48 protein-coding genes and 1 pseudogene (1 of these 49 cut by a window edge) are annotated in these 56,805 nt (G+C 70.3%); 23 read left to right on the top strand and 26 right to left on the bottom strand.

Annotation, left to right across the window (positions count from 1 at the left end):
* Window positions 1–194: 194 nt before the first annotated feature.
* The 3 genes from ACWGKS_RS07840 to ACWGKS_RS07830 all read right to left on the bottom strand — a co-directional run bounded on the left by ACWGKS_RS07840 (window position 195) and on the right by ACWGKS_RS07830 (window position 2,129).
* Complete coding sequence (locus ACWGKS_RS07840) at window positions 195–884, bottom strand: nucleoside/nucleotide kinase family protein (RefSeq protein ID WP_358504581.1); 690 nt, start codon at window positions 882–884, stop codon at window positions 195–197.
* 28 nt (window positions 885–912) lie between these two features.
* Window positions 913–1,452, bottom strand: a complete 540-nt coding sequence (locus ACWGKS_RS07835; RefSeq protein WP_358504584.1) for a TetR family transcriptional regulator C-terminal domain-containing protein — start codon at window positions 1,450–1,452, stop codon at window positions 913–915.
* A gap of 140 nt (window positions 1,453–1,592) precedes the next feature.
* Window positions 1,593–2,129, bottom strand: coding sequence for an NUDIX hydrolase family protein (locus ACWGKS_RS07830; RefSeq protein ID WP_358505013.1), 537 nt, complete (start codon window positions 2,127–2,129; stop codon window positions 1,593–1,595).
* 461 nt (window positions 2,130–2,590) lie between these two features.
* Between ACWGKS_RS07830 and ACWGKS_RS07825 the strand changes: the two genes are divergently transcribed.
* On the top strand, window positions 2,591–2,944 hold the full coding sequence (locus ACWGKS_RS07825) for an STAS domain-containing protein (RefSeq protein ID WP_358505016.1): 354 nt from the start codon (window positions 2,591–2,593) through the stop codon (window positions 2,942–2,944).
* Between the two features lie 126 nt (window positions 2,945–3,070).
* Here the strand turns inward: ACWGKS_RS07825 and ACWGKS_RS07820 are convergent, their stop codons facing one another.
* Both ACWGKS_RS07820 and ACWGKS_RS07815 read right to left on the bottom strand, forming a co-directional pair.
* Complete coding sequence (locus tag ACWGKS_RS07820) at window positions 3,071–4,888, bottom strand: PH domain-containing protein (protein WP_358504587.1); 1,818 nt, start codon at window positions 4,886–4,888, stop codon at window positions 3,071–3,073.
* Entirely contained in the window at window positions 4,885–5,382 is a 498-nt protein-coding gene (locus ACWGKS_RS07815) for a PH domain-containing protein (protein WP_358504590.1), read from the bottom strand. Before ACWGKS_RS07815 ends, ACWGKS_RS07820 begins: the two co-directional genes overlap by 4 nt.
* 103 nt (window positions 5,383–5,485) lie before the next feature.
* On the opposite strand from ACWGKS_RS07815, the gene ACWGKS_RS07810 reads away from it, so the two are divergent.
* Together ACWGKS_RS07810 and ACWGKS_RS07805 are read left to right on the top strand one after the other, a co-directional pair.
* Window positions 5,486–6,394, top strand: coding sequence for an SPFH domain-containing protein (locus ACWGKS_RS07810; protein ID WP_358504593.1), 909 nt, complete (start codon window positions 5,486–5,488; stop codon window positions 6,392–6,394).
* A 16-nt stretch (window positions 6,395–6,410) separates the two neighbouring features.
* Entirely contained in the window at window positions 6,411–6,659 is a 249-nt protein-coding gene (locus tag ACWGKS_RS07805; RefSeq protein WP_358504596.1) for a hypothetical protein, read from the top strand.
* Between the two features lie 52 nt (window positions 6,660–6,711).
* On the opposite strand, the gene ACWGKS_RS07800 is transcribed toward ACWGKS_RS07805, so the two are convergent.
* Window positions 6,712–7,362: a Uma2 family endonuclease gene (locus ACWGKS_RS07800; protein ID WP_358504599.1), complete on the bottom strand. Its 651-nt coding sequence runs from the start codon at window positions 7,360–7,362 to the stop codon at window positions 6,712–6,714.
* Between the two features lie 176 nt (window positions 7,363–7,538).
* Window positions 7,539–9,197 (bottom strand): FAD-binding dehydrogenase, encoded by a 1,659-nt coding sequence (locus tag ACWGKS_RS07795; RefSeq protein WP_358504602.1) that lies wholly within the window; start codon window positions 9,195–9,197, stop codon window positions 7,539–7,541.
* Window positions 9,198–9,648: 451 nt separating this feature from the next.
* Here ACWGKS_RS07795 and ACWGKS_RS07790 point away from each other — a divergent pair, with 451 nt between their 5' ends.
* The 6 genes from ACWGKS_RS07790 to ACWGKS_RS07765 all read left to right on the top strand — a co-directional run bounded on the left by ACWGKS_RS07790 (window position 9,649) and on the right by ACWGKS_RS07765 (window position 16,435).
* On the top strand, window positions 9,649–10,317 hold the full coding sequence (locus ACWGKS_RS07790; protein ID WP_358504604.1) for a GntR family transcriptional regulator: 669 nt from the start codon (window positions 9,649–9,651) through the stop codon (window positions 10,315–10,317).
* Between the two features lie 88 nt (window positions 10,318–10,405).
* Entirely contained in the window at window positions 10,406–11,377 is a 972-nt protein-coding gene (locus ACWGKS_RS07785; RefSeq protein ID WP_452455094.1) for a tripartite tricarboxylate transporter substrate binding protein, read from the top strand.
* A 5-nt stretch (window positions 11,378–11,382) separates the two neighbouring features.
* Entirely contained in the window at window positions 11,383–11,886 is a 504-nt protein-coding gene (locus ACWGKS_RS07780) for a tripartite tricarboxylate transporter TctB family protein (RefSeq protein ID WP_452455095.1), read from the top strand.
* 349 nt (window positions 11,887–12,235) lie between these two features.
* Complete coding sequence (locus tag ACWGKS_RS07775) at window positions 12,236–13,747, top strand: tripartite tricarboxylate transporter permease (RefSeq protein ID WP_358504613.1); 1,512 nt, start codon at window positions 12,236–12,238, stop codon at window positions 13,745–13,747.
* 62 nt (window positions 13,748–13,809) lie between these two features.
* Complete coding sequence (locus tag ACWGKS_RS07770) at window positions 13,810–14,685, top strand: dihydrodipicolinate synthase family protein (protein ID WP_358504616.1); 876 nt, start codon at window positions 13,810–13,812, stop codon at window positions 14,683–14,685.
* A 40-nt stretch (window positions 14,686–14,725) separates the two neighbouring features.
* Window positions 14,726–16,435 (top strand): dihydroxyacetone kinase family protein, encoded by a 1,710-nt coding sequence (locus ACWGKS_RS07765; protein ID WP_358504619.1) that lies wholly within the window; start codon window positions 14,726–14,728, stop codon window positions 16,433–16,435.
* 102 nt (window positions 16,436–16,537) lie between these two features.
* Here ACWGKS_RS07765 and ACWGKS_RS07760 read toward each other — a convergent pair whose 3' ends face one another.
* A complete protein-coding gene (locus ACWGKS_RS07760) occupies window positions 16,538–17,632 on the bottom strand; it encodes an alcohol dehydrogenase catalytic domain-containing protein (protein WP_358504622.1) in 1,095 nt (364 codons plus the stop codon).
* Window positions 17,633–17,895: 263 nt separating this feature from the next.
* Between ACWGKS_RS07760 and ddaH the strand changes: the two genes are divergently transcribed.
* Both ddaH and ACWGKS_RS07750 read left to right on the top strand, forming a co-directional pair.
* Window positions 17,896–18,732 (top strand): dimethylargininase, encoded by an 837-nt coding sequence (gene ddaH / locus ACWGKS_RS07755; RefSeq protein WP_358504625.1) that lies wholly within the window; start codon window positions 17,896–17,898, stop codon window positions 18,730–18,732.
* 211 nt (window positions 18,733–18,943) lie between these two features.
* Window positions 18,944–19,564 (top strand): TetR/AcrR family transcriptional regulator, encoded by a 621-nt coding sequence (locus ACWGKS_RS07750; protein ID WP_358504628.1) that lies wholly within the window; start codon window positions 18,944–18,946, stop codon window positions 19,562–19,564.
* A 53-nt stretch (window positions 19,565–19,617) separates the two neighbouring features.
* On the opposite strand, the gene ACWGKS_RS07745 is transcribed toward ACWGKS_RS07750, so the two are convergent.
* Window positions 19,618–20,175 (bottom strand): AAA family ATPase, encoded by a 558-nt coding sequence (locus tag ACWGKS_RS07745; protein ID WP_358504631.1) that lies wholly within the window; start codon window positions 20,173–20,175, stop codon window positions 19,618–19,620.
* A 117-nt stretch (window positions 20,176–20,292) separates the two neighbouring features.
* On the opposite strand from ACWGKS_RS07745, the gene ACWGKS_RS07740 reads away from it, so the two are divergent.
* Window positions 20,293–20,799 (top strand): NUDIX hydrolase, encoded by a 507-nt coding sequence (locus ACWGKS_RS07740; protein WP_452455096.1) that lies wholly within the window; start codon window positions 20,293–20,295, stop codon window positions 20,797–20,799.
* A 72-nt stretch (window positions 20,800–20,871) separates the two neighbouring features.
* Here ACWGKS_RS07740 and ACWGKS_RS07735 read toward each other — a convergent pair whose 3' ends face one another.
* The 5 genes from ACWGKS_RS07735 to ACWGKS_RS07715 all read right to left on the bottom strand — a co-directional run bounded on the left by ACWGKS_RS07735 (window position 20,872) and on the right by ACWGKS_RS07715 (window position 26,944).
* On the bottom strand, window positions 20,872–22,305 hold the full coding sequence (locus ACWGKS_RS07735; protein WP_452522114.1) for an aminobutyraldehyde dehydrogenase: 1,434 nt from the start codon (window positions 22,303–22,305) through the stop codon (window positions 20,872–20,874).
* 29 nt (window positions 22,306–22,334) lie between these two features.
* Entirely contained in the window at window positions 22,335–22,586 is a 252-nt protein-coding gene (locus tag ACWGKS_RS07730) for a hypothetical protein (RefSeq protein ID WP_358504637.1), read from the bottom strand.
* Window positions 22,587–22,810: 224 nt separating this feature from the next.
* Entirely contained in the window at window positions 22,811–24,427 is a 1,617-nt protein-coding gene (locus ACWGKS_RS07725; RefSeq protein WP_452455099.1) for a thiamine pyrophosphate-binding protein, read from the bottom strand.
* A 5-nt stretch (window positions 24,428–24,432) separates the two neighbouring features.
* Window positions 24,433–25,392, bottom strand: coding sequence for an agmatinase (speB, locus tag ACWGKS_RS07720; protein WP_358504643.1), 960 nt, complete (start codon window positions 25,390–25,392; stop codon window positions 24,433–24,435).
* A 37-nt stretch (window positions 25,393–25,429) separates the two neighbouring features.
* Window positions 25,430–26,944, bottom strand: a complete 1,515-nt coding sequence (locus ACWGKS_RS07715; protein WP_452522111.1) for a sodium:solute symporter — start codon at window positions 26,942–26,944, stop codon at window positions 25,430–25,432.
* Window positions 26,945–27,202: 258 nt separating this feature from the next.
* On the opposite strand from ACWGKS_RS07715, the gene ACWGKS_RS07710 reads away from it, so the two are divergent.
* The gene (locus ACWGKS_RS07710; RefSeq protein ID WP_358504650.1) at window positions 27,203–28,756 is read left to right on the top strand and encodes a PucR family transcriptional regulator; all 1,554 of its coding nucleotides are present in this window, start codon (window positions 27,203–27,205) and stop codon (window positions 28,754–28,756) included.
* A 509-nt stretch (window positions 28,757–29,265) separates the two neighbouring features.
* Entirely contained in the window at window positions 29,266–30,573 is a 1,308-nt protein-coding gene (locus ACWGKS_RS07705) for a GAF domain-containing protein (RefSeq protein ID WP_452522109.1), read from the top strand.
* Window positions 30,574–30,915: 342 nt separating this feature from the next.
* Here ACWGKS_RS07705 and ACWGKS_RS07700 read toward each other — a convergent pair whose 3' ends face one another.
* Window positions 30,916–31,545: a hypothetical protein gene (locus tag ACWGKS_RS07700; protein WP_452522107.1), complete on the bottom strand. Its 630-nt coding sequence runs from the start codon at window positions 31,543–31,545 to the stop codon at window positions 30,916–30,918.
* A 456-nt stretch (window positions 31,546–32,001) separates the two neighbouring features.
* On the opposite strand from ACWGKS_RS07700, the gene ACWGKS_RS07695 reads away from it, so the two are divergent.
* The gene (locus ACWGKS_RS07695) at window positions 32,002–33,324 is read left to right on the top strand and encodes an aminotransferase-like domain-containing protein (RefSeq protein ID WP_452455103.1); all 1,323 of its coding nucleotides are present in this window, start codon (window positions 32,002–32,004) and stop codon (window positions 33,322–33,324) included.
* A gap of 25 nt (window positions 33,325–33,349) precedes the next feature.
* Complete coding sequence (locus ACWGKS_RS07690; protein ID WP_358504656.1) at window positions 33,350–34,330, top strand: D-alanine--D-alanine ligase family protein; 981 nt, start codon at window positions 33,350–33,352, stop codon at window positions 34,328–34,330.
* 101 nt (window positions 34,331–34,431) lie between these two features.
* On the opposite strand, the gene ACWGKS_RS07685 is transcribed toward ACWGKS_RS07690, so the two are convergent.
* Window positions 34,432–35,418, bottom strand: coding sequence for an FAD binding domain-containing protein (locus ACWGKS_RS07685; RefSeq protein ID WP_358504659.1), 987 nt, complete (start codon window positions 35,416–35,418; stop codon window positions 34,432–34,434).
* Entirely contained in the window at window positions 35,415–38,027 is a 2,613-nt protein-coding gene (locus ACWGKS_RS07680) for a molybdopterin-dependent oxidoreductase (RefSeq protein ID WP_358504661.1), read from the bottom strand. Before ACWGKS_RS07680 ends, ACWGKS_RS07685 begins: the two co-directional genes overlap by 4 nt.
* A 197-nt stretch (window positions 38,028–38,224) precedes the next feature.
* Here ACWGKS_RS07680 and ACWGKS_RS07675 point away from each other — a divergent pair, with 197 nt between their 5' ends.
* The gene (locus tag ACWGKS_RS07675; RefSeq protein ID WP_452522104.1) at window positions 38,225–39,430 is read left to right on the top strand and encodes a serine hydrolase domain-containing protein; all 1,206 of its coding nucleotides are present in this window, start codon (window positions 38,225–38,227) and stop codon (window positions 39,428–39,430) included.
* 70 nt (window positions 39,431–39,500) lie between these two features.
* On the opposite strand, the gene ACWGKS_RS07670 is transcribed toward ACWGKS_RS07675, so the two are convergent.
* From ACWGKS_RS07670 to ACWGKS_RS07650, 5 genes are all read right to left on the bottom strand, one after another.
* A complete protein-coding gene (locus ACWGKS_RS07670) occupies window positions 39,501–40,943 on the bottom strand; it encodes an NCS2 family permease (RefSeq protein WP_358504667.1) in 1,443 nt (480 codons plus the stop codon).
* A 228-nt stretch (window positions 40,944–41,171) separates the two neighbouring features.
* Window positions 41,172–43,604 (bottom strand): xanthine dehydrogenase family protein molybdopterin-binding subunit, encoded by a 2,433-nt coding sequence (locus ACWGKS_RS07665; RefSeq protein WP_452522102.1) that lies wholly within the window; start codon window positions 43,602–43,604, stop codon window positions 41,172–41,174.
* On the bottom strand, window positions 43,604–44,962 hold the full coding sequence (locus tag ACWGKS_RS07660) for an 8-oxoguanine deaminase (protein ID WP_358504672.1): 1,359 nt from the start codon (window positions 44,960–44,962) through the stop codon (window positions 43,604–43,606). Before ACWGKS_RS07660 ends, ACWGKS_RS07665 begins: the two co-directional genes overlap by 1 nt.
* Window positions 44,959–45,474: a (2Fe-2S)-binding protein gene (locus ACWGKS_RS07655; RefSeq protein WP_087100726.1), complete on the bottom strand. Its 516-nt coding sequence runs from the start codon at window positions 45,472–45,474 to the stop codon at window positions 44,959–44,961. The genes ACWGKS_RS07660 and ACWGKS_RS07655 overlap by 4 nt, the downstream gene beginning before the upstream one ends.
* Complete coding sequence (locus ACWGKS_RS07650; RefSeq protein WP_452455108.1) at window positions 45,465–46,334, bottom strand: FAD binding domain-containing protein; 870 nt, start codon at window positions 46,332–46,334, stop codon at window positions 45,465–45,467. Before ACWGKS_RS07650 ends, ACWGKS_RS07655 begins: the two co-directional genes overlap by 10 nt.
* Window positions 46,335–46,646: 312 nt before the next feature.
* Between ACWGKS_RS07650 and ACWGKS_RS07645 the strand changes: the two genes are divergently transcribed.
* The 5 genes and pseudogenes from ACWGKS_RS07645 to ACWGKS_RS07625 form a co-directional block, all read left to right on the top strand.
* Window positions 46,647–48,227, top strand: coding sequence for a PucR family transcriptional regulator (locus ACWGKS_RS07645; RefSeq protein WP_358504678.1), 1,581 nt, complete (start codon window positions 46,647–46,649; stop codon window positions 48,225–48,227).
* Window positions 48,228–48,264: 37 nt separating this feature from the next.
* A complete protein-coding gene (locus ACWGKS_RS07640; protein ID WP_452522099.1) occupies window positions 48,265–48,969 on the top strand; it encodes a pentapeptide repeat-containing protein in 705 nt (234 codons plus the stop codon).
* A 144-nt stretch (window positions 48,970–49,113) separates the two neighbouring features.
* Entirely contained in the window at window positions 49,114–49,521 is a 408-nt protein-coding gene (gene tnpA, locus ACWGKS_RS07635; protein WP_358504684.1) for an IS200/IS605 family transposase, read from the top strand.
* Between the two features lie 18 nt (window positions 49,522–49,539).
* Window positions 49,540–50,796 (top strand): RNA-guided endonuclease InsQ/TnpB family protein, encoded by a 1,257-nt coding sequence (locus ACWGKS_RS07630; protein ID WP_358504687.1) that lies wholly within the window; start codon window positions 49,540–49,542, stop codon window positions 50,794–50,796.
* Window positions 50,777–51,130 (top strand): annotated as a pseudogene (locus ACWGKS_RS07625) (helix-turn-helix transcriptional regulator); the annotation flags it as partial. The gene ACWGKS_RS07630 and the pseudogene ACWGKS_RS07625, both read left to right, overlap by 20 nt.
* Window positions 51,131–51,231: 101 nt before the next feature.
* Here ACWGKS_RS07625 and ACWGKS_RS07620 read toward each other — a convergent pair.
* The 4 genes from ACWGKS_RS07620 to ACWGKS_RS07605 all read right to left on the bottom strand — a co-directional run bounded on the left by ACWGKS_RS07620 (window position 51,232) and on the right by ACWGKS_RS07605 (window position 55,719).
* Window positions 51,232–52,203 (bottom strand): alpha/beta hydrolase, encoded by a 972-nt coding sequence (locus ACWGKS_RS07620; protein ID WP_452522097.1) that lies wholly within the window; start codon window positions 52,201–52,203, stop codon window positions 51,232–51,234.
* Between the two features lie 112 nt (window positions 52,204–52,315).
* Complete coding sequence (locus ACWGKS_RS07615; RefSeq protein WP_452522095.1) at window positions 52,316–53,236, bottom strand: aminoglycoside phosphotransferase family protein; 921 nt, start codon at window positions 53,234–53,236, stop codon at window positions 52,316–52,318.
* Between the two features lie 69 nt (window positions 53,237–53,305).
* A complete protein-coding gene (locus tag ACWGKS_RS07610; RefSeq protein WP_452522093.1) occupies window positions 53,306–54,451 on the bottom strand; it encodes an endo-1,4-beta-xylanase in 1,146 nt (381 codons plus the stop codon).
* Window positions 54,452–54,468: 17 nt separating this feature from the next.
* Window positions 54,469–55,719, bottom strand: a complete 1,251-nt coding sequence (locus tag ACWGKS_RS07605; protein ID WP_452522161.1) for a cytochrome P450 — start codon at window positions 55,717–55,719, stop codon at window positions 54,469–54,471.
* 281 nt (window positions 55,720–56,000) lie between these two features.
* Between ACWGKS_RS07605 and ACWGKS_RS07600 the strand changes: the two genes are divergently transcribed.
* Window positions 56,001–56,805: the 5' portion of a serine/threonine protein kinase gene (locus tag ACWGKS_RS07600; RefSeq protein ID WP_452522091.1), read on the top strand. The gene runs 1,025 nt beyond the window's last position; 805 of the gene's 1,830 nt are visible here — the first part of the coding sequence; its start codon is at window positions 56,001–56,003; the stop codon falls past the right edge of the window.

The raw sequence follows: 56,805 nt of genomic DNA, 5'->3' as shown, positions 1-56,805 counted from the left end.
CCCGGCTTCAGCCACGGGGAGGAAGTCAAGTCACGCCCGCCGGAGTCCGTCTCGTCATGTGGATGGAAAGCGGCTCTCCGAGCCGAGGAGGACCCCATAGCACAAGGACTCCTGGTGCTCAGCGGCGCCGCCTATTCCGGACTCGCCGCCACCGCTCGCGGGCCGGGGCCCTGGTCGCTTGACGGGGCGCGGGGTCAGCGGCGGCGGGTCGGGGGGTTCTTCCCCGAACGGATCCGCGGCACCCCGCTGACCCGGACCACCCGGGTGCAGTTGTCCCGGAAACGCTTCACCAGTTCGCCGTTGGGTCGATCACTGCGTTCCACCCACTCCCGGGCGGCGCTCGCTCCGGCGCCGCCCGCCCGCTGTCGCCGGTGCAGTCGGCGTTCGCGCACCAGGTCGGTGGCCTCCACGTACCAGAGTTCGGCCAACAATCCCCGAACCTGATCCCAGGGGGAGTGATCGGAGGCCAGGTAGTTGCCCTCGGTCACCACCAGCCGGGTGTGCGGTTCGATCACGTGGCGCGCGGCGACGGGTTCGTGCAGCCGACGGTCGTAGTCGGGCACGTAGACCGGGTGGTCGGTCTCCACCGGCAACCGGCGCAGCATCGCCAGGTAGCCGTGGACGTCGAAGGTGTCGGGGGCGCCCTTGCGGTCGCTCCTGCCCAACCGTTCGAGCCGGGCGTTGGACAGGTGGTAGCCGTCCATGGGCAGGTAGCCGGCGGTGTCCGGGCCCAAGGTCTCGTTCACCGTGTGCACCAGGTAACGGGCCAGGGTGGACTTGCCGGCGGCCGGTGCACCGGCCAGCCCGAGCACGGTACGGCGGGTGTTCTCCCCACCGGTGGGGGGAACCATGGCGAGGACGTCGGCCACGAGGGAGTCGAGCATGGACTCCAGCCTACGTCGAACCGGGGCCCTACACCCGATCAGCCCGCAGATCGGACAGGCACGCTCCGATGATCGGGGCGCAGAGGTCGCCCAAGGGCACCGACGGATCGATGAGCCACCGCACCAGGCAGCCCTCGATGGCGCCGATGAGTACGGCCGCCTCGGCCGGGCCCGAGCCGGGGCGTAGGTCACCCTCCCGGGCGCCTTCGCGCAGCAGTTCGGTGAGCATGGCCCGGTGGTCGCGGTACACGGAGTCCATGTCCGGGGTACCGGCCGGCCTCGGGGTGTGTTCGGCCGCCCACAGGTCGGTCAGGACCCGGGCGGGGTCGGGCTGTTCGGCCCACGACTCCAGGGTCGATCGCAGTAGTTCGGTGAGCCGCTCCACCGCCGGGCGGTGCGGCTCTCGTGCGCCGCGCGGCGGGTGGGCGGTGCGTTCGGCCACGAGCGAGACCTCGGCGGCCACGTCCTCGCCCCCGGTGGCGGCGAGGCCCTCGCGGTACAACACCCGGATTGCCGAGGAGCGGATCTCCTCACGCCGTGCCGCTTGGTCGACCCGTTCGGGAGCCATCCGCGCCGTCCTCCTGGTGTGCCGGGTGCGTCTTCGGAAGCATAGGGCCCGGTGCAGGCCGGTCCGGACCCTGGCGAGTGCCGCCAGGCGCGGAGCCGAGGAGGGGCGGGGCCGCCGGCGATCGGCGGCCCCGCGAAGCGTCAGGGGGCGTGCCCGACGAAGGCCAGGGCCTGGCGCACCAGGACACCCTGGCCACCCTGCATCTCCTCGCGCACCTGAGGGCTGGTGGCCTCGTCCGGGGTGAACCACACCAGGTCCAGGGCGTCCTGGCGGGGCTGGCAGTCACCGCTCACCGGAACGACGTAGGCCATGGCCACCGCGTGCTGGCGGGGGTCGTGGAACGGGGTGATCCCGGGGGTGGGGAAGTACTCGGCGACCGTGAACGGCTGCGGGGAACTGGGGATGCGGGGCAGGGCCACCGGGCCCAGGTCCTTCTCCAGGTGGCGCAGGAGCGCGTCACGCACCCGTTCGTGGTAGAGAACCCGGCCCGAGACCACCGAGCGGTTGAAGCTTCCGTCGGAGCCGGCCCGCATGAGCAGGCCCACGTGTGTCACCTCGCCGCTCTCGTCGACTCGGACGGGCACCGCTTGGACGTAGAGCACGGGCATGCGGCCACGGACATCCTCCAACTCCTCGGAGGAGAACCAACCGGGCTGGGTGTCGGCGGTTTCGGTCATGGGGTGCGCGGCCGTCGTCCGCTCGGGACGGTCGATGGGCCGCTCCCTCCCTTCGCTCTGGTCGTGTCCCTCGATGCGGTCATCCTCCCGTGCCCCGAGGGGTTCGGGAGCACCGGCCGTCACATGGGCGTCCAAGTACCGCTTTTACCGCACGGGAGTCGAGAAAGCACGGTGCGGGTCCGTCTTCGGGAGTGTCCGAGAGGGATCTGTGTGGGCTCTGTGGAGCGTGCCCCGGGTCGGGATGCTCGGGAGAACGCGCGGTGAGGTGAGACCGAACCATCCGCGGAGCCACATCGACGAGATTTCGGGGGTTTTTCTCATCAAAAGCCTCCCGCAACCTCTCTGAAGAGGTTACGATCTCGTACGCGGTTGCGTAGTGGAAAGGTTACGTCCGGTGAGAGGTGGCCCGAGTGGCGAAGGATGTACCGTTCTCGGCCCGGGAACGTATCTCCTGTACGGGGGTGACGGTGGTGCGCGTCCACGGCGAAGTGGACCTGGCCACCGCCGACCGGCTGCGTGAACGTCTCCTCGACGTGGTTCGGAACTCCCGTTGCGACTGCCTGGTCGTGGACATGTCCGGGCTCGGGTTCTTCGACGCCAGCGGCGTGCGCGCCCTGGTAGCCGTCCATCGAGTCCTCAAGGCGCGGGGCGCGCACATGGTCCTGGCCGAACCGTCGTCCATCGCCGAACGGGTCCTGGAGGCCCTGGGAATGCGGCGCCTGTTCGACGTCTATCCGATCGTGGAGATGGCGCTGACCCACACCAGCGGGCTGTGCGCCGACGGTCCGCCCTTCAGGGACAACCCCGTCTCCTGACCCGTGTGACCCGGTCAACGAGGTGGCCTCGATATCGGGCGCCCGCGGGGAAGCCGGGTGCCCGACATCGAGGCTCCACCTATCTCGCTCGGACACTCGGCCCCGGCGTTCGACACCGCCGCCCGGTCAGGGAAGTACCGTGGGGCGTGAGCCCTCGGCCTCGCCGGTGGTCTCGGGGCGTTCCAGGAAGGGCGCGAGCAGCTCAGGGACCGCCTCGTCCGCCCAGGCCAACCCCTGTCCCAGCCCCACGTCCAGGGCGGCGTACATTCCGTCGCCCGCGGCCGTGGTCGCCGCTACGTCGGCCAGCCCCAACCTGCGCTGGAAGGGCGATCGGGTGATCCGCCAACCGATCACCGCCGACCGTTCCAGGGTGACGGTGTCCCGCACCGCCATGCCCTTGCGCAGCACCAGGTACTTCGGGTGCAGGCCGTGCCCCAGACCTCGGTAGGAACCCACCGCGTACCAGAACGCCAGCACGCCCAGCACGATCGCGAGCGCGAACCAGCCCCACCCGGGGGTGGCCTCCACACCCTCGACGACCAGCGGGATCGGCACGATGTTCTCCTCGATCGTGCGCGCCATCTCCCACCAACTCTCGGTGGCGACCATGTGCAGCCACGCCAGCCCGCCGGCCAACGCCACCCCCATCAAGGTCACGAAGGTCGCCCGGGTGAACCGGCGGCGCAACGCGGCCCTGGGGTGCGTGGCCAACGGAACATCCAACGGGGACCGCTCCTGACGCATCAACGCCGCGCCCAGGGCGCGCGCCCGGGAGCGGGGCATGGCCGGGGACAACCTGCTCTTGGCGCTGGTCTTCTTGTCGTCGCCGCTCTCCAACCCGGTCGCGACCGCCTGGATGCTCGCCCCGCGCACCGAACGCAGCACGAAGGGCTCGTGCAGGACCACACCGTTCAGGCGGCGGCCCTCGACCGACAGGGAAACGCTGGTCAGCAGGCCCCGGCGCAACCGCACCGTGCCATCGGGTTCCCGGGTCAGGCGGTAGTTCCACCAGGTCTCCAAAGCGGCCAACAACAGGATGACCACACCGGACAGCAGAAGACCCACCAGGAACAGGGGAACCACGAGCAGCAGCCGGGACATCACGAAGTCGGCCATCTGCTGTGAACCGGGCAGCCCCGCCTGTTCGGAGATCCACTCCCACCCGTGCCCGCCCGACTGGGCGTTGGCGCCGATGAGGGCGGCGATGACACCGAGACCGATACCGAAGGTGGCGGTGGTGGCGGGCGCGTAGGCGAACCAGCGCGGGTCCAGTCGGGCCAGCTCGACGCCGTCCTCGTCGAGCGAACCGTCCTCCCCCTCGGCCGGTGCCCGGGAGGCGTTGTCGGCCCCGGACCGCCGCAACAGCTCACGGCGCAGTCGCTCGCCCTGCTCGGCGGTGACGAACTCCAATTTCAGCTGGTCGGCGCCGGACCCCACCTTCTCGCCGGTGCCCACGGTCACCGTGCACAGCCCGAAGACCCGCACGTAGATCGGGGCGGCCACGTCCACACTGCGCACACGTTCACGCGGGATGGAGCGGTAGGCCTTGGCGATGATGCCCGAACGCATCTCCATACGGTCGGCGGTGACCCGGTAGCGCACCGCGCGCAGCCGCAGCATGTCCAGGTAGGTCATCAGGGCGATGAACGCGCCGGTGGCCGGCAGGGGCAGCAGTGCCCACAAGGGCTGGTCGACCACGACCAGGACGACGGTGGCGACGATGGCGGAGGGGACCATGAACAGCGCCACGATCACCGTGTTGGCCCACACCGACAAGGGGCTCAGCCCCGGCCAGTCGCCGGTCGGTTCACCGGTCTCGGCGGGGACCTCCTGCCCTGGCGGGTTCGGTTCCGGTGCGTGCGCGTCCGCCAGGGTCGGGTCCGTCTCGGGGCGTGCGACGTTGGGGACGGGTTCTTCGGGTCGGTGGTCGTCGTGGGAGGTCATGTCGCGTCCCCCGGAACCGCTTCGGTGTTGTCGGTGAGCTGGTCGGCCACCTCGGTGGCGAGGGTGTGGTCGAGTCCGCTGATCTCGATGGGTCCGGCGGCGGAGGCCGTCGTCACGGTCACGCTGGACAACCCGAAGGCTCTCTGTAGTGGTCCGCGCGCGGTGTCCACGGTCTGGATGCGCGACATCGGCGCGACCCGCCACTCCTGCCACAGCCAGCCGCTGGAGGTGTACACGGCGGTGTCGGTGATCTCCCAACGATGCACGCGGTAGCGCCACCGCGGCATCACGACGGTGATGAGCAATCCGATCCCGCCCACGATCCCGGCCGCGACGAGGAACCAGAACCGCACGGGTTCCCAGATCAGCGCGGGCACGACCGGGATGACGGTGAGGAGGACCGTCACGGACAGGGCCTGGGTCGACCACCAGCCCACCGCTCGACGGTCCACTCGGTGGTTGGGCGGTCGCAGGCGCAGAGCGTCGTTGCTCATGGCGTCGACGTCTCCTCTCGGTAGGGGGCCGCCGGGGCGGACTTGCCATTAAAAGTGATATCACAATGCTATGATCAAGTCATCACCTAAGGAAGGGACCGAGATGAGTGAGACCCCCGGCGTCACCAGACCCGAACCCCAGTACCGCGAACGCGCCGCCTTCGGGTACGGCGGGATCCCCATGTTCGTGGTCGCGATGGTCCTCCTCTTGGGCGGCGTCGGCATCGCCCTGCTGCCGCTGCTGGACCTGCCCATGTTCCTCATCGCGCTCGGTGTGGTCGTGGCGCTGATCGGCGCCGTCCTGTCCTTCGGGCTGACCATGGTCGCCCCCAACGAGGCCCAGGTCGTGCAGTTCTTCGGCCGCTACATCGGCACCATCCGCACCGACGGCCTGCGCTGGGTCAACCCGCTCACCGTGCGCAACGCGATCTCCACCCGGATCCGCAACCACGAGACCTCCGTCATGAAGGTCAACGACGCCTCCGGCAGCCCCATCGAGATCGCCGCCGTCGTGGTCTGGCAGGTCGAGGACACCGCACGCGCCTCCTTCGAGGTCGACGACTTCATCCAGTTCGTCTCCACCCAGACCGAGGCGGCCGTGCGCCACATCGCCGGCAAGTACCCCTACGACTCCTACGGAGAGGGCGACGGCACCTCCCTGCGCGACAGCGCCGACGCCATCACCGAGCAGCTGTCCAAGGAGGTCGCCGAACGCGTGGACGCCGCGGGTGTGAAGATCGTGGAGTCCCGGTTCACCCACCTGGCCTACGCGCCGGAGATCGCCCAGGCCATGCTCCAGCGTCAGCAGGCCGGTGCGATGATCGCCGCCCGCGCCGAGATCGTGGAGGGCGCCGTCAGCCTCGTGGACCGCGCCTTGGAACGTCTGGCCGACGAGAACGTGGTGGACCTGGACGAGGAGCGCAAGGCCGCCATGGTCAGCAACCTGCTCGTGGTGCTGTGCTCCGACCGCCCCGCCAGCCCCATCGTCAACGCCGGGACCCTGTACCAGTAGATCCGGGTGAGGTGCCTTGTCCGAGCGCAAGAAAGTGCTGCTGCGGCTCGACCCCGCCGTCCACGACGCGCTCGCGCGCTGGGCCGGGCATGAGTTGCGCAGCACCAACGCCCAGATCGAGTTCCTGCTACGCCGTGCGTTGGACGACGCGGGCCGGATGCCCAAAGAGGTGCGGGACATTCCGCGTCGTGGCAGACCACGAAAGCCCGAGGCCGCCTCCGATGAACCCGAAGCGGAGCCCGAGGAGGGACCGGAGCGGACATGACGAAGCCGGGTGCCCGAGGGGGACACCCGGCTTCGTGTCGTCGTGGTGGGGGTTACACGCTGTTCTCCGGCTTCTGCGTTTCCTGCGCCGTCTTCGCATCCTCCGCCTCCTTCGGTCCGCCGACGTGCCGACGCCAGTCACCGTCCAAGCGCAGGAGCCACTGCGGTACGACCCGTACCGGGAAGGGCAGTTCGGTCTCCAGGACGTCCTCACCGAACACCGGGGCCACCTCCGTGTACTCACCGTCCTTCAACCGGAATTCGATGATGCTCGGCTTGTCGGGATCGGGAGTGAGGACCCAGTACGAAGGAATGCCGAAGGCGGCGTACTCCTGCCGTTTCGTGTGGTGGTCCCGGAACACGCTCTCGGGTGAGACCACCTCCACCGCCAGCAGCGGAGGTGTGGTCGTGTAGGGCATCTGGAAATCCTCGCTACGAATCACGGCCAAGTCCGGGACTCGGTAACGCGTGCGTTCCGCATTGAGAATCACCCCTGGACCGTCCATGATCAGGAGCCCAGACGGCGCGCAGTTGCTGAGGTGGGCGGTGAGACGTGCGGTGGCCAGTGTGTGGAAGCTGACGGGGGCGGGGGACACGTCAAGCCTCCCGTCGACCAGCTCGTAGCGCCGCCCGTCGTCCGGAATCTTCCGCATATCCTCCACGGTGAGCGGTGCCGGTCCCGGGTCCGTCTTGTCGGTGGTCATGACAGTCGTCGCTTCCTCATTCGCATGGAGACCAGCGTTGCGGAGTTCTGGGGAGCGTGAGGTGGAAATAGCGAAATTCGCGAATAAGAACCCACATCATTCGGCTCCTGGTATCGGCCAAAAAAGAAGGGGTGGGACCGACCGGTGCCGATCCCACCCCCTTCACGATCTGGCGCCTAGCCGAGCGCCGCCGCGGCGGCCCTTCCCGCCGTGCGGCCGGAGAAGATGCAGCCGCCCAGGAAGGTGCCCTCCAGGGACCGGTATCCGTGCACGCCGCCACCCCCGAACCCGGCGACCTCGCCGGCCGCGTACACCCCCGGCAGCGGGGTGCCGTCGGCGCGCAGCACGCGGGCGTCCAGGTCGGTGTGCAGGCCGCCCAGGGTCTTGCGGGTGAGGATGTGCAATCGCACGGCGATCAGCGGGCCCGCCTTCGGGTCCAGGATCTGGTGCGGGGTCGCCACTCGGGCGAGCTTGTCACCTCGGTAGTTGCGAGCGCTGTGGATCGCCATGACCTGTAGGTCCTTGGTGAAGGTGTTGACCATCTCGCGGTCGCGGGCCACCACCTCGCGCGTCACCGTGTCGGCGTCGAGGACCTCGTCACCGGCGACCTCCTTCATCTTGCGGATCAGCTCGGGAAGCCGGTCGGCGACCACGAAATCGGCACCGTGCCGCTTGAACGCCTCCACCGGGCCCGGGGCGCCCGGCAGGACCCGTTGCAACACCAGCTTGAGGTCCTTGCCGGTCAGGTCGGGGTTCTGCTCCGAACCCGACAGGCCGAACTCCTTCTCGATGATCTTCTGGGAGAGGACGAACCACGTGTACTCGTGGCCGCTCTTCATGATGTGGTCCAGGGTCCCCAGGGTGTCGAACCCGGGGAGGTAGGGAGCGGGCAGCCGCTTACCGGTCGCGTCCAACCACAGTGACGAAGGGCCGGGCAGGATACGGATGCCGTGCTTGTCCCAGACGGGGTCCCAGTTCTGAATGCCCTCGGTGTAGTGCCACATCCGATCGCGGTTGATGATCTCACCGCCGGCCTTCTCGGTGATGCCGAGCATCCGCCCGTCCACGTGGGCGGGTACCCCCGAGAGCATGTGCTCGGGGGCCTTTCCCAGACGCTCGGGCCAGTTCTGTCGGACCAGGTCGTGGTTGGCGCCGATCCCGCCGGCGGTGACGACGATCGCCTGGGCGCCCACCTCGAACTCGCCCACGGCGTCCCGATTACTGGCCCGCCCACGCTCGACGTCGCTGGGGGCCAGCACCGTGCCACGCACCCCGCTGACCGTCCCGTTGGTCACGACCAGTTCGTCCACTCGGTGGCGGAAGCGCAGCTCCACCAGTCCCTTCTCGACGGCGGCGCGCACCCGGCGCTCGAAGGGGGCGACCACGCCGGGGCCGGTGCCCCAGGTGATGTGGAAGCGGGGCACCGAGTTGCCGTGCCCGTTGGCCAGGTACCCGCCGCGCTCGGCCCAGCCCACGACGGGGAAGATCCTCAGTCCCTGTTGACGCAGCCACGAGTACTTCTCCCCGGCGGCGAAGTCGACGTAGGCCTCGGCCCATTTGCGCGGCCAGGCGTCCTCGGGCCGGTCGAAGTCGGCGGTGCCCATCCAATCCTGGAGCGCGAGCTCCTTGGAGTCCTTCACACCCATACGGCGCTGTTCGGGGGAGTCCACGAAGAACAGTCCGCCGAAGGACCAGAACGCCTGGCCGCCCAGGGACTGTTCGGGTTCCTGGTCCAGCAGGATCACGCGCTTTCCCGCGTCGGCCAGTTCGGCGGCCGCGGCCAGTCCGGCCAGTCCTGCCCCGACGACGATCGCGTCGGTCTGGTCGGTGCTCATGGGTGACTCCTCGCCGGTCCTGGTACGTGGTGATGAAGACTGTGCACCGGCCCGGGTCCAACGGCAAGGGGCATGTGCGCCGTGCGCCACATCCTTTGTCAGGGTGTGACAAACCGGCCGTCACCGGGCGTGAGCGCGCAGCGTGAATTCGTGAGAAGGGTGAACATTCGAGAGCGTGCCAGGCCGCGAGGACATCCCGCGCACTCTTTCCGTTCATCTCGCGGACACTCTTCCCTTGCTGTGGGTGTTCGGGTCGTCGCCCTGCGGGGTCGATCGAGGCCAGGTGTCGAACCTATTTTTTCCTCCCGTGGAGCGCGTGGACTCCCGATGGCGCAAGGGTTCCCGCGAAATCGGACATAGGGCACATGGAACACGTTATGAACCAACAGTTGACACGCGTCACACTGTGATCCAATCTGGTTAACCGTTAACAGTTAACCGAAAGGACGACATGTCGGAGATCCTGCCCATCAAGCAACGGGCACTCGGCGAGAAGGTCGCCGGAGAACTCCGGCGCCTGATCATCACCGGGCGCTACGCCCCCGGTGCGTCACTGGTCGAGGGCCACCTGGCCGAGCAGTTCGACCTGAGTCGCGGACCCATCCGCGACGCCCTCAAGGTCCTCGCCTCCGAGGGACTCATCGACACCAACCGCCGCAGCGCCACCGTCGTGGGCCTGGGCGGGGACGACATCGACGAACTCTTCTCGCTGCGCGGATCCCTCGAACGGCTCGCCTTGGAGATCGGGCTGAACAAGGACCGGGACAGGCTCACCGACGGCCTGCGCGCCCCCCTGGAGCGGATGCGCAAGGCCCGAGAGAACCGGGATCCCGACGCCTTCACCACCGCCGACGTGCACTTCCACTCGGTCTTCTACGACGTCGCCGGCCACCGGCGCCTCGCCGATGTGTGGGCGCAGTACCGGCCCACCATCGAGGTGCTCCTGCTGGCCTCCAACGAGCGCTACGAGGACCTGGGCCCCTCCGTCCGCGCGCACGAGATCCTCGCCGACCTGATCGAGACCGGTGAGCCCGACGCCGTCTTCGACGAGCTCCGCGGCCACCTGGACAACGCCAGGCTCCGGCTCAGAGCCCCTTACACGCAGCCCACGTCCAACTGACCCCACGGGACGGTCCCGTCCCCAAGACCCTCGGCCCATGTTCCGCGACCCTTCCACGGAGCCGGTTCCACCGAAAACGGAGAACACCATGCGTTCCACCATCTTCCGCCTGTCCGCGGCCGCACTGGCGGTCACCGCCCTCACCGCCGGTTGCGCCGACCGGGGCGGCGTCAGCGAGGACGCCTCGGACTACCCCAGCCAGGAACTCACCCTCGTCGTGCCCTATGACGCAGGCGGCGCCTCCGACCTGGCGGCCCGCACCCTGGCCGCCGAAATGGAGGACACCCTGGGACAGGGCATCGTCGTGGAGAACCGCAGCGGCGGCGCCGGGTCCGTGGGCCTGGAGAACCTCGCCGGACAGTCCGCCGACGGCTACACCATCGGCTACCTGCCGGTCGAGAGCGTCATGCTCGGCTACCAGGGATACGAGGTCGACCCGGCCGACTACGACCTCATCGGCCAGATGGTGTCGGTGCCCGCCACCATCGCCGTCCCCGAGGACAGCCCCTACGAGACCCTGGACGACCTCGTCGAGGCCGCTCGCGTCGAGCCCGGTTCCATCGCGGTCTCCAACTCGGGCGCCGGTTCCATCTGGGAGGCCGCCACCACCGAGCTGGGCCAGGTCACCGACACCGAGTTCCAGCCGGTGCCCTTCGACGGCGGCGCCCCCGCGGTCACGGCCGCCGTGGGCGGTCAGGTCGACGCCGTGGTCGCGGGCATCTCCGAGACCGCTCCGGCGCACGCCGACGACCAGCTCCGTGTCCTGGCCGTCTTCGATGCCGAGCCCTCCGAGTCGCTGCCCGACGTGCAGACCGCCACCGAGCAGGGTGTGGACATCGTGATCGGTGGCTGGGGCGGCATCGGCGCGCCGGCCGGTCTGCCCGACGGGGTCCGTTCCACGCTGGAGGAGGCGTTCAGCGAGGGGGCCTCCTCCGAGGAGTTCCAGACGATCATCACCGACTCGGGCAACATCCCGGTCAACGTGCCCTCGGACGAGTTCGCCGAGTTCGTCGACGCGGAGTACACCCGCTTCGGTGAGCTGCTCGAAAGCCAGGACTGAGCCCCATGGGTGACACGACCACGAACCCGGACGCGCCCGTCACGAGCGCGGCGCGTCCGGGACGCAGACTGCGGGACCTGATTCCCGCCTTGGCCGCCGCGGCCTTCGCCGTGGTCGCCTTCGTCTTGGCCTCGCAGGTCCCGGAAGGGGCCCGACTCACCCAGTTCAGCCCGAGATGGTGGCCGGAGATGTTGGCTGCACTCGTCCTGGTGCTGAGCGTGTGCCTGGCCGTGGGGGCGCTGTTGCGCCCGACCGTCAGGGTGGAGGAGGACGTGCCCGAGGAGGCCACCGGCGAGGGGACGTGGCGGCTCACCGCGATGCTCGCCTCGATCGTGGGCTACGGCGTCCTTTGGTACTTCATCGACTTCCGGGTCTCCACGGCGTTGCTGTTCATCGCCCTGACCTGGTTGGGCGGCGGCCGCGGGTGGAAGGCACTGCTCCTCTTCCCGATCGTCGTGACCGCGATTCTCTACCTTCTATTCGGCGTCCTCCTGAGAGTGCCACTTTGACCTCTCTCCTGGCTGAAGCAGGGAGATTCTTCCCTCGCGGGTCGAGTTTTCTGTTTCACGGCCGGTCGCCGACCCGAACCAACGGCCAGGGACGGAATACCGCCCATCGGTCTCACACCGGCTCCACAGACATCACTTTCCGCCGGCCCGGCGGTAGGCCGGCTCGGACTTGGTTCTCGTCCGAGCCGACGCAGGTCAGGTTAACAGCGGCTCAGGTATCGGTGTGCGGGTTCGGCGATTCCGATGGGCGGTGGTTCGCCCCGGGAACAGTTCACCGTTCCCTGTCCTGCTCCGCAGGGGCTCTATTCCTCACTGGCCTGAAGACCAGTGTCTCCTCGAAGGGATTCCGATGAGTCCGATCGTCGAGGGCTTCAGCGCCCTCCTGGACCCCCTGGTCCTGCTGTGCATCGCCGCGGGCGCCCTGCTGGGCATGCTCGTCGGCGCCTTCCCCGGCGTGACCGCCACCATGGCCGTCGCCCTGGCCAGTGGTTTCACGCTCTCCCTGGACCCGCTTCCAGGGTTGGCGGTCCTGCTGACGATCTACGTGTCGGCGAACTTCGGTGACCGGGTACCGGCGATCCTCGTCAACACCCCGGGCACCCCGGCGTCCATCGCCACGACCTTCGACGGCTACGCCATGGCCCGCCAGGGCAAGGCGGGACTGGCGCTGACCTCGTCCGCGTTCGCCTCGGCGTGGGGGACGCTCGTCGGCGTCGTCCTGCTCATGGTCGCCGCGATCCCGCTGTCCAGGCTGGCCCTGAACTTCGGCCCCGCCGAGATGTTCGCGCTGGTCGTGTTCGGTCTGACGATGATGATCGGTGTGTCCGGCGGGCGGATCGTCAAGGGCCTCATCGCGGGCGGCTTCGGTCTGCTCCTGGCCACCGTCGGCCGGGACCCCATCACGGGTACGCCCAGGTTCACGTTCGGTGCGTCCGAGCTGTCCGACGGCATCCCCTTCATCGCCGCGATCATCGGCCTCTTCGGTATCGCCGAGGTGATGAACCAGATCCTCGTGCACCGCAAGGGCAAGGGGGTGGAACCGATCAAGGAGTTCGGTCGCTGGTTCCCCACCCGTCGGGACTGGCGCACCATGCTCAAGCCGATGGCCATCGGCAGCGGCGTGGGCGGCGTGGTCGGCATCGTGCCCGCCACCGGCGGTGACATCGCCGGGATCCTGGGCTGGGACCAGGCGCGCCGTCTCTCCAAGCGACCCGAGGAGTTCGGCAAGGGATCGCTGGAGGGCATCACCGCCGCGGACACCTCGTCCAACTCCACCCTCGGCGGTTCGGTCACCACGACCCTGGCCCTGGGCCTGCCCGGCGACTCCGTGATGGCCGTGATGATCGGCTCCATGGTGGTCTGGGGCATCCAACCCGGCCCGTCCCTGTTCTCCAATCAGCCCGACCTGGTCTACAGCATCGCCGGGATCATGCTCATCGCGACCGTGGTCGCACTCGTGATCAGCGTCCTGCGCATGCGCGGTGTGGCCAAGCTCCTGGAACTGCCGCAGCACTTCCTGTGGGCCGTCATCCTCGTGTTCTGCATGGTCGGTACCTACGCCGTGAACAACAGCGTCTTCGACGTGGCCGTGATGCTCGTCTTCGGTGTCGTCGGCCTGTTCCTGAAGCGCTTCGGTATCCCGCCCGGCCCGGTCGTCCTGGGCCTGATCCTCGGTGGTCTTGCCGAGGGCAACCTGCGCCGAGCCCTGGAGATCGGTGGGCCGGCGAACATCCTGACCAGCCCCATCGCGCTCGGTCTGCTGGCCGTGAGCGCGCTCGCCCTCATCGTGCCTCCGGTGCGCAACGCCTGGCTCGCACGCCGTGCCCGATCCGCCGAGCGCGCCGCCACTCCGACGTCCTGACCCGGCGGCGGCCACCCTTTCCGCACCCTTTTCGCCCCTTTTCCACCCGAGGAGAAAAACCCATGTCCGTCCCCGCCAAGGTGATCACCGCCCTGCCCACCCCGTTCGCCCTCGACGAGGCCCTCGACCCGGGCAGCGCCACCGCGCTGTTCACCGCGGTGCGCGACCGCGGGGTCGACGGTGTGTTCGTCGCCGGCACCACCGGCGAGTTCACCGCCCTCGACGACGCCGAGCGCATCGAGGTGATCCGCCTGGCCCTGGACGTCTTCGGGCCAGAGGGGGTCTACGCCCACGTCGGCGCGGCCGCGCCTCGTCAGGCCGAGTCCCTGGTCCGTGCCTCCGTGGCCGCCGGGGCGACCCGGCTGGCGGCCATCACCCCCTACTTCCTGCCCTCGCCCGAGGACGCGATGGTGCGCTACTACGAGCGCCTGGTGGCGGCGGCCGGCGACGCCGAGGTGCACGCCTACCTGTTCCGGGCACGCTCCACCACCCCGGCGGACCCCTCGGTGCTGCGTCGTCTGCACGAGGCCGGTGTCCGCGGCGTGAAGATCAGCGGGGAGAGCGACGAGTCGGTGGCCGCCTACCTCGCGCGGGCTCCCGAGGGGTTCGACGTCCTGTCCGGCAACGACATCGCCTTCGAGGAGTTCGTGCGCGCGGGCGGCCTTGGCGTGGTCTCGGGTGTCTCCTCCGTCTTCCCCACGCCGTTCGTGGCGCTGCGCGACGCCCTCAACAGCGGTGACGTCGAAGGAGTGCGCGCCGCACAGCCCCTGGTGGAGCGCGCCGTGGCGGCGGTCAAGAGCGGCAGCATCCCGCACCTGAAGGCGGGCCTGGAAGTACAGGGGATCTCCGCCGGGCCCGCCCGTGTGTGCGGCGACGCCGTCTCCGAGGCCGACCTGGAGGTCCTCAAGGAGACCGCGCGGGCCTTGGCCCTGGCCTGAACCCGACGACGGTGCTAGTGCGAGAGGTGTGTGAGCGCTCATGGCGCTGAAGAAGATCATCAACCGGCCCGAGGACTTCGTCGACGAGGTCACCGAGTCGCTGCTCATGGCGCACCCCGACCGGCTGCGCGCGGCGACCGGGGACCGCAGGGCGCTGGTGCGCGCCGACGCGCCCGTCCGGGGACGCGTCGGCATCGTGACCGGGGGCGGCTCCGGCCACCTGCCCCTGTTCCTGGGCTACGTGGGGCAGGGCCTGGCCACCGGTGTGGCCGTGGGCAACGTGTTCTCCTCCCCGTCCGCGGAACAGATCGCCGCCGCCACACGCGCGAGCCACGGTGGGGCCGGGGTGCTGTACCTGTACGGCAACTACGGCGGTGACGTCTACAACTTCGACCTGGCCGGGGACGTCGTCGCGGCGGAGGGCGTGGCGACGGCGACCGTTCTGGGGACCGACGACGTGCTGTCCGCGCCCCGTGGCAAGGAGGCGACCCGGCGCGGGGTGGCGGGGTTGTTCTTCGCCTACAAGACGGCGGGCGCCTCCGCCGAACGCGGCGACGACCTGGAGAAGGTGCGGTCGGTCGCCCAACGCACCGTGGACGCCACACGCACGATGGGCGTGGGCCTGTCGCCCACCATCCTGCCCGCCGCGGGGGAGCCCACCTTCACCCTCGACGAGGGGGAGATGGAGGTCGGGATCGGCATCCACGGCGAACCCGGGAGCCACCGGGGCCCGTTGGAGACCGCCGACCAGATCACCGACCGCTTCCTCACCGAGATCCTCGGCGAACTGGAACCCGAGGCGGGGGATCGGGTCGCGGTCCTGGTCAACGGACTGGGCTCCACTCCGCTGGAGGAGCTCTACCTGATCTACCGTCGGGTCCACCAGGTCCTGGGGGAGCGTGGCGTGCTCATCCACCGGCGCTACATCGGCGAGTTCGCGACGAGCCTGGAGATGGCGGGGGCCTCGGTCTCCGTGCTGTCGCTCGACGACGAACTGGCCGAACTGGTCGACGCCCCGGCGGCCTCCCCGTTCTTCGGCCAGGGCAACACTCCCGCGCCGAGCGCGCCTACCGAGGAGACGCGTGCGCCGGGCACCGAGTCCGGTGCGGGAGCGGCCCCCGCCGTGCGCCGCACCGGTTCGGTCAGCGCGCTGCGCACCACCCTGATCGCCGTCATGGAGCGCATGCCCGCCCACGCGGAGGAGCTGCGTCTGCTGGACTCGCGGCTCGGCGACGGCGACCTGGGGATCACGGTCTCCTCGGGCGCGTCGGCCGTTCGTGAGGCGCTGCTGACACTGCCCGAGGACGCGCACCACGCCGACGTGCTGCGCACCGCGGCGACGGCGTTCGCGGCGGCCAACCCCTCCACGTTCGCGGCCTTGACCGGCGCGGGTCTGCTCGCCGCGGCGGCCGAGTCCGAGGAGCTTGCCTCCGTGTCGGTCCGTGACGCCGAGCGCCTCACCAGCGCCGTGTCCCGCAGGGTGCGGGAGAGGGGCGGAGCCGAGCCCGGCGACAAGACGTTCGTGGACGGCCTGCTGCTGGTGGAGGAGGCGTTGGCCGACGCCCGGGACCCGAAGGCGGCCGCCCGGGACGCGGTGTCCGCGGCCGGACGCGCGGTGGAGGAGACCAGTGGACTGACGTCGGCCAAGGGCCGTGCGGCCTGGGTGGGTGAACGCGGGGCCGGTGAGCGTGACCCCGGTTCGGTCGCCCTCCTGCGGTTCCTGGAGGAACTGCGCGACGTCCTGTCCTGAGACGGGTCCCCGTGGTGTGCCGTGAGGGGAACACCATGGGGACGCCGCCGCTCGGGAGCCCGTGATGTCGGTCCGACACCACGGGCTCCCGAGCCCCCTCCGTCAAGCCCCGAAACGCACCAGTGACCGGCCGCCCTTGCCCTGCCGCATGCGTTCGAAGGCCTCGGGGACACCGTCCAAGGGGATCTCGTCGGTGACCATCGCCGACAGGCGCAGATCACCGGAACGCACCGACTCGGCCAACAGCGGGATGTCGCGGTCGGGGTCGCTGGAGCCGTACACGCATCCCTGGACGGTACGACCCTGGTGGAACAGTTCCAGGGCGTTGAAGGACACCTCGTCCTTGACCGATCCGAGGCCGACCACGGTCACGGTCCCGCCCCTGCGCACACTGTTCCAGGCCGTGCGCACCACCTGGGCCTTGCCCACCACCTCGAAGGCGTGGTCGGCCCCGCGCCCGCCGGTCAGCCCTCGCACGGCCTTGTGGGTGCTTCCATCGGCGACCAGGAAGTCGGTGGCGCCCAGGGAACGGGCCAACTCCTCCTTGTCGGGGGAGACGTCCACCGCGATGAGGGGGCCGGCCCCGGCCATCCGGGCGGCCTGGAGCACGGACAGACCGACCCCGCCCAGCCCCAGGACCACCGCGGACCGTCCCTCGCGCAGGCGCGCGGCGTTGTTGACGGCGCCCCATCCGGTGACCACCGCGCATCCCAGCATGGCCCCGACCGCCGGGTCGATCCCGTCGGGAAGCGGGATCACGGCCTTGGCCGAGACGACGGTGGCCTCGGCGAAGGCTCCCGTGCTCAAGCCGGCGTAGACGGGGGTGCCGTCGGTCAGCTCGGCGTAGGGGACCAGGGTGCCGTCCAGGGCGTGCTCGCACAGGTAGGGCTCCCCTTGGAGGCAGAACCAACACTCCCGGCAGGCGGGCGCCCAGTTCAGGACGACCTGTTGACCGGGCGTCAGGTGCTCGACCCCGGGGCCGACCTCTTCGACGGTGCCGGCGCCCTCGTGGCCCAGGACGGCGGGCCAGGACTGGGCCAGGGTGCCGTTGGACAGTGACAGGTCGGAGTGGCACACGCCCGCCGCCGCCAGACGTACCCGTACCTGTCCGGGGCCGGGGTCGGGCAGGACCAGGGAACGGATCTGGGGGAGTGCGTCGGTCTCGTGGAAGACGGCGGCCTTGACGGTCGTGCTCATGATGGGGGTACTCCAATCGGGGAACTGGCGCGACTCTAACAATACCGGCCGGTCGGTCTGTTGGTCGGGGGTGTGCTCGAATGGGCCGGGCGAGGCGCGCCCACGCCCGGAAAAGTCCGTTTCAGGGAGGTTCGTGGAAAAGTCGATATTGGCGCCCGCACGGTGTGGGTATCCAATGAATGTCCGCCCGGAAACGCGCGGTGGTAAAGGCCTGAACCACCGCGGGCCGTTCGGCCTCCGGGGCACCTCGATGGGGAGGTTCCATGGCTCCACCCACAGACCCGGCGCCGGTGGCGGCGCCCCGGCACTATTTGATGTGCCGTCCCACCTACTTCGCGGTGGAATACGCGATCAACCCCTGGATGAACCCCACCTTGATCGTGGACCGCGACCGCGCCGTTCGCCAATGGGAGGGGCTCCGCGACCTCTACCTGTCCCTGGGACACCGCGTGAGCGAGATAGCCCCCATCGAAGGCCTGCCCGACATGGTCTTCGCCGCCAACGGTGGCCTGGTCGTGGACGGTCGGGTCTACGGGGCCCGGTTCGCCAGCGCCGAACGTACCCCCGAAGGGCCCGCCTACCTCGACTGGTTCCGTAAGGCCGGCTTCGTGGAGACCAAGGAACCCAAACACGTCAACGAGGGTGAGGGCGACTTCATCACCCTGGACGACGTCATCCTGGCGGCCACGGGCTTTCGCACCGAGGCCGCCGCCCACCAGGAGGCCGAACGACTCCTGGACCGACCGGTCGTCACCCTGCAACTGGTCGACCCGCGCTTCTACCACCTGGACACCGCGCTGTTCGCCCTGTCGGGGCGGCGGATCGCCTACTACCCGGGCGCGTTCTCCGAGGGCAGCCGCCGGGTGCTGGGCGCCCTGTACCCCGACGCTCTCCTGGCCACCGAGGAGGACGCCGCCGTCCTGGGCCTGAACGCCGTCGCGGACGGCCACAACGTGGTCATCGCCGCCGAGGCCACCGCGCTCGCCGACCGGATCCGCGCCCTGGGATACACGGTTCACCCGATCGAACTCGACGAACTCCGCAAGGCCGGGGGCGGCGCCAAGTGCTGCACCCTGGAACTGCGCGACCCACCCTCCTGAGGACCGAGCGAAAGGGGCGGACGCCGCGCACCACCGTGCGGAATCCGCCCACTCAAACATGCCCGAATGTGGGATGTGCCACCCGGCGAAACCATTGCGGGCACGGGCGCACAGGTCACACGCGCGACGCCGGGCGGCCCCGAGACACGCGGCCCCACTCGCCTCCGGCGTCCCCACGCCACTTCCATCGATCCCATTAGGGTCGGTTCCCGTGACGACCAAACAACGCAGACTCCCGCGCCAGGTCAGGGAACAACAACTGATCGACGCCGCCGTCTCCGCGTTCTCCCGGGGCGATTACCACACCGTCAGCGTGGAGGAGATCGCGGCGGCCGCCGGGACCTCCAAACCGACCGTGTACCACTACCTGGGTTCCAAGGAGGGCATTTTCACCGCCTGTGTGCGCCGGGAGATGGAACGACTCATCGAGGCCATCCGCGGCGCCGTGCACGCGCCCCACCCCGCCGACGACGATCCGCTGCGCCGAGGCATACGCGCCTTCTTCGCGTTCGTGGTCGACAACCGCGAGAGCTGGACCGTGCTCTACCGGCGCGCCGCCGCCCAGGGACAGCCCTTCGAGGCCGAGACCGTCCGCGTGCGCGACCGTGTCACCGCGGAGATGGCCGACCTCATCACCGCCTGCACCCGCGACGACTACGGCGACATGGACGCCCGAGACGCCCAACTACTGGCCCGGGTGGCGGTGAGCACCGCCGACGCCTTCGCCGACTGGCTCCTGGACCACCCGGACGAGACCCCCGACACCATGGCCGGACACGTCGCCGAACTCACCTGGTCCCACCTGCGCACGCGCGGACCCGCCGGGGTCTGAAAAGCGGCCCGAGCATCGAAGTCGGTGGGTGAATCTCTTGAGGGGACGAGCGCTCAGACGCGGGGCTCCCGCGTCACCAAGCCGCAGTCGTTCAGGATCCGCACCGCGCTGTGCTCGACGCCGCTGTGCTCGTCGATGAGCTTCTCCACTCCGTCGGGGAGCAGGTCGCGAGGCCGCCACCACCGGCGCAGTTCGGCTTCCCCGACCACGTCGGCGATGGGCTTGGTGGCGTGCCGCTCCAGTGTGGTCGCGAACGGGACATCGAAGTAATAGCAGTGCGCCGTCTGCCGGTAGTCGCCCACCAAGCGGGTGAGCATGTCCCCGTAATGGTCGACGTAGAGGATGCCTTCCACCACCACATGAAAGCCGTGTTCCAAAGAGTGGCGGGCCATGAGGTCGAGCAGGTCGATGTTGACGCCGCCCGGGAGGTCCCTCTCCCTGAGGATGTCGCGACGCACCACGTCCTGGGGGATGATCGCGAGGCCGCGCCCGTACCTCGCCCGCAGCTCTCGGGCGACGGTGCTCTTGCCCGACGCGGAGTTTCCGCGCAGCACGATCAACCGAGGGCGGCAGGGGTGGAGTTCGTCGCCTCCCAGCGGAGTCATGGTCATGACCCTAGGCCAGAGCACATCACCCAAGGGCCGCAGCGAGCCGGTCCCGAATCCCCGACATGGGCGGATCCGTGTGATCACACCATCTAGGACGTCGGAGACCTTTAGGTTCGGGATATGGCCCTCAGCTACCTCTGGCACGGCGACCAGTATCCCCCGGCAGACCTGCCCGTCACGCAGGTGTACGGGTACGTGTTCGACGACCTGGGGCGCGTGGTCGTGCTCTACGACGAGGAACCCGGTGCGTGGAACCTGCCGGGAGGGACACCAGAGCCCGAGATCGATCAGGGTTCCGTTGCCACGCTGGAGCGGGAAGTGTGGGAAGAGGTCCAAGTCCGCTTTGACGACGCCGTGTACCTGGGCTATCAGAGCGTGAGCGAGGCTGACGAGCGGCCACTGCGTGCCCAACTGAGAATGGCCGCCCGCTTGGTCGCGGTCGGCGAGCGAGCCCCGGACCCGGACAACGGCCGGGTTCACATCCGGCGCCGGTGTTCCCTGCCTGAAGCCGAGCGCCTGCTCGACTGGGGTGCGCCGGCACGGGAACAGTTCAAGAGGGCTGCGAAGGTCGCCGAACAGCGGTGGCGATTTCCTGTTCGCGAGCAGGCCCTTGCGGTGGTGGACTGAGCCTCCACGACATCCGGTGCCACCTGCGCACACGCGGATCCGCCCTGGACCCGGGCGGATCCGCGTACGGCGTCAGGCCAGGGCGCTCATCACGTGCTTGACGCGGGTGTAGTCCTCCAGGCTGTAGGCCGACAGGTCCTTGCCGTACCCGGACCGCTTGAAGCCGCCGTGCGGCATCTCCGAGAGCAGGTCGCCGTGGGTGTTGAGCCACACCGCGCCGAAGTCCAGCTCGGCACAGACCCGCAGGGCCCGCGCGTGGTCACGGGTCCACACCGACGAGGCGAGTCCCTGCTCGACCCCGTTGGCCAGTTCGATCGCCTCGCTCTCGTCCGCGAAGCGCTGCACGGTCACGACCGGGCCGAAGACCTCCTCCAGCACGATCTCGTCGTCGGCGCGCAGCCCGGACACGACCGTGGGCGCCAGGAAGAACCCGGCCTCGCCCACCCGGTGACCACCCGTCTCCACTCGTGCGTGCGCGGGCAGGCGTTCCAACAGTCCGGTGACACGGTTGAACTGGTCGGCGTTGTTGAGCGGCCCGAAGTCGCTCTCTCGGTCCGAGGGCAGGCCGGTGACCTGGGCCGACGCCAGACGGGTCAGTTCGGCGACGAACGCGTCGTGCACCCCCTCTTGGACGATGACGCGGGTGGCTGCGGTGCAGTCCTGTCCGGCGTTGAGGAAACCGCCCGCGATCACACCTGCGGCGGCGCCGGCCACGTCGGCGTCGTCGAAGACCACCGCCGGGGCGTTGCCGCCGAGCTCCAGGTGCACGCGCTTGATGTCGTCCGCGGCGGCCTTGGCCACCTGCGCCCCCGCCCGGGTCGAACCGGTGACCGACACCAGGCGCGTGGCCGGGTGTTCCACCAACAGGCGGCCGGTGTCACGGTCGCCCACCACCGTATTGACCACACCGGCGGGAAGCGCCCGTGCGGCGATCTCGGCGAGCAGGACCGTGGTGGTGGGCGTGCTCTCCGCCGGTTTGAGCACCACCGTGTTGCCCGCGGCCAGCGCGGGACCGATCTTCCACACCGCCATCATCAGCGGATAGTTCCATGGGGTGATGCCCACGCACACGCCCACCGGTTCGCGGCGGACCCAGGAGGTGCGGTCGGTGGCGTACTCGGCGGCGGCCTTGCCCTCCAGGTGTCGGGCGGACCCGGAGAAGAACCGCAGGGTGTCCACGCAGAACGGGATCTCCTCGTCCAGGAACGAGGCGCGCGGCTTGCCGGTCTCGCGGCACTCGGCGTCGGCGAACTCCTCGGCTCGTTCGACCAGGGCGTCGGCGATCGCCAACAGGGCGTCCTGACGTTGTGCCGGTGTGGCCCGGCGCCAGGATCGGAAGGCGCGTGCGGCGGAGTCCATGGCGGACTCCACCTCGGCGGGCCCGCAGATCCCGGCCCGACCGGCCACCTGTCCGGTGACGGGGTCGACCAGGTCCAGGGTCGCATCGCCCGCCGGGTGCAGGGGCTTGCCGCCGACCAGGCTGTGCAGGGGCTCGTGGCTGTCCATGGTGGTCCTTCGTTCGAAGTCGTGGGTGGTCAGTGCGACGCGGTCGTCGGCGCGTCCTCGGTGGCGGGCGCGGGGGCCGGTTCGGTCTCCTCCCGGGCCGGCACCAGGCGTGGCCGCTGCGGGCCGAACACCGAGCGCGGCTCGGGGAAGAGGAACAGCGCCGCCGGGTAGGCGACCGCGGCGGTCACCAGCGCCACCGGGAGGCTGATGTCGATGCCCGCGGCCAGGTTCCCCAGGGGGCCGACCAGCAGCGGGGTGTTGGCGAACAGCAGAGCGGCCACCGCCGACAGCGATCACGCCGCAGGAGATCGCGCGCAGCAGGGCCTCGCTGGACAGCCCCAGCCGGCGCGCGGCGCCGTTGACGCGCGCCCCGAGAGCGGGGTCGACCGTCCGGTGCGGACGGCGCTGTCCCGGAACGGGACACGGGGTTCGGTCAGGACATGGGACCGTCCAGGTGCGTGGGGGCGAAGCCCGCCCGTCGCCCACCACCACCCTCAACGGACGCCTACGGCGCGAATATCTTTATGTGCATGGGCAGCACCACCACGCTCGGGCCCGGGGCGGCCAGCGCCGCGGTCAGGTCGGCTCCCACCGTCTCCGGTGAGGTGAGGGTCGCGGGCACCCCGAACGAGGCCGCCAGGGCCACGAAGTCGGGTCGGGTCAGCTCGGTGTGGGTGGCCTCCCCGAAGGCGCCCTCCATGTACTCGCGCAGGATGCCGTAGCCGCCGTCGTCGACGATCAGCCAGGTCACGTCCAGGTCGTGCTGGCGGGCGGTGGCCAGTTCCGCGATCGAGTACATGGCACCGCCGTCACCGGAGACCGCCAGCACCGGACCGTTTCCGGTGGCGGCCGCGCCCAGCGCCGCCGGGAACCCGTATCCGAGCCCGCCGGAGCCCTGCGCGGAGTGCATCGCACCATCGCGCGGGTCCCACGCCGACCACGCCCAGTACGCCAACACGGTCATGTCCCAAAAGCTCGGCGCGTCGTCGGGCAGGGCATCGCGTACCGCGGCCAGGACGGTTTGTTCGGCGGCCAGGTCCTGCCCGGCCAGCCGTTCGGCCACCCGGGCCAGAACCCGGGCGACCTCGGTCTCGACCTCGGGGTCCTTCGGGCGTGGCCGAACCTTCGCGGCCAGCGCCTCCAGGGTCAGGGCCGCGTCGCCGTGGATCCCCAACGCCGGGACGTTGGATTCGAGCTTGCCGAGGTCGGCCTCCACCTGCACCACACGCCCTCGGGGCGCCATGGTGTGGTAGTTGCTCGACAACTCGCCCAGACCCGAACCCACCACCAAGAGCACGTCGGCGTCCTCCAGGTACTCGGTGGTGTACCGGTCCTCGATCCACGAGCGCAACGAGAGCGGGTGGTCCCACGGGAAGGCGTCCTTGCCGCCGAAGGTGGTGGCCACCGGAGCACGAAGGGCCTCGGCCAGCTCCAGCAGCGCCTTCCGCCCGCCCGAGCGGCTCACCCCGCCACCGGCCAGCACCACCGGACGCCGCGCCCCGTCCAGCCACCGGGCGGCCTCGTCCACCACCTCCGCGCGCGGAACGAGCGGGGCGGGAGTCCCGGACACGTCCGTCACCGGCGGCACCACCGTCGGCTCCAGCAGCACGTCCTGTGGGATCTCCACCAACACCGGGCCCGCGGGCGCCGCCGCGGCGATCCGCCAGGCCTCGGTCAGCGCCGAGGGGATCTGCGAAGCGTGTCGGACCGTGAACGTCGACTTGGTGACGTTGCCGAAGGAGGCCGTCTGTTCGGGAAGCTCGTGCAGGTAGCCGTGCCGGCCACCGCCCAACCCCGCCCGCGGCACCTGGCTGCTGATCACCAGCACCGGCGCGGAGGCCGCCCGGGACTCCTGCAACGAGGCCAGGGTGAGCAGCGCGCCGGGCCCGGTGGAGACCAACAACGGGGTGACCTCATCGGTCACCCGGGCGTGCCCGTCCGCGGCGAAGGCCGCGTTGTTCTCCACCCTGGCCGACACGAACCGCAGCCCGGGCGCTCGACGCAGCGCGTCGAACAGCCCCAGCGCGTGCTGGCCGGGGATACCGAAGCACACCCGGGCCCCCAACGCGGTCAGGGTCTCGGTGACCAGGTCGCCACCGTTGCGCGGCGCGCTCTCACCCATGTCGATCAGCCCTCCGTCTTGCGCTGGTGGTTCAGGGCCAGCAGGCTCACCAGGTCGTAGGCCACGTGCGAGGCCGCCGTGGAGGTGATCTGGGCGTGGTCGTAGGCCGGGGCGACCTCCACCACGTCGGCGCCCACCAGGTTCAGGTCGGCCAGCCCGCGCAGGATCTCCAGCAGCTCTCGGCTGGTGATCCCGCCGGCCTCCGGGGTGCCGGTGCCCGGGGCGTGCGCCGGGTCCAAGACGTCGATGTCCACCGACACGTACAGTGGCCGGTTCCCGATGCGCTGACGCAGCGCGTCGGCGATCTCGTCCACGCCCTTGCGCAGCACGTCGGCGGCGGTGACGATGCCGAACCCGAAGCGACGGTCGTCCTCCAGGTCCCGCTTGCCGTACAGGGGGCCACGGGTGCCCACGTGGGCGATCGCCTCGGTGTCGAGGATGCCCTCCTCCACCGCGCGTCGGAACGGGGTGCCGTGCGTGTAGGGCTCACCGAAGTAGGTGTCCCAGGTGTCCAGGTGGGCGTCGAAGTGCAGCATGGCGATCGGGCCGTGCACGCGGTACAGGGACCTGAGCAGGGGTAGCGCGATCGTGTGGTCGCCGCCCAGGGTCACCAGGCGGGTCCCGGCGCGCACGAACTCCGAGGCGCCCTGGTCCAGGGTCTCCACGGCGTCCCCGACCGAGTACGGGTTCACAGCGATGTCTCCGCCGTCCACCACCTGGAGGCGCTCGAACGGGGACACGTCCAGGCCGGGGTTGTAGGGACGCAGCAGCCGGCTGGCCTCACGGATCGCCGAGGGGCCGAAACGGGCGCCGGGACGGTAGGAGACACCGGTGTCGAAGGGCACCCCGACCACGGCGATGTCGGCTCGTTCCACCTGGTCGATGCGGGGCAGGCGGGCGAAGGTCGCCGGGCCCGCGAAGCGCGGCACGAGGCTGGAGTCGGTGGGTCCGATCGGTGCGTTCATGTGATCCATTCCTGTGTCGTCGGTTCCGCGATGGGTGTCAGCGGTCCCGGGTCGGGTCGGTGGACGCGACGCTCGTGGCGTCCTCGTCGGTTCCCGTCGCGGTCTCGTCGCCGGTGTCCTGGCCGCGCAGGCGGCGCTGCCACAGCTCCAGTACCGCGGGGTCGGTGGGCGGGGTGAGCAGACTGACGGCCACGTAGACCACCAGCGCGGTGCCCAACCCCACGTAGATGGGTTCGTTGGCGAGCAGGCCGGTGATCGCCATGGTCACGATGACGGCCACGGAACCGGCCAACATCGAGGCCAGGGCGCCCGCGCGCGTTCCGCGACGCCACACCAGGCCACCGAGGATCGCGACGAGCAGGCCGCCGACCAGGATGTTGTAGGCCAGGGTGAGCGCGGCGACCACGTCGTCCACGGCCAGCGCCACACAGATGCTCGCCACACCCAGGACCAGTGTGAACACCCGGTTGGCGGCCACCTCGTCCTCCTTGTGGTCGTCCTCGGCGGACCTCTTCGCGCCGAACAGGGCGCGCACGCGCGGCCACAGGTCGGTGGAGGTCACCGTGGAGCAGGCGATGAGGGCGCCGCTGGCGGTGGACATCACCGCGGACAGGGCGGCGGCCAGGACCAGACCGGCCACGCCCACCGGCAGGGTCGCCTCCACCATGAGGGTGAAGGCGTCGTCGGGGTTGGCCAGGTTCGGGAACATCACCGCGCCGGCGGTGCCGATGAGCGCGCCGCACACTCCGTAGATCAGGCAGTACACGCCCGCGCCGATGCCGCCCACCTTGGCCACCTTGTCGTTGCGGCCGGTGAAGACGCGCTGCCAGATGTCCTGGCCGATGAGCAGCCCCAGCGAGTAGATGACGAAGTAGGTGAGGATGGTCTGCCCGCCGATGGCGGTGGGGTCGAAGTAGGTGGGGTCCAACGACTCGCGCATCCCGGAGAAACCGCCGGCCGACCACACCGCCACCGGGGTCAGGATGAGCAGGAGCCCGATCGTCTTGATCGCGAACTGGGCCATATCGGTCATCGTCACCGACCACATGCCGCCCATCGTGGAGTACAGCACCACGATGGAACCGCCCAGGATGATGGCGACCACGCGCGGCAGTTCGAACAGACCGCTGAAGATGGTGGAGAAGGCCAAGGTCGAGGGCACCGTCAGAACGAAGGTGTAACCCCACATGACCAGGGCCGACACGATCCGGGAGTCACCGCCGTAGCGCAGGTCCAACATCTGGGAGACGGTGAAGACCCTCAGCCGCGAGATGCGCTCGGCGAAGAACAGGTGCAGGGCCAGGATGCCCACGCCGATGGCCACGACCAGCCAGGCGCCGGAGATCCCGTAGGTGTAGCCCAGGCCGATCCCGCCAACGGTGGAGGCGCCGCCCAGGACCACGGCGGCCATGGTGCCCGCGTACATCAGCGGACCCAGGCGGCGGCCGGCGACCAGGTAGTCGGACTTGCTCTTGGCGCGACGCATGCCCCACCAGCCCAGGCCGATCATGCCCAGGAGGTAGGCGGCGATCACCGCGGTGTCGATGAGCATGAAGCTCCTTTGCGGGGAGTGGTTCGGGGGCAGGCGGGGGCGTCGTGCGGGGGTCGGGCCATGGAGATGTTGACGCAGGTCACATCGCTTCGGTCAGCGTAGGTAGTCGGTAGGCTCCACTCCAGTGGCCGAACCGCACCACTTCCCGGTGAACTTTGGATGAATCGTCCAGTCGTCGCGGAAGGCGTCCTCGTGTACGTCATGTCCAGGACACGAGGATCGGCTCGGACGGGTCGGCGGGACGAGGGGGACCAGGACATGGCGAAGAGCGGGGGCGACACCCACCACGTGCCGTTGAGCGTGGTGGTGGCTCGCCGCGACCTGGGCCTGACCACGGTGGTCGAGGCCGGGGACCCACCGATCACCTGGGCGGTGGCGAGCGAGCTCGTCGTGGCCGCCGACTATCTGCGCGGTGGAGAACTCCTCCTCACCTCCGGGGCCAACCTGCCCACCGACACCGATGAGGTGCGCACCTACGTGGCCTCCCTGGTGCGCGCGGGGGTCGGGGCACTCGGCTTCGGGGTGGCGCCCGTCCACCGGGCCGTCCCCGCCGACCTCGTCGAACAGTGCCGGTCGCAGGGCCTGCCGCTGCTGGAGGTGCCACGGAACTCGCCCTTCGCCGCGGTCAGCCGCGCCGTGGGCGAGGAACTGGAAGAGCGCCACCTGCGCGACCTGCGCCGTTTGGGCGAGTCCCACCAGGCACTGGCCCGCGCGGTCACCGCGCCCATCCCCGCCGAACGGGTGCCCGCGGTGTTGGCCGACGCTCTCGGAGCCTGGGTCGCCCTCGTGCCCGCCGACCCCACCGCATCCGTGCGCCGTACCGCGGGGGCCCCGGCCGACCTGGACCCCGAACTGCGTACCCTGCTCACCAAACTCACCGCCCCCACGGGTCCGCGCAGCGCCAAGGCCGACAGCGGCCCGGACGAGGTCTTCCTGCACACCGTGGGCACCCCACCCGAACACCAGGGCGTGGTGCTGGTGGGTCGCCCCGAACCCCTGGGCATCACCGACCGGGAGGTGCTGCGCACCGCCACGGCCCTGCTCGACCTACTGCTGCGCGCCGAGGGTGAGGAACCTCCCGCCCCGAGCCTGCCGCTCATCGCGCTGCTGTTGGACGGCGAACTGAACCCCCGCGCCATCGCGGCCCTGACCGGGCTCACCGACACCCGCGCTCCCGATCCCCGCTCCGCCACCTCGGGTGAGGCCCCCCGGGGCGGCTACCGGGTCCTGCGGGCCGCACCCGCTTCCCGAGGGCACCGAACCGCCGCCGCGGCCCTGCCCTTGGGCACCCACCTGAGCGACCTGGTCTCCGGCGCCGAGGAGGGCGGCGGTGTCGTGCGCGCCGTCCTCGCCGACCGGGGCGAGCGGTCCCACCACGACCATCTCGAACTCCTGCGTTCCCACGGGTGGATCGGCGCCCTGAGCGCGGCCGTGGCGCCCGAGGATCTGCCCGACGCCGACCGCCGGGCCGCGACCCTGCTGGTGCGCGCCCACGTCGTGGGCGAGCCACGGCTGTGGTCGGCCACCACCGACCCCTTCGACGCGCTCATCGACCCCGAGGGCGCCGGGCGGCCCGCCCGGGAGATCCTCGGCCCGCTCGACGAGGACACCCCGGCCGCGCACACCCTTCGTGCGACCCTGCACACCTGGCTGGCACGGCACGGCAACTGGGATCGGGCCGCCACCGACCTGGGCGTGCACCGCAACAGCGTCCGCTACCGGATCGGGCGGATCGAACGGGACCTGGGCGTGGACCTGGCCGACCCCGAACAGCGCATGCGCCTGTGGTTCGCCCTGACCCGGCGCCCTTGAGGGGCACGGGAACCTTCACGAGATCTCGCACGGGCCGATGCACGTGCGAGCAGCCGACCGAAAACCCGTGAAAACTGGGTTCACCTGTGCGAACGAGCGAATGACAGGGTGAATTAGGGTCCCGCCGATTGGCCGCATCCGGCCATTTTCGTCGACGTTTCGTGAGCCGCTTCGATTCTGGGGATGTTACCCATCTCGAACCCCACCCGTATGACCTGCGCACCCCCGCGCCGAAACCCCCATCGGTGGCACGAAACCGGTTATCTCTCCGGAAAAACCGCAGGAGTGCGTTCGGTGTGACCCAAGGATAATTCGAGCAGGAATCGGAAGGATCGAACCGGAATGACTTCCGAAACAAGGGCCTGTCCCGGTTCTCTCGGTCCCGCCGCAGCCGAACCAGGAAACTGATGCCCAACGGGAACCCCGGTCCTTCGGGGCCCGGCCACGTAGAAGGAGGAAGGGGCGAGCCCTCCCGTCTCCAGACGGGGGCACATGCCCCGAGGACCCACATGACGTTTCCATCACTGGACACGGCACTGCCCTCCGGGGTGGACGCGCGCGAGCACGCCGACCTGCTCCGCCGATCCCACGACGCGCTGCTCGCGGGGCGCCCCACGCCCACGCCGTTGCGTCCGGTGATCGAGGACTCCTGGGAACGCATGCGCGGATTCGGCATCGATCCCGACTGCGGACCCCCACCACGGATGGCCCGCCTGGACGAACTCCAACGCCAACGCGACGCCTCACCCATCGCCGAGGTGTTGCCGCTGATCCGTCGTTCCCTGGTCTCGGTGGCCGACCAGGCCGACCACATCATGCTGGTCACCGACGCCTCGGGGCAGGTGCTCTGGCGCGAGGGATCCCATCGGATGCGATCGGTCGGCGACCGGGTCGGGCTGGTGGAGGGCTCCTTTTGGAACGAGGGCAGCATCGGCACCAACGCCATCGGCACCGCGCTGGTGGTCGGTCGCCCCGTGCAGGTCTACTCCGCCGAACACTTCGTGCGCAACCTGCACGCCCTCACCTGCGCCTGCGCCCCCGTGCACGACCCCCGGGACGGGCGACTGCTGGGCGCCATCGACGTCACCGGTCCGGTCTCCACCATCCACCCCTCCACCCTGGCCCTGGTCAACGCGGTCGCCCAACTGGCCCAGGCACATCTGCAAGGGCTGCACCACACCCACCTGGAACGGTTGCGCTCGGTCGCCGCGCCCCTGTTGGCCGGACTGACCCGACCCGCCCTGGTGGTGGACGACAGCGGTTGGACCGCCGCGGCGGTGCACATGGAACCGGTCCGGCGGGTGCTGTTGCCCAAGCACTGCGAGAGCGGGACGGCCTGGATCCCCGCCCTGGGCGAGTGCGGCCTGGAACCCCTGCCGGGCGGCTGGCTCATCCGCCCGCGCCCCGGGGAGCGGGCCGGTTCCACCTCGGTGACCCTGGATCTGCGCAGACCCGGGGCGTCCACGGTGACGGTGGCCGGCCCGAGCGGCGAGTGGGTGCACAACCTGACCCCGCGCCACACCGAACTCCTCCTCCGGTTGGCGGTGCACCGGGCGGGGCGTTCGGGCGCCGAGTTGTCCAAGGACGTGTTCGGCGCCGACGCCCACGTGGTCACCGTGCGCGCGGAACTGTCCCGGATCCGGCGCAACCTGGGTGGCGTGATCGAGAGCCGCCCCTACCGTTTCGCCGACGAGGTCATGGTCCGGGTGATCGGTTCACAGACGTCGGTGAACCTGCTCCCCGCTTCGTTGGCGCCGGGGGTGCGGGCCCTGCTGGAGCGGGACGGGGGCACGCCCCTGTGCGACCACCCCGGCTGAATCCCCCGACGTCCCGACGCGTCGCCATATCGCCACTCTGGGTGGGAAAGTCGCAACCTGTTGCAACCGTTGCCGAGCGTGGGCCGATGGGATCAACTTGGGGATGCGCGGCCCGCCCACCGGTGGAGGCCTCCGGGCAAGAGAGGGCACGGAGGAGTTCACCGGTGCGGGGCGCGTCCGTGTCCTACGGACCTTGAGGGGGGTTACGGGGGTAAGGGCGGACGCGTTTTCGGGGAGTGCTCCACGGGAGGTTCGGGGGAATCCTCCGGCGAGCGTACGCGTATGATGCGGTGCGGCCCGGACCGTCGTGTGAGTTGTCGGGCCGCACCGCCATAGGCGACTTCAGCCGGATTCGGGGGCGGCGGACCCCTCTTCGCCCGCGAGTTCGTTCGGCTCTTCCGTCTCTTCTGGCTCCGGTTCCAGCGGCGCGCACTGGAAACAGTCCATGGTGAAGACCTCGTCGCCGTCGACGGCCCCGGTGAAGACACCGGACAGGCTGTCGTCGCCCGCGGCGCGTTCGGCCAGGGCCTCGGACGAGAGTCGGCCCTCGAAGCGCAACTCGGCGCCGTCGCGGTCCAGTCCCTCACAGACCACCTCCAGGCCGCCGCTGACGGGCTCCGCGTCCTCTTCGGCGGTCCCGCCCCGGATGCCGTCGGCGGTGACCGTGTTCTCTTCCTCCTGTGTCGGCTCCGCCGATGGGGACGGTGATGGGGAGCCGGAGGCCTCGGGTTCCCCGATGGCAGCGGGAGGGGCGCAGGTGAGCGTGCCGTCGACCGGATGGCCCTTGCGCGCGAAGGCGCGTTCGACGCCCGGTCGTAGCACCGAAGCCGACAGGGCGTCGGCGGCCCGTGCCAGTTCCAGTCGTTCGGCGTCGATCTCCTGCTCCGTGGGTGCCGGGTCGGTGCACGAGGTCAGCGCGCCGCACAGCAGCAGCGTCGCGGAGATGCTGAGGGTGGTCGAGCGGACGCCCATGGTCTCCTCCGGTTCTCGGGTGACGCGCCCGTCACCGGGAGCGATGGTCCATCACACCAATGTCCTCGAAAGCCCAGAAAGCACCCATGTCCGACTCGGGTGGTAAGGGTGAAAAGTGCGTCATGTTCTGGTCATTCATGTGTGAGTCGGGTCGCGCACCCGGGTACCGTCACCGACGCGGCGCTCGAACGCCCGCGACGATGTGCGTCAGAGCACAGGAACGCCCTGATGGGGGGTGCCGCACGACCACTGGGCTAGACTCCGGATATTTCCCGAACCGTGTTCCACGGTTCGACACGACCCGACCGACTCACCGAGAACCGCACACGGCCCGGCCGTCACGGTGGCCTCGCGTGAACCAAGGGGACCCGCCCGGCGTCGAACCAGGAATCAACGAAGATCTCCCGGGACGACCCGGTAGACCCCACAAGACCGTCCTTCCTTCGGAGGTGGACCGTGTCCGCTGACCACCGAGAACAGCAGCCCGGCCAACAGGGCTCGCGTATCGACCCGCACGTCGGCCGCTACGCACATCGAGCACAGGGCATGGTCGCATCGGAGGTCAGGGCACTCTTCGCAGTCGCCTCCCGCCCCGAGATCGTCTCCCTGGCGGGCGGCATGCCCAACGTCGCCGCCCTGCCGCTCGACCAGATCGGTGACCTGGTCAAGGACGTGGTCTCCGAGGAGGGTGCCGCCGCCCTGCAGTACGGCTCCGCTCAGGGCGACCCCGTCCTGCGCGAGCAGATCTGCGACTACATGACCCTCGAAGGCGTCCAGTCCGTCCCCGACGACGTCATCGTCACCGTCGGATCCCAGCAGGCCCTGGACCTGATCACCCGCGTCTTCGTCGATCCCGGCGACATCGTGCTGACCGAGGCGCCCACCTACGTCACCGCGATCAACACCTTCGCCGCGTTCCAGGCCGACATCCGCCACGTGAGCATGGACGACGAGGGCGTCGACGCCGACGAACTCGACCGCGCCCTCACCGCGGCGGCCAAGGCCGGGCGCACCGTCAAGTTCTTCTACACGATCCCCAACTTCCAGAACCCCGGCGGCATCACCATGTCCGCCGAGCGCCGAGTGCGGGTGATGGAGGTCTGTCGGCGCCACGACGTCCTGATCATCGAGGACAACCCCTACGGCCTGCTCCGCTATGACGGCGAACCACAGCCCACCCTGTACTCGCAGGGCGACGGCAACGTCATCTACCTGGGGTCGCTGTCCAAGACGCTCTCGCCGGGCCTGCGCATCGGCTGGGCGTTGGCGCCCTCGGCGGTGCGCGCCAAACTCGTGCTGGCCGCGGAGTCGGCGATGCTCAGCCACTCCACGTTCAACCAGCTCGTGGTGCGCCGCTACCTCAAGACCTTCCCCTGGCGCGAGCAGATCAAGGCGTTCAACAGCATGTACGGCGAGCGGCGCGACGCCCTGCTCGGCGCGCTCAACACGATGATGCCGGACGGCTGTACCTGGACCCGGCCCGAGGGCGGGTTCTTCGTCTGGGCGACCCTTCCCGAGGGCATCGACGCCAAGGCGATGCTGCCGCGCGCGGTCAACCATCGTGTCGCCTACGTACCCGGCACCGGCTTCTTCGCCGACGGTCGTGGCCGTGACAGCATGCGGTTGAGCTTCTGCTACCCCACACCCGAACAGATCCGGGAGGGCGTGCGCAGGCTCGTCGGAGCCATCGAGGGCGAGATGGACCTGCGCGACACGTTCGGTCCCGCCATGGCCATGCCCACCGAGGGCAGCCAGGCCCCCACCCCCGACCTTCCCTGACACCCCGTGAGGGGCACCAGCCACCATGACAGCAGCACAGAAGGAGGTCCGCGCCGTGGCCGACCTTGACCGGGTCCTCGTCCTCGCCGGGGGACTGTCCCCCGAACACGAGGTGAGCGTCCAATCCGGCCGCAGCGTGGCCGAGGCCCTGCGCCGACTCGACGTCGAAGTGCAGGTTGCCGACGTCGACTCCGGCCTTCTCCAGCGCTTGGCCGACGACCCGCCCCAGGTGGTCTTCCCCGTCCTGCACGGCTCCGCCGGTGAGGACGGCGCGATCCGTGAGGTCCTGGAACTGGCCGGGGTGTCCTACGTGGGCGCCCGCCCCCAGTCCTGCCGGCTCGCCTACGCCAAGCCCGCCGCCAAGGCCCTACTGGCCGAGAAGGGCGTTCGGGTGCCGCGTGGCGCCACCCTGCCCAAGTCCGCCTTCCACGACCTGGGCGCGCCCGCGCTCCTGGACAAGCTCATCGAACGGCTCGGGTTGCCGCTGTTCGTCAAGCCCGACCGTGGCGGTTCGGCGTTCGGAGCCACCCCCGTGACCTCGGCCAAGGACCTGTCCACCGCGCTGATGTCCTGCTTCGCCTACAGCGACTCCGCGCTGGTCGAGGAGTTGGTCCAGGGCACCGAACTGGCCGTGGGCGTCCTGGACACCGGTTCGGGGCCCGTGGCGCTGCCCCCGGTGGAGATCGTTCCCGACGGCGGGGTCTACGACTACGCGGCCCGCTACACCGCCGGTCGCACCGAGTTCTTCTGTCCGGCCCGTCTGGAGGAGTCGGTACTGGCCGCGGCCACCGAGGTGGCGCTGACCGCGCACCGCGCCCTGGGCCTGCGCGACCTGTCGCGCACCGACCTCATGGTCGCCCCGGACGGCGAGGTCGTCTTCTTGGAGACCAACGTCGCCCCGGGCCTGACCGAGACGTCCACCTTCCCGATGGCGGCCGCGGCCCAGGGGCTGGACTTCGCGGTGCTGTGCCGCGAACTCGCCCACCAGGCGCACCTGCGCGGCTGAACCGACACCGGCCGACGGAACACCGACCGACGAAAACCGGGTGGGCCGCCACGCCACGGCGGCCCACCCGAACACGGTCCCGGAAGGGGCCCGAACCCGTGTCACCGGCTCGGAACCTCCAGGGCCGTCTCGATCGCATCACGGACCGTGCCCTGGAGCAAGGGGACCTTGTACCCGGTGGCGGGCAGGGGAGAGCACCGATCGGCCAGGGCGGTCAACGCCTCCTCCACCCGATCGGGCAGGTCCCCGCCGGGTGCCGCGTCCACCAGGGCGCCTTCCACCTCGGGTAGTCGCAAGGGGGTACGCGCCACCGCGCCCACCGCCACCGCGGCCCGCTCCACCGGTCCGCGGCCCTGGTCGGCGCACTCCAGCCGAACGACCACCTCCACCAGCGGCCACTCCGCCCGGGAACGTCCGGTCGCCCTTCGATGGGCGAAGCGCTCGCCCGGGGACGGGACCGGCAGTGACACGGCCGTCAACAACGTGCCCGGACCCAACGTGTGGTCACGTGTGGGGTCGGTGCCCTCGTACAGGTCGACGATCGCCTTCTCGGAGTCCGGGCCGCCCTCCAGGCGCACACTCGCCTCGTAGGCCAGCAGCGCCACCGCCAACGTCGACGGGTGTGGGGCCACGCACGGGCCCTGGTCCACCACCACGCCGCGCAGGTGGTCGCCCTCCCGGGCCGGACAGGAGTCCCCACCGGTCTGGAAGCAGTCGAAGGCGGGGTTGCGCAGGTAGGCGCAACGATTGCGCTGGAGCAGGTTGCCCCCGAGGGTGGCCGTGCCCCGGATCTGCGGGGTGGCCAGGGCCCGGGCGGTGGCGGCCAACGCCGGATAGGCCGCGGCCAGGGCGGGGTCGGCTCCCAACGTGGCGACGGTGGTCATCGCCCCCACCAGGGCCGAACCGTCGGCCTCCCAGACCACCTCGTCCAGGTCGGACACCCTCAACAGGTCCACCAGGGGCCCGGGGGCGATCACCCCCGCCTCCAGGCAGGCGGTCAGGTCGGTGCCCCCGGCGCGCGGGCGCACCCCCCGCCGGGCCAGGTCGGCCGACACCTCGGTCACACTCGTGGGTCGGGTCACGGTCATCGCGTCGCTCCGATCAGTCGGTCCGGGCGCAGGGGCAGGTCGTGGTGGCGGACGCCGGTGGCGTCGAAGACGGCGTTGCCCAGCGCGGCGGCCACCCCCACCACCGACACCTCGCCGAGCCCGATCCCACCACCGGGCACGTGCTCGAAACCCTCCTGGTGGAAGTACACCTCGGTCTCGGGAACGTCGCCCATCCCGGGTAGCCGGTACTCCTCCAGGTCGTCGGAGAGCACCACCCCGGTGCGCGGGTCGTCGCGCCGTTCCTCGAACAACGCGTAGCCCACCCCCTGGACGACGGCGCCCTCGCACTGGTTGCGGGCCATGCGTTCGTTGTAGATGCGCCCGGCGGCGATCCCGGCCCAGCACCGGGTGGGGCGCACCCGGCCCAACAGGGTGTCCACCTCCACCTCCATCACGTGTACCGCTCCGCTCATCCCGCGTCCCACCGCCAGGTCGCCGGCCATGTTCGGGGTGAGCCGCCCCCAACGGTCCAGGCCACGCTCGCCCACCACCGAGGACCCCTCGGCCAGGGACAGGGCCTCCTTGAAGGTGTGCTCGGGGATGGGGCCCGACGCCGGCACGGCGGGGGAGTGCTCGCGCAGGGCCTCGCGCAACCGGTCGGCGGCGTCGGCCGCGGCCGGTCCCATCGAGGTGGTGGTGCGGCTGCCGAAGGAACCGGTGCCGTGTACCGAGGACCCGTGCCCGATCTCCACGGTCAGGCCGTCGGCGCCGATGCCCAGCCGCTCGGCGACCACGTCGCCCAACACCGTCCGGATGCCCGTGCCGATGTCCTGGGTGCTCGAACGCACCACCAGCTCACCGCCGCGCACGGTCAGTTCCACCCGGGCCTGGGGACCGAGCAGGTAGGGCCAGCCCGCGGCGGCCAACCCGACGCCGCGTCGGAACCGGCCGGTGCTCTCACCACGAGGACGGTCCCGCCACAGCGGCAGCTCCGCCACTCGTTCGTACAGTGCCCGACGCTTGGGGTTGCCGTCCCACCGACGCCGTAGCGACAACGGGTCCTCGCCCAGCCGCGTCGCCATGGTGTCCACGGCCTGTTCCAACGCCCACGCCATCGGTGGTCCGCCGGGTCCGCGCATCGGCTCGCCCGGGGGTCGGTTGGTGACCACGTCGAAGTCGCGCACCCGTCGAGGTGAACGCCCGTACATCAGCGCGGCCAGGGTGGCGACGTTGGAACCGACCGACACCCCGCCGTCGCCCACCGAGTCCACGGCCAGCGCACGCAGGTCGCCCTCGGAGTCGGCCAGCAGGGCCACCCGGGTGCGGTTGCCGGGCCGGTGGCCGGCGTCGACGAGCTCCTCGGAGCGTTCCAGCGACACCCGCACCGGCGCGTCCACCAGCCGGGACAGTTCCACCGCGGCCACCGTGTCCGGGGACAGGGCGCCCTTGGCGCCGAACCCACCGCCCACGTACTCGGTCACCACGTGCACCCGTTCCCGGGGCAGGTCCCAACGCTCGGCGACCTTGTCGACCATCCGGCTCAGGGCCTGGGTGGACACGTGCAGGTGCAGGTCTCCACCATCCCAGGAGGCCACGCTCACGTGCGGTTCCAAGGGGGTGTGCACCTGGGTGGCGGTGGTGTACTCCTCGGCCACCAACAGGGGGTCCTCGCGCAGCCGGGCGGCGCGCAGACGGGAGACGGCCGTGGGGCCGCGCCAGCTCACCACCCCGGGACCGCGCACGTTGCCGTTCCACGCGGACCTGGGACCGGGCGCCTCACCGTAGTCGAGGGCGGCGGCGCGTTCGGCCTTGGTCGGGTACACCAGTGGTGCCCCGGGCTCGCGGGCGGCGTCGACGGTGGTCACCGAGGGCAACGGCTCCAGGTCCACCCGTACTGCCGCGGCCAGCCGCCGCGCCTCGGCGCGGGTGGGCGCGGCCACGGCGGCGATCGCCCGCCCCACGTGGCGGACGGTACGGTCCTCGCCCAGCAGGTCCACCAGGGGAGCCCGACCGCCGTCGCCGTCGGGCGCGGGGCGCACCTTCAGGACCCGGGCGTGGGCCACGGTGGAGCGCACGATCACCCCGGTCCAGGTGCCCGGCGGGGCGTGGTCACCGCTGAAGCGGGCGCGTCCGGTCACCTTGGCGGGGGCGTCCGCGCGCGGCGGCGCCTCGACGGGTTCGGTGTCGAACCCACCGGCGCAAGCGGCGGCCACGGCGGAGAAGATCCCCTCGTAGGCCCCGCATCGGCACAGGTGTCCGGCCAGGGCGTCGGCGATCGTGTCGCGGTCCGGCGCGGTGTCGCCGTGCTCGGCCCGCCAGGCGTCCACGAACACGGAGGCCTCCACCACGAAGCCGGGTGTGCAGTAGCCGCATTGGAGGCCGTCGTGCGCGGCGAAGGCGCGCTGGACGGGGTGGTCGCCGCCCAGTCCTTCCACGGTGGTGACCGAACGTCCGGCCAGGTGGGCGGAGGGAAGCAGGCAGGAGGCGGTGGGGGAGCCGTCGACCAGGATGGTGCAGGCGCCGCACACTCCGCTTCCGCAGGCGATCTTGGTGCCGGTCAGGCCGAGCGTGTCGCGCAGGTGCTCGGCGGCGTTGACTTCGGGTTCGTCGGGGGTGGGCGTGGGGGCGCCGTTGACCGTGGTGTCCATGGGGCGTCTTCCCGGGCAGACGAAAGTTGTCACTGTCAACTTAAGTGGCGCTTTCCTCCGCTGTCAAAGACCTTTTCGCCCGAAGCAGCGGCTCGGACCCGAATTCGCGCCCGGTTCGACCGCCTCGCCGCCTCGGGCTTCGCATACTGTGGCGGGCGACGAAAGTACACGTCATCCCCCTTCCGAGGATTCCCTTCATGTACCTCACCCCGCCCCCTCGCATCCATGGCTGGGTCGAGTCCGGCTTCGAACCGGTCCGCGAGGCCTTCCAGAACAACTTCGCCGAACACGGGGAGACCGGCGCCGCCGTGGCCGTCCACCACGCCGGCCGCCCGGTGGTCGACCTGTGGGCGGGGACGCGCGACCCCGAGACCGGGGCGCCCTGGGAGTCCGACACCCTGACCCTCGTCTTCTCGGCCACCAAGGGGGTCACCTCCCTGGTCCTGGCACACGCTCACTCACGGGGTTTGTTCGAGTACGACCGACCGATGGCCCACTACTGGCCCGATTTCGCCCGTCACGGCAAGGGTCGCCTCACCATCGGCGAACTGCTCTCCCACCGGGCCGGTCTGCCCTGCCTGGACACCGAACTCACCCCCGACCTGCTGGCCGACCACGACCGGCTCGCCCAGGTCCTGGCCGACCAGGCGCCCGCCTGGAAGCCCGGCACACGGCACGGCTACCACAGCGTCACCATCGGCCTCTACGTCAACGAGCTGCTACGCCGGGTGGACGGGCGCACCGTCGGCGCGTACCTGGCGGAGGAACTCGCGGGCCCCCTGGGCCTGGATCTGTACGTGGGACTTCCCGCGTGGATCGGCGAGGAACGGTTGGCCCGCCTGACCGGAGGATCCTGGCGCGACCTGGCCGCCGACCCCACCGCCGTCCCCCTCGGTCACGTACTCGCGCGCTGCCTGCCCTGGAGCATCGCCGCGCGCACCTTCGCCAACCCACCGCTGCGCACCGCCGACGAACTCGCCGGCCCCGCCTACCGGTCGGTGGAGTTGCCGCACGGCAACGGCTTCGCGACCGCCCGCTCGTTGGCCGCGCTCTACGGCGAGTTCGCACAAGGCGCGCCGATACTGGGTGTGCGCGACGAAAGCCTGCGGGCCCTGGAGGAACGGCCCGCACCGCCCCGCGAGGGGGAACGCGACGTCAACCTCAAGGTCCGCACCCGCTACTCGTCAGGACTGTGGAAACCCTTCCCCGAATGGCGGTTCGGCACCGACGACCGCGCCTACGGCAGCCCGGGGGCCGGTGGCTCCTTCGGCTTCGCCGACCCGGCGACCGGCACCGGCTACGGCTACGTCCCCAACCGGATGGGTCTGCGGATCTGGAACGACCCGCGCGACGTGGCCCTGCGCGGCGCCCTGGATCGCTGCCTGGCCACGGTCATCCCCTGAGGCGGCGGACCCACCCCGAACACACCCGTGGCCGGGGTACCGAGCCCCGGCCACGGACGAACGGAACCCCTTACAAGCCCATCGCGTGCATGGTGAAGTGGAAGGAGAACACCGCGGTCAGGATCCACATCAGCCAACCGACCTCGCGGAAGCGGCCCTGAGCGGACTTGATCACCGTGTACGCGATGATGCCGATGCCGATCCCGCTGGCGATGTCGTAGGCGAACGGCATCATCACGATCGTCAGGAACGAGGGGATGGCCACCGAGAAGTCGTCCCAGGCGATCTGCCCCACGTGCATCATCATCATGGCGCCGACCAGCACCATCGCCACCGATGCGGCCTCGGCCGGCACCATACCGAACACCGGGGCGAAGAAGATCGCGCTGAGGAAGAACAGCCCGGTGACGACACTGGCCAGACCGGTACGCGCCCCCTCGCTCACCCCCACGGTGGACTCCACGAACACCAGCGTCGCCGAGGAACTGGTCAGACCACCGGCCACGGCGCCGGCGCCGTCGGTGATGAGGATCTGGTTGACCCGGGGCATCTGCCCGTCCTCGTCGGCGATGTCGGCCTTGGTGCCGATGGCCAGGATGGTGCCCAGCGCGTCGAAGAACCCGGCCAGCACCAGGGTGAACAGGATGACCCCGGCGGTGGTCGGTCCGGCCGTGGTCCAGGCACCGAACAGGTCCACCTGGAACAGCAACCCGAAGTCGGGGGCCGCGAACGGGCTGCCGGGCAGCTCCGGCACACCCCCGCCCCAGGACTCGGGGTCCAGGCTCAGCGCGTAGTGCAGGACCACCGCGAGCACGGTGGCACCGATGATCCCGTAGAAGATCGCACCGGGAACCCGGCGGGCCAGCAGCACCGAGGCCAGGATCAGTCCGGCCACGAACACCAGGATCGGCCACCCGTCAAGGTGTCCACCGCCGCCCGCGGCGCCGATCTGTAGGAGGCTGTCGCCGTCACCGGCGCTGACGAACCCGATGTTGGCCAGGCCGATCAGGGATACGAACAGGCCGATGCCCACGCCGATGGCGAGTTTGAGGTTGTACGGCAACGCGTTCATCACCGCGGTGCGCACCCCGGTCAGGACCATGAGGATGATGGCGATGCCCTGCCACACGACCAGGCCCATAACCTCAGGCCAGGCCATCACCGGCGCCGCCTGGTAGGCGACCACCGCCATCACACCGAGGGCCGCCGCGCAGGCGATGGGGGCGCGGCCCACCACACCCATCATGATGGTGACCAGCCCGGCGGCCAGGGCGGTCATGGTGGTCAGCTGACCGGCCGAGAGCTGGTCGCCGTTCACGTCGGTGACGCCGCTGAGGATGATCGGGTTCAAGACGATGATGTAGGCCATCGCCATGAACGTCGTCAGCCCTCCGCGGACCTCCTGACCGAAGGTCGACCCCCGTTCGCTGACGAGGAAGAAGCGGTCGAGCCAGGATCGATCCGTTGGGGAGCGCTCTGCGGAACGCGCTCCGGAGTCGTCGAGTCGGGTCATGTCCCCTCCTGGAGGGATATGAGCACGGCGAAGCCGTGTTTTAAGGGGGGTTGACTACTCTGCGTAGTCGGATTCGGGCACGAGGGGACGTCGTCGTCCCCTCGGCCGCCCACCCCGGGGCCGAGGGCGTCGGCAGGATCCGAGGCGGGCGGGTCTTGGTGGGGAGGGACGACGGGCGCTTGCCGCCCCTCCCCGGTCCGATGGGTGCCTCAAGGCACGCCGGGCGACCTACAGGTCGATCCCCACGATGTCCTCCGGACGCACCGGCGCGTGCGTGAGCGGACGCCTGGTCGCGTCGCGCACCGCGGCCACGATCGCCGGGGTCGACGACAGCGTCGGAGGCTCGCCCGCGCCGCGCAGACCGTACGGAGCGTGCGGGTCGGGTCGCTCCAACACGTCGATGCGCATCGGCGGGGTGTCGAGGATGGTCGGGATGAGGTAGTCGGTGAAGGACGGGTTGCGGATCTCGCTGTCCTTGACCTGGATCTCCTCCATCAGCGCCAACCCCAGACCCTGGGCGGAACCACCCTGGATCTGACCGGCCAGCTGCTGCGGGTGCAGGATCTTGCCCACGTCCTGGACGGCGTCCAGGGCCACGACCTTCACCAGGCCCAGCTCCACGTCCACGTCCACCACGGCACGGTGCACGCACATGCCGAACTGGTTGTGCGAGTCGCCCTGCCCCAGGTCCGGGTCGATCATCTCGGTGGGCCGGTGGTGGTACTCACGGGTGTGCTCCACCACCTCGCCGCCCTGGGCGGACTCGCCCAGGAGGTCGGCCAGGGACACCAGCACACCGTCGGTGGCGGAGACGAGCTTGCCGCCGTCCAGCGCCAACCCGGTGTCCTCGACCCCGGCCGGCACCAGACCCTTGCCCCGGGCCAGTTCGAACACCTCGGCGCGCACAGACGCGCACGCCGTGCGCACCGCGCCACCGGTCATGTACGACTGGCGCGAGGCCGAGGAGGAGCCGGCCGAACCCACCTGGGTGTCGGAGGGCGCGATCACGACCTTCTCCACACCCAACTCCGTGCGGGCGATCTGGCCCTTGACCGTCACCAGTCCCTGGCCGACCTCCGCGGCCGCGGTGTGCACCAGCACCACCGGTTCGCCGTTGACGACCTCCAAACGGACACGGGCGGTGGAGTAGTCGTCGAACCCTTCGGAGAAGCACAGGTTCTTGAGGCCCACGCCGTACCCCACGCCGCGCACCACACCCTCGCCGCGGGTGGTTCCGGCCACGCCGCCGGGCAGGGTGCGCTGGTCGGTGGGATCCTCCAACTCGGTGCGCTCCACCGGCATCGGCAGGTCACGGCATCGCTCCAACATCTCCGCCATGGGCAGCGGCATGTCGATCTCCTGGCCGGTGATGATCCGGGAGCCCTGCGCCATGGCGTTCTTGACCCGAAGGTCCACCGGGTGCATGCCCAGCTTCTCCGCGAGCTTGTCCATCTGCGACTCATAACCGAAGCAGGCCTGCACCGCGCCGAAACCGCGCATCGCCCCGCACGGCGGGTTGGTGGTGTACACCCCGTAGGCGTCCACCAGCACGTTCGGCACCTCATAGGGGCCGATCCCCAGGGAGGAGGCCACGCCCACCACCGCGGGGGTGGCCGACGCGTACGCGCCGCCGTCCACGATGATCTCCAGGGTGGCGTACAGCAGGGTGCCGTCCGCCTTGGCGCCGTGCTCGTAGCGCATCTTGGCCGGGTGGCGGTGCACGTGCCCGTAGAAGGACTCCTCCCGGTTGTAGACGAACTTGACCGGCTTGCCGGTGTGCAGCGCCAGCATGCACGCGTGGATCTGCATCGACAGGTCCTCGCGGGCACCGAACGCGCCGCCCACGCCCGCCAGGGTCAGCCGCACCTTGTCCTGGGGCAACCCCAGAGCCGGCGCGATCTGCTTCTGGTCCACGTGCAGCCACTGGGTGGCCACGTACAGGTCCACCCCGCCGTCCTCGGCCGGGACCGCCATGCCCGACTCCGGGCCCAGGAACGCCTGGTCCTGCATGCCCACCTCGTACTCGGTGGCCACCACGGCGTCGGCCTCGGCGCGCAGCCTCTCCAGGGTCTCCTCCTGACCCTCCTTGGAGCCGGCCACGTCCACGAACGAGCCGGTACGGATGGGCTGGTAGCGCAGCCGGTTACCGCTCTGGTTGAACTCGGGGTGCTCGGGCAGCTCGCCCTTGTCGTGCACCAGCGGGTAGTCGGGGTCCAGGGCCGCGCGTCGGGAGTCGCTCACCGGGGCCAGCACCTCGTAGTCGACCTTGATGCGCTCCATCGCCCGCCGGGCGGTCTCGGGGTGGTCGGCGGCCACGATCGCCACCGACTCGCCCTTGTAGCGCACCTTGTCGTAGGCCAGCACCGGCTGGTCCTGGTACTCCAGACCGTAGCGCTTGGCGCCGGGAACGTCCTCGTGGGTCAGCACCGCCTGCACACCGGGCACCTTGAGCGCCTCGGTGACGTCGATGCCGAGGATCCTCGCGTGCGGGTGGGGGCTGCGCAGGGTGGCGCCCCACAGCATGTCCTCCATCCACATGTCCGACGAGTACGCGAATTCGCCGGTCACCTTCAGCGTGCCGTCCGGGCGACGAGGGCTGGCGCCCACGCCGTCCTTGGTCGTGCTGGAAAGGTCCGTGACGGTACGGGTCGTCGCCGCCATCAGCGGCTCACCTCCTGGGTCAGACTCCGGTGTGCGGCGCGGCCGCGCGCGGCGGCGCTCTGGGCCGACAAAGTGCGCATTTCGCCGTGATCGACGACGGTGTTCCCGCCGACGAGCAGGCGCTCCAGGGGCGGCGTGGGACCGAACACCATCGCCACCACCGGGTCGTCGATGACATCGTGGCCGAACCCGTCCACCCGCCACAGGGCCAGGTCGGCGAGCTTGCCCACCGACAACGACCCCAATTCGCGGTCGCGGCCCAGCACCCGGGCGCCACCCAGCGTGGCCATCTCCAGGGACTGTCGGGCGGTGAGGGCCTGCGGCCCCTTGCGGGCCCGGGCCATCAGCAGGGCCTGGTGCATCTCGCCGGCCATCGAGGTCAGCTCGCTGGAGGCGGGACCGTCCACGCCCAGACCGACCTTGGCGCCGGCCTCCAGCAGTTCGGTCACCCGGCAGATGCCCGCGCCAAGGCGGGCGTTGGAGGTGGGGCAGTGCGCCACACCGGTGCCGGTGGCCGCGATCCGGCCGATCGCGGAGTCCGACAGGTGCACCGCGTGCGCGAACCACACGTCATCGCCCAGCCAGCCCAGCTTCTCGGCGTACTCCACGGGGGTGCACCCGAACTCGGCCAGGCACTTCTCCTCCTCGTCGAGGGTTTCGGCCAGGTGGGTGTGCAGCCGCGCCCCCTTGTCACGGGCCAACGTCGCGGCGTCGACCATCAACTCCCGGGAGACCGAGAACGGTGAGCAGGGGGCCACCGCGATCCGGGTCATGGAGTCGAAGGAGGTGTCGTGGTAGGTGTCGATCGCCGCGGCGGTACCCGCCAGGGCACCCGCCAAGGACTCCACGACACTGTCCGGGGGAAGACCGCCCTGGCTGTGGCCGCGGTCCATCGAACCGCGCGCCAGGTCCAGACGAATACCCACCTCACGGGCGGCCTCGACCTCGGCGGCCACGATGTCACCGCGCCCGGCCGGATAGATGTAGTGGTGGTCCGAGGCGGTCGTGCAGCCCGACAGCGCCAGATGCGTCAGTCCGGCCGACGTCGTCCCGGAGACCACCTCGGCGTCCAGACGGTGCCAGATCTCGTAGGAACCCACCAACCACTCGAAGAGGGTGCCGTCGGCGAACAGGCCCTGGGTCGCCCACTGGTAGAGGTGGTTGTGCGTGTTGACCAGACCGGGGGTGACCACGCATCCACGGCCGTCGATCCGCTCGAAGTCGCCCTCCACGATGGGGGCGGGGCCGGCGCCCACAGCGGCGACGCGCCCATCGCGCACCACGACGTGACCGTCGGCGTACTCGGGGCCGTCCACCGTCACCACGTGGGCGCCCTCGATCACGATGGCCTTGCTCATGAGGCGCTCCCGGCCTCGGCGCGGCGCTCGGCGGCCAGGTGCACCGCGTCGATGATCTTCTCGTACCCGGTGCAACGGCACAGGTTGCCGGCCAGGGCCTCACGGATCTCGGCGTCGGCCGGGGCGTCCTTGCCGCAGCCCACGGTGCGCTCCAGCAGGTCGTCGGTCTGCACCAACAGACCGGGGGTGCAAAAGCCGCACTGCACGGCGCCCGCCTCCACGAACGCCTCCTGAACGTCGCCCAGGGTACGGTCGCCGCCCTTGCCCGGCTCCTTGGCCAGACCCTCCACGGTGCCGACCTCGCGGCCCTCGGCCTGCCCGGCGGCGATCATGCACGAACACGCGGTCACACCGTCGAAGTAGACCGTGCACGACCCGCATTCGCCCTGTTCACAGGCGTTCTTGCTGCCCGGCAGGCCCAAGCGCTCCCGCAGCACGTACAACAGGCTCTCGCCCGGCCAGACGTTGTCGGCGGTGACGTCCTCACCGTTGACCTTGAAATTCACGCGCATCGTGAGGACTCCTTCCGGTAGTCGGTGACGGACCAGCTCAGGGCACGGCGGGCCATGACCGACAGGGCGTGCTTGCGGTAGTCGGCGCTGCCGCGCTGGTCGTCGATGGGACGGGCGGCCGCGGCCACCAGATCACCGAAACGGCGCACCACGGACTCGGCCAGGGGACGACCGTCCTCCCAATCGAACTCGGCCTCCAAGAACTCCTCGGCGGCCTCGGCGCGCAGCGGGGTCGGCCCGGCCGAGCCCACCCCGGTGCCCACCTTCCGGTTGTCGGTGTCCAACGCCAGCGAGAAGGAGGTCACGGCGATGACCATGGCGTTGCGGGTACCGATCTTGGCGAATTGTTGCGGCCCGGTGGCGCGCGGAAGCAGGATCGCGGTGATCAGCTCGTCCTCGGCCAGGGCCGTCTTGCGCAACGACAGGTAGAAGTCGCGCGCCTTGACCCTGCGGGTGCCGCGCACCGACGCCACCTCGATCTCGGCGTCCGTGGCCAGCAGCGGCGGATGCGACTCCCCGGCGGGGGAGGCCCCGCCCAGGTTGCCGCCGACGGTGCCCCGGTTGCGGATCTGTGGGGAGGCCACCGAACGGGAGGCCTTGGCCAACGCCGGCGCGGCACCGCTCAGGTGCTCGATGACCTTGGTGTAGGGGACCCCGGCGCCCAACCGGGTGTGGTCACCGTCGGTGCCCCACTCGGTCAGCTCCGGGACCCGGGTCAGGTCGATCAGGGCCGGAGGTCGGCTCTTGTCGAAGTTCAACGCCACCATCACGTCGGTACCGCCCATGATGGGCACACCGTCGGGGTGGGCGCTCCTGGCCTCTAGGGCCTCCACCAACGTGGAGGGCCTCAGGAATTCCATGCTCGTCCTCGTCCTGCGCTGTGGTCCGGCCGCGTCCTGGTCGACGCGAACCTTCGATGGAACCGGCGATCTCGGTTACTAGGGGGCGATCTTGTGAAGTACACCACTCGAAATCCAGACCAGACCAGGCGTCGATGACATGAAGTGACCTGGGAACGAACAGCGATCGTTGGTCGTTTCCTCCAAATGACATCGGTGAGAACATCGAGGGACCCGGCCGCGGTGCCCCACGGGCCCATCTTGGGACACACTGTGTCCTGAGCCGGAGCCATCCCAGGTGGGGACACGCCCACACGAACACGAAGGAAGTCCATGCAGATCAGTGACCTGCTCGCCGTCAAGAGACTGCACCTGCGGTTCCTGACGGGGGCGGAGCACGCCCACCGCGACATCCGGTGGGCCTACACCACTGACCTGCTCGAACCCGCGCGTTACCTGCGCGGCGGCGAATTCGTGCTCACGGGCATGATGTGGCGTACCCGACCAGAGGACTCCGAGACCTTCGTGACCTCGATCCTGAGCGCGGGCGCCGTGGCCGTGGGCGCCGGAACCGCCTTGGGCGAGATTCCCGACGACCTCATCGCCGCCTGTCGCGCCCACGACGTGCCCCTCGTGGAGATCCCCGCGGAGACCTCCTTCGGCGCGGTCACCGAAGAGGTCCTGCGTTCGCTCACCCAACGCCGCTTCACCACCATCGCCGAGACCCGCGACCGGCACCGTCGCCTCATGGCCGACGTCGCCTCCGGAGCCGACTTCCCCGGGGCGTTCGCCGCGGCCGCGACCCAGGCCGGACTCCGGGCCTGGGTGCTCTCCTCCACCGGCCGCACCATCGCCTCCGTCGAGGACTCGCTCACGGCCGGGGAACGCGAACACCTCGCCGCCAAAGCCCTCACCTGGTCCTCCTTCCCCCACGGCACCCGGCTCCCGGGGGAGAACGACGGCGGCCGCGCCGTCACCGTCCTTCCCGTGCGGGCCAAGGAGTCCCACCCGCTCTCCGGGTGGCTGTTGGTTGTCACCGGCGACCACGCCGACTGGAGCGAGGAGGTGCACGAGACCGTCGCCGAACTCGTCTCCATCGGCGTCCTGGCCCGCAGCCGCGAGGAGGAACGCGCCCTGACCACGGCCCGGCACCTGGAGGGCCTGCCGCGCCTGCTCGCCGCCCAGCGCTTCGACGAGGTCACCGCGCTGCTGAGGGGTACCGGTGACAGACCCGCGCCCGACGACCGCTCCCACGTGGTGGTCAGCGCCATGATGCTGCCCGAACCCCGGGTGCCCGACCTGGCCCGTCGTGTGGTCGCCGAACTGGTCGCCGACCACCCCGGCGCCGTCGTCACCGGCGACAACGACGCCCTGGCGGTCATCCCGGTGGAGGGCACCGACGAACAGGCCCGAGCCCGGGGCGAGGCCCTGCGCACCGAGCTCGTCCACCGTGCCCGGGTCCTGGAACCCGGCCTGCTCGACTACCGGCTGGCCATCGGCCTGAGCTCCGCCGCCCGCGGCATCGGCGAACTGCGCGGCGCCGCCGTGGAGGCCCGCCACGCCCGTCGCCTGGCCGAACTACGCGGCGGCCGCTCCCGCGTCATCGCCGGGGCCGAGATCGACTCCCACGAACTGTTGCTGGCCTCGGTCCCCGAGGAGGTGCAGACCTCCTATCGCGAACGCCTCCTGGGCCCGCTCATCGTCTACGACCGTGACCACCGCTCCGAGCTGGTGGAGACCCTGGAACGGTTCCTGGACCACTCCGGTTCCTGGCAGCGCTGCGCCGCCGCCATGCACGTCCACGTCAACACCCTGCGTTACCGCATCGGTCGGGTGGAGGAGTTGACCGGGCGCGACCTGAGCAACCTCGAACATCGCGTCGACCTGTTCCTGGCGCTCAAACTGCGCGACTGAACGCGGTCTGTCACCGGCCGGGTCTAGGGTTCGGTGCGTGAGCACCGACCTTCTCGCCAAGACCGAGATCACCGACGCCGACCTGTCCGAACTCGACCTGCGTGACGCCCTGGCCGAGGACCCGGGCACCCCTCGGATCCTGACCCGCTGCGACCTGAGCGGGGCCGACCTGCGCGACGCCCACCTGGTGGACGTCCGCCTGGTCGACTGCAGGTTGGACGGTGCCCGCCTGGAACGGGCGGTGCTGGAGGGAGCGGTGGTGACCGGTGGCAGCGCCTCGGGTGCTTTCCTGAACCACTCCGACTGCACCGACGCCCGCTTCGAGCGCGTGGACCTGGCCAACACCCGCTGGCAGGGCGCCCTGCTCACCGACACCGCCTTCCACGGCTGCCGGATGACCGGCGCGGGCCTGAACTCGCTGCGCGGCATCGGCTACACCTTCGCCCAGTGCAACCTCATGTTGGCCCGCTGCAAGGGGATCGTCCTGCGTGGACAGACCCTGGAGGGCCTGCGCATGGACGAGGCCGACCTGGCGGCGGCGGACCTGCGCGAAACGGTGTGGGTGGAGTCGCGCCTGCGTGGCGCGCACCTGGTGGGCGCGAAGTTCGGCGGGGCCGACCTGCGCGGCGCGGACCTGGGGGAGGTGCCCCTGGAACAGGCCGGTTACCTCAGGGGAGCGACGATCGGCCCGGTCCAGGCCGGACTGATCCTGGCCTCTTTGGGCATCACCGTCGCCGAGTAGGCGGGACGAGGGGCGAGGCGTCGCAGGCCCCGCCCCGGCAGGTTCAGCGATCGGAATTTTTCGGGTGGCGCAGACCCGGGGCTTCAGTCCTGGGGATAGCCGCCTTTCCGCGAACGGGAACATTAAACAGCCCTTTGCCATACAATGAGTTGCACGTCCGTCACCCTGTGCTCGAACCGCAACATCACCTTCCAGTGCGCCTTCCACGTGGTCTGGTGCCCCAAGTACCGGGGCCGCGTCCTCGGCGGTCGCATTGAGGAACGGCTGAAGCAGATCGTGCGCGAGGTCGTGACCGACAAGGAAGCGTGGCTGGTGGAGACGGAGGTCATGCCCGACCACGTGCACCTGCTTGTGGAGGTCGCCCCCCAGTTCGGAGTGCGCTGGCTTGTCAAGGCCATCAAGGGCCGCTCCTCCCGACTGTTGCGCGACGAGTTCCCGCACTTGAAGTCCCGTCTGCCGCTCCTGTGGACGAACAGCTACTTCGTGGCCACCGTCGGAGGCGTCCCGCTGGTAGCGATCAAACAGTACGTGCACAACCAGAAGAGCCGCTGAGAGAGGAGGTGTTCCACGATGTTGACGGGTCGCCGCTACCGGCTTGCCCTGACCGACGATCAGGAGGCGATGTGTACCGAGTTCGGTGACATCTGCCGGGCCGTGTGGAACACCGCCCTGGATCAGCGCCGCCAGTACGTGGACCGCCACACCCGGGGCCGAAACGGTGAGTTCTGCGGATACCACCTTCAGGCCGGGCAGCTCGCCGAAGCCAAGGCGGAAGAGACCTGGCTCAAGGCCGCCCCCTCGCATGTGCTTCAGCAGACCTTGAAGGACCTGGACCGGGCCTGCCGGGAGAAGGGCACCTTCAAGGTGCGGTGGCGGGCCAAGCACCGGTGGATGCCCTCGTTCCGGTTCCCCGCTGGGAACCTCATCACCATGGAGAAGCTGAACCGCAAGTGGTCACGGGCCAAACTGCCCAAGCTCGGATGGGTGCGGCTGCGCTCCTCCCGCCCGATCGGCGGAACCATCCGCTCGGCGACCGTGTCCCGCAAGGGCGGTCACTGGTCTGTGTCGTTCCTCGTGGAGGACGGGCTGTTCACCCCCGAGCACCACCCGGGCACCCCGGTAGGGGTGGACCGGGGCGTGGCCGTGGCGGCAACCTTGTCCACGGGCGAGTTCCATGACCGGCCCTTCGTCACTGACGGAGAGAAGTCCCGACACATGCGGTTGCAGCGCAAGCTGTCCCGGCAGAAGAAGGGGTCGACGAATCGGACCAAGACGCTCAAGGCCATGGGCCGCATCACCACCCGGGCTGTGGACCGGCGCGGCGATTTCACCGCACAGACCGCTCACACGCTGACCACCCGGCACAGCACGGTCGTGTTGGAGGACCTTCGCACCACCAACATGACCGCTAGTGCCTCGGGCACCGTGGAAGCACCCGGCAGGCAGGTACGCCAGAAGGCCGGGCTCAACCGGGCCATCCTCGACAAAGGGTGGCACCGGCTCGAACTCGCGCTGCGCAACGCCGCGCGTGAGACCGGCACGCAGATCGTGTTGGTCGATCCCGCGTACACGTCTCAGACGTGTCACCGGTGTCTGCATGTGGATCCGAAGTCCCGCAAGAGTCAAGCGGTCTTCGAGTGCACCAGGTGCGGTCACCGGTGTCACGCCGATGTGAACGCGGCCAAGAACATCCTTCGCGCCGCAGGGCATGCGGTGCCGGCCTGTGGAGACCTCGCCGTTAGGCGGTCCGTGAAGCAGGAACCAGCGTCCCCGCAAGGGGCAGCGCACCAACCGGCTTTGCCGCTGGTTGGAATCTCCCGCCTTTAGGCGTGGGGAGGAAGTCAAGCACAACCGGCCGGCCCACCCCTGGACGGTGGCAGAACTGGCCGAACGGTGCGGGATCTCCCGATCGGCCCTGGCCCGCGCCTTCACGGCCCTGGTGGGTACCCCGCCCATGACCTACCTGGCGGAGTGGCGGGTGTGCATGGCCGCCGAGCGGTTGCGCACCACCGACGAGACCGTGGACACCATCGCCCGCCGGGTCGGCTATTCCACCGCCTTCGCTCTCAGCGCCGCCTTCAAACGCGTTCGCGGCACCACCCCCACCGCCCACCGGCGCGGAAAACCGGTGGAGACGCCCGCCCCGGCCGCCCTGACCTGAAACCGAGGATCGGGGGCGGTCGCAGTCTCAGTCGACATGGTCGACGACGTAGGCCTTGAAGAAGTCATCGCCGCTGACGGTATCGGCGCCGCGGACCGGGGTCAGTCGGTCAGGACGCGGCGCAGCCACGGTAGTCGCTGACCCCGCGCGCTGCGGCTGAGGGCCGCGTCGGCGGCGATGGCGTCGAAGGAGTGGTAGCCGCCCGGCCACACGTGCAGCTCCGCGTGCCCGCCGACCTTCCAGATCCGGGATGCGAACTCGACCACCTCATCGCGGAAGGTCTCCGCCGTCCCCACCTCCAGGTAGGCCGGGGGCAGGTTCGACACGTCCTTCGCCCGGGCCGGTGCCGCGTAGGGCGAGGTGTCCGGGCCGCCCTGCGCGCCCTGGAGCAGGCAACCCCACCCGGTGTCGTTGGAGGTGCGATCCCACGTGCCCACACCCGCCATCTGGTGGGCGGAGACCGAGTCGTTGCGGTCGTCCAGCATCGGGTAGAGCAGCAACTGCGCGCGAACCGCCGGACCACCGCGATCACGGGCCAACAGGTTGACGGCGGCGGCCAGACCGCCTCCGGCGCTGGCACCGCCCACCACCACGCGTTCGGGATCGACCCCCAGCTCGGTGGCGTTCTCGTGCAACCACACCAACCCCGCGTAGCAGTCCTCCACCGGGGTCGGGTGCGGGTGCTCGGGCGCCAACCGGTAGCCCACCGACACCAGGACCAGGTCCAGTTCACGTGCGATCCGAAGCAGTTCGGGGATCTCACCGCCGCGATGGGTTCCGCCGATCATCCCGCCGCCATGGATCCAGTACAGCGCCCCGGTGGTCGCGGTGGTCTCCTTCGGCCGCCACACGATCAACGGCACCGGGTGCCCTTCCGGTCCCGGCGCGGTGCGCTCGGACTCGACGAAGTCCCCGCCCAGCGTCATGTCGGTCTCGTCCCCGGGGGCCAGACGAGCGGCGCGGGCGCGTATCGCGTCGATCTGCTCCGGGACGATACCCGGCGGCATCTCGGCGTTGACCTGGGCCAGGGCGGGCAGCAGTTCGGGGTCGAAGGACGGGCGGGGAGTGGACATCGAGGCCTTCCACGAAGGAGTGACTGAGGTGGCGGAACCCTACCGAAAGCGACATCGGGGCCCGGTCGGCACCCCGCCCCTGGGCGTCGAATTCCTCGAAGTCCCCGGCCCCTCAGCCGTCCAACGCCCGATCGATGAGTGCGTGCGCGCGCGGCACCCGCCGACGCCCCTCGTCCATCCACAGGCAGTCCTGGAGCAGCCGCACCCGCGTCCAGGCCCGCGCGCGGTCCCGGTCCAGCCCGGCCACCTCGGTGAGCAGGTCGAACCTGCGCCTGGTGGCTCGCACCGGGTCGCCGGTCTCCTCCGCCTCGACCCATCGGTTGCGCAGGGCCGGCAGCAACTCGAAACCGGGATCGCCCACCAGTGGCTTGGGATCGATCGCCAACCAGTCGCCCCGGTCGGTTCCCCGCAGCGGTGCGAGCACGTTCTCGTAGTGCAGGTCCCAGTGCAGCAGTCGGTCGCCCGGGTCGGCGGCGAGCTCCTCGGCGATGGCCGCCCAGCGTTCCAGCACCGATCGCCAGGGCTCCTCCAGATGGGCGGCCCTGGCCTGTCCTCGATCGGCGATGTCACGGGTGATGGGCCCGAGCCCGCGCATCCCCTCCGGGCCCGGGTGGGCGGTCAGCCGAGCCAACAGGGAACCGATGACCTCCAGGGCCGGTTCCAGGGGTTCCTCGTCCAGACGTCGACCCGGGTCGAGGGCCTCCAACAGCATCGCCCCGGTCCGAGGGCCGTGGTCGAGCAGTCGAACCGCGCCCTCCCCGTCCCAGACGCGCAGGGCCAGGGGCTCCCCTTCGGTCTCGGGATCCTGGGGCTGGATCTTGAGCACCGCCGAAGTGCCATCGGCGCGACGTACGGGCACCACCAGGGCCACCGCCCCGTGCATGCTCTCGCCGGCCACGGTCAGCCCCCACTCGTCGAGGTGCCGCACCGTCAGCCCGGGAAGCCGGCGCGCCCACTCCGGGCCGAAGAAGGAGGTGACGGATTCGACCAGGGCCCGTGGCACGGTGACGGGGTGGACGGAGGCGTTGTCCATGAAAGGTCTCCTCGGGTCGGGTCCGCCCCACGATGGCGGGTACGGGCCGGTGCTCGCACCCGCTTTTCGTCATCCGTTCCGCACCCTCCGACGCACCGGGCGCCCCTGTGCCCGTCGTCCCCTGCTCAGCGCATCGACCATCCCGCCCAGCGCCGGCTTGCTCCGGTAGTCCTCGTCGAAGGGCAGCGCGGAATCGTAACCGGGGAACCATTCGGGGATCCACGAATGGGCGTCGGTCACCCCCCACACGCTCACGCCCACACAACGCGAGACCTCCAGGCACGCCTCCACGGCCCGCCGGTACTCCTCGGCCTGGTCCGAGACCGCCTCGTCGGTGACCGGTTCGGCGATGCGCACGTCCAGTTCGCTGATCTCCACGTCCAGCCCCAGGTCCGTGAAGCGTCGCATGTTCTCGGCCAGGTCCTCGGGTACGTCGCCGTGCACGAAGTGCCCTTGGAACCCGATGCCGTGCAACGGCACCCCCTGCTCCAACAGCCCGGAGGCGAGCTCGTACAGGGCGTCGGCCTTGTCCCCGCCGCCCTCGATCCCGAACTCGTTGATGTAGAGCCGGGCCTGTGGGTCGACCTCGTGCGCCATCCACAACGCCTCGGCGATGTAGTCCTCGCCCAAGGTCTGGTACCAGAGGTTCTCGCGCAGCTCGGGGCCGCCGTCCTCGAAGGGTTCGTTGATCACGTCCCAGGAGTCGACCCGACCCTGGTAGCGGCCCAGCAACGCATCCATGTGCTCGCGCATGACCTCGCGCAGCTCGTCGGCGTCGTAGAAACCCTGCGCCAGCCACTCGGGCTGCTGGTTGTGCCACAACAGGGTGTGCCCGCGGATGTCCAGGCCGTGCTCCTCGGCGAAGTCGACCACGGTGTCGGGGCCGCTCCAGTCGAACTCATGACGCTCGGGCTGGACGTGCACCCACTTCATCGTGTTCTCCGCGGTCACCGCCGTGTAGTGGTCGGTGACGACGTCCTGGTAGTCCGAATCGTCCCGCAACGGGTCGACCGCCACGGCCACACCCAACTTGATGCCGTGCGACTCGGCCAACCCGGGCAGGTCGCTCCCCGGTTCCTCCGCCGGTCCGGGCAGGACCACCGCCGCCACCGCCGCCACCACCACGAGGACCACCACGCACACCGCCCCCACCGCGAGCAGCGGCCCTCGCCCGCGTATGGTCGTGCGCCCGATCCCCTCGGCCGTCTTCCGCACCCTGTGGCCCCCGCCCTCTAGTGACCGACGGTGACCGGGAACGTGGCCAGACCACGGACGGTCAACGTGTCGCGCCGGGTGGGCATCGCCGTGGGCCGCAGCCCCGGGACCCTGCGACTCAGCGTCCGCAGGGCGATCTGCCCCTCCAACCGGGCCAGCGGGGCGCCCAGGCAGTAGTGCGTTCCGCCGGAGAAGGCCAGATGCTCCGCGGCGTCGGGCCGGGTGATGTCGAAACGGTCGGGGTCGTCGAAGTGCTCGGGGTCGCGGTTGGCGGACCCGAGCAGGCAGATGACCTGCTGACCGGCGCCGATGGGAACCCCTTCGACCTCGGTGTCCGCACGGGCCCAGCGCCCGGTGAGCTGGACCGGCGAGTCGTAGCGCAGGGTCTCCTCCACCGCCCCGGCCGCCATCTCCGGGTCATCGGCCAGGCGTTCCCACTCCTCACGGTGGCGAAGCAGCGCCATCGTCCCGTTCCCGATCAGGTTCACCGTGGTCTCGAACCCGGCCACCAACAACAGACGGAACATCGACCCCAGCTCGGAGGCGGTCAAAGCGCCCTCATCGAAGTGGGCGACCAGATCGGAGACCACGTCCTCACGCGGGTCCGCCCGCCGTTCGACCATCAAGCGTTCGAGCAACGCGTCCAAATCCGCCGTAGCCTGTCGGATCCGGCCGAGCTGGCGCGCCGAACGGGCCCCGTCCAGGGCGGCGCCGATGACGTTCCCGATGCGGTCGAAGTCGGCCCGATCCTCCTCCGGAACCCCCAACAGGTGACTGATCACCATGATGGGCAAGGGCTGGGCGAAGTCGCGCATCAGGTCGAACCCACCGCGCCGCACGGCGCTGTCGATCAGATCGTCGGCGATCTTCTGGATCACCAACCGGTAGTCCTCCATCCGGCGAGGGGAGAAGGCCGGCTTGGCCAGCTTGCGCAACCGGGTGTGGTCGGGCGGGTCGCGCTGTAGGAACGACAGGTCCATCACGTCGAACTGATCGGGGACCGCCATCTCCGAGGGCGGCGCGACTCCGAAGGCACGGTCGCGCAGGACCCGATGGACGGCCGCGCGCGTGGTGGCGGCGTGGAAGGGCAACCTGCTGGAGACCACCGGACCCCGCTCGCGCAGCCGCCGATAGGTCGGAAAGGGGTTCTCCCGCCAAGGCCAGTGCAGGAGGCGGCTGGGGTGGTCCCCGCTCTGGGCGGCCAACCACGACACGCCGTTGGCGGTGCGCAGTCGCGCGTCGATACGAAGGGTCTCCAGAGTCTTCACGGGCACGCCTCATCCTGTCGGTGGTGTGTTACGACCCTAGATCGGCCTTCCCCCGTGAACCGGTCCGCCCGCCTGGTTGGCCGTGTGTGGCCAGGTGGGAACCATCGGTCCCGGTCCACTCGTTCCCCGAGCCCTTTCGCAGGTGTGCGGTGGACGCGGCGAACTCCACGCACCGGCACGGGATCACACACGTCGACGGTGGTTTCGGTGGGGGCGCCACGCCCTAGACTGGGGCCTCGTTCCACTAAGGACAACGCCGTACAGGCCGGAGGTAGAGGACGTTGGGGCCGCTAGAGAGCACTGATCCGGAGCGGATCGGCCGTTACCGGCTGATCGGGCGCTTGGGCGCCGGTGGTATGGGTCAGGTGTTCTTCGGACGCTCGGCCGGCGGCCGCGCCGTCGCGATCAAGCGCATCCATCCGCACATGGCGGCGGACACCTCCTTCCGGGAGCGGTTCGCCCGCGAGGTGAACGCGGCCCGTCAGGTCAGTGGTGCGTTCACCGCACCGGTGATCGACGCCGGGCCCGACGACGAGGTGCCCTGGCTGGTGACCTCCTACGTTCCCTCACTGCCCCTGGACGAGGCGGTGCAGGCGCACGGTCCGCTGCCGGAGTCGTCGGTGCGGGTGCTGGCCGCCGGCCTGGCCGAGGCACTGGCCGAGATCCACCGGGTGGGGTTGATCCACCGCGACCTCAAGCCCGGCAACGTACTGCTGTCCGAGGACGGCCCGCGAGTGATCGACTTCGGGATCGCGCGGGCCACCGACGGCACCGCGGCCACCCAGTCGGTGATCGGCACCCCGGGCTTCATGAGTCCCGAACAGGTGCAGGGCGAGGCGCTCACCCCCGCCAGCGACCTGTTCGCCTACGGAGCGGTACTGGCCCACGCGGCCTCGGGTGGCGGGCCCTTCGGCGAGGGCAACATGCCCACCATGGTCATGCGCATCATCAGCAAGGAACCCGACCTGTCGGGTGTGCCCGAGTCGCTGCGGCACCTGGTGGCGGCCTGTCTGTCCAAGGACGTCAAGGGTCGCCCCGGCCCCGGCGAGATCCTGGACTACCTGGGCGACGTGCACGCCGGTTCGT

This window comes from Nocardiopsis sp. NPDC055879 (genome assembly GCF_053615935.1).
Note: the sequence above shows the minus strand (reverse complement) of the source record. Positions and strands in the feature narration are given on the sequence as shown.

What these genes read in the sequence shown, in the direction of transcription:
- ACWGKS_RS07770 (WP_358504616.1), top strand. Translation starts at nt 13,810, where the DNA reads ATGTCCGTCCCCGCCAAGGTGATCACCGCCCTGCCCACCCCGTTCGCC.
- ACWGKS_RS07830 (WP_358505013.1), bottom strand. Translation starts at nt 2,129, where the DNA reads ATGACCGAAACCGCCGACACCCAGCCCGGTTGGTTCTCCTCCGAGGAG.
- ACWGKS_RS07800 (WP_358504599.1), bottom strand. Translation starts at nt 7,362, where the DNA reads ATGACCACCGACAAGACGGACCCGGGACCGGCACCGCTCACCGTGGAG.
- ACWGKS_RS07745 (WP_358504631.1), bottom strand. Translation starts at nt 20,175, where the DNA reads ATGACCATGACTCCGCTGGGAGGCGACGAACTCCACCCCTGCCGCCCT.
- ACWGKS_RS07740 (WP_452455096.1), top strand. Translation starts at nt 20,293, where the DNA reads ATGGCCCTCAGCTACCTCTGGCACGGCGACCAGTATCCCCCGGCAGAC.
- ACWGKS_RS07620 (WP_452522097.1), bottom strand. Translation starts at nt 52,203, where the DNA reads ATGTCCACTCCCCGCCCGTCCTTCGACCCCGAACTGCTGCCCGCCCTG.
- ACWGKS_RS07775 (WP_358504613.1), top strand. Translation starts at nt 12,236, where the DNA reads ATGAGTCCGATCGTCGAGGGCTTCAGCGCCCTCCTGGACCCCCTGGTC.
- ACWGKS_RS07835 (WP_358504584.1), bottom strand. Translation starts at nt 1,452, where the DNA reads ATGGCTCCCGAACGGGTCGACCAAGCGGCACGGCGTGAGGAGATCCGC.
- ACWGKS_RS07670 (WP_358504667.1), bottom strand. Translation starts at nt 40,943, where the DNA reads ATGACCCGACTCGACGACTCCGGAGCGCGTTCCGCAGAGCGCTCCCCA.
- tnpA (WP_358504684.1), top strand. Translation starts at nt 49,114, where the DNA reads ATGAGTTGCACGTCCGTCACCCTGTGCTCGAACCGCAACATCACCTTC.
- ACWGKS_RS07660 (WP_358504672.1), bottom strand. Translation starts at nt 44,962, where the DNA reads ATGAGCAAGGCCATCGTGATCGAGGGCGCCCACGTGGTGACGGTGGAC.
- ACWGKS_RS07780 (WP_452455095.1), top strand. Translation starts at nt 11,383, where the DNA reads ATGGGTGACACGACCACGAACCCGGACGCGCCCGTCACGAGCGCGGCG.
- ACWGKS_RS07725 (WP_452455099.1), bottom strand. Translation starts at nt 24,427, where the DNA reads ATGGGTGAGAGCGCGCCGCGCAACGGTGGCGACCTGGTCACCGAGACC.
- ACWGKS_RS07685 (WP_358504659.1), bottom strand. Translation starts at nt 35,418, where the DNA reads ATGACCGTGACCCGACCCACGAGTGTGACCGAGGTGTCGGCCGACCTG.
- ACWGKS_RS07680 (WP_358504661.1), bottom strand. Translation starts at nt 38,027, where the DNA reads ATGGACACCACGGTCAACGGCGCCCCCACGCCCACCCCCGACGAACCC.
- ACWGKS_RS07665 (WP_452522102.1), bottom strand. Translation starts at nt 43,604, where the DNA reads ATGGCGGCGACGACCCGTACCGTCACGGACCTTTCCAGCACGACCAAG.
- ACWGKS_RS07650 (WP_452455108.1), bottom strand. Translation starts at nt 46,334, where the DNA reads ATGGAATTCCTGAGGCCCTCCACGTTGGTGGAGGCCCTAGAGGCCAGG.
- ACWGKS_RS07655 (WP_087100726.1), bottom strand. Translation starts at nt 45,474, where the DNA reads ATGCGCGTGAATTTCAAGGTCAACGGTGAGGACGTCACCGCCGACAAC.
- ACWGKS_RS07715 (WP_452522111.1), bottom strand. Translation starts at nt 26,944, where the DNA reads ATGCTCATCGACACCGCGGTGATCGCCGCCTACCTCCTGGGCATGATC.
- ACWGKS_RS07690 (WP_358504656.1), top strand. Translation starts at nt 33,350, where the DNA reads ATGACAGCAGCACAGAAGGAGGTCCGCGCCGTGGCCGACCTTGACCGG.
- ACWGKS_RS07630 (WP_358504687.1), top strand. Translation starts at nt 49,540, where the DNA reads ATGTTGACGGGTCGCCGCTACCGGCTTGCCCTGACCGACGATCAGGAG.
- ACWGKS_RS07705 (WP_452522109.1), top strand. Translation starts at nt 29,266, where the DNA reads ATGACGTTTCCATCACTGGACACGGCACTGCCCTCCGGGGTGGACGCG.
- ACWGKS_RS07735 (WP_452522114.1), bottom strand. Translation starts at nt 22,305, where the DNA reads ATGGACAGCCACGAGCCCCTGCACAGCCTGGTCGGCGGCAAGCCCCTG.
- ACWGKS_RS07675 (WP_452522104.1), top strand. Translation starts at nt 38,225, where the DNA reads ATGTACCTCACCCCGCCCCCTCGCATCCATGGCTGGGTCGAGTCCGGC.
- speB (WP_358504643.1), bottom strand. Translation starts at nt 25,392, where the DNA reads ATGAACGCACCGATCGGACCCACCGACTCCAGCCTCGTGCCGCGCTTC.
- ACWGKS_RS07710 (WP_358504650.1), top strand. Translation starts at nt 27,203, where the DNA reads ATGGCGAAGAGCGGGGGCGACACCCACCACGTGCCGTTGAGCGTGGTG.
- ACWGKS_RS07810 (WP_358504593.1), top strand. Translation starts at nt 5,486, where the DNA reads ATGAGTGAGACCCCCGGCGTCACCAGACCCGAACCCCAGTACCGCGAA.
- ACWGKS_RS07815 (WP_358504590.1), bottom strand. Translation starts at nt 5,382, where the DNA reads ATGAGCAACGACGCTCTGCGCCTGCGACCGCCCAACCACCGAGTGGAC.
- ACWGKS_RS07765 (WP_358504619.1), top strand. Translation starts at nt 14,726, where the DNA reads ATGGCGCTGAAGAAGATCATCAACCGGCCCGAGGACTTCGTCGACGAG.
- ACWGKS_RS07790 (WP_358504604.1), top strand. Translation starts at nt 9,649, where the DNA reads ATGTCGGAGATCCTGCCCATCAAGCAACGGGCACTCGGCGAGAAGGTC.
- ACWGKS_RS07615 (WP_452522095.1), bottom strand. Translation starts at nt 53,236, where the DNA reads ATGGACAACGCCTCCGTCCACCCCGTCACCGTGCCACGGGCCCTGGTC.
- ACWGKS_RS07760 (WP_358504622.1), bottom strand. Translation starts at nt 17,632, where the DNA reads ATGAGCACGACCGTCAAGGCCGCCGTCTTCCACGAGACCGACGCACTC.
- ACWGKS_RS07795 (WP_358504602.1), bottom strand. Translation starts at nt 9,197, where the DNA reads ATGAGCACCGACCAGACCGACGCGATCGTCGTCGGGGCAGGACTGGCC.
- ACWGKS_RS07840 (WP_358504581.1), bottom strand. Translation starts at nt 884, where the DNA reads ATGCTCGACTCCCTCGTGGCCGACGTCCTCGCCATGGTTCCCCCCACC.
- ACWGKS_RS07785 (WP_452455094.1), top strand. Translation starts at nt 10,406, where the DNA reads ATGCGTTCCACCATCTTCCGCCTGTCCGCGGCCGCACTGGCGGTCACC.
- ACWGKS_RS07645 (WP_358504678.1), top strand. Translation starts at nt 46,647, where the DNA reads ATGCAGATCAGTGACCTGCTCGCCGTCAAGAGACTGCACCTGCGGTTC.
- ddaH (WP_358504625.1), top strand. Translation starts at nt 17,896, where the DNA reads ATGGCTCCACCCACAGACCCGGCGCCGGTGGCGGCGCCCCGGCACTAT.
- ACWGKS_RS07820 (WP_358504587.1), bottom strand. Translation starts at nt 4,888, where the DNA reads ATGACCTCCCACGACGACCACCGACCCGAAGAACCCGTCCCCAACGTC.
- ACWGKS_RS07700 (WP_452522107.1), bottom strand. Translation starts at nt 31,545, where the DNA reads ATGGGCGTCCGCTCGACCACCCTCAGCATCTCCGCGACGCTGCTGCTG.